Source organism: Chryseomicrobium palamuruense (genome assembly GCF_042649045.1).
GTDB lineage: Bacteria > Bacillota > Bacilli > Bacillales_A > Planococcaceae > Chryseomicrobium > Chryseomicrobium palamuruense.
Genome location: NZ_JBHSEF010000009.1, coordinates 279,318 through 336,846 on the forward strand (window position 1 = coordinate 279,318; position 57,529 = coordinate 336,846).

Consider the following 57,529-nt stretch of genomic DNA (forward strand, 5'->3'; position numbering starts at 1 on the left):
TTGTTCTACTTCTTCACCTGTATCGTTTACATCTTCTTCGATTTCTTGTTCAGTTCCATCGTCGATGTTGTCCTGATCGACACCGTCACCACAGGCTGCAAGTAATCCTACCGATAAGAATGCTGCTGCTCCGACTTTGTACCATTTTTGACCGGCTTTTACTTTTTCCATTGTGTTGTCCTCCTTGATTCACATTGCTGTGAATACGATTCGATTTTTTAACTGTTTTCTTGTGACTTATATAAAAAAATACCCATCACTCTTATAGATAAAACACAAAGTAATAAAAATAGGGCAAAACACATAGGAAAAAAACAAGAGGTCTGACATCATACGATGAAATGGTGTATACTAGGAAAGGTTTGATTCATTTTAGAAAGTAGGATTTACATGACAAAAACAAAACAGCACGGATTGCTGCTCTTTATACTCGGAATTATCTTCTTGTCGCTTACGCTTCGTTCGCCATTAACTGCGGTCGGACCGGTCACGGAATTTATTCAAAACGGACTAAACATGTCCACTACACTCGTCGGTTTGCTGACAACGATTCCGCTTCTGGCGTTCGCAGTGGTTTCTCCATTTGCACCGAAAGTAGCGAGACGCCTTGGTACAGAAGCGACACTTTTATGGTCGATTATCTTGCTCGTTGCGGGGATTGCTATGCGTTCAGGTGGTTCTGTGCCGTTATTGATTTTAGGAACAGCTATCATTGGGGTAGCGATCGCATTCGGAAATGTATTGCTTCCTTCCATCATTAAAGATCGTTTCCCATTACACGTGGGATTACTTACAGCTGTGTTCTCGGTCGTTATGAACTTATCTGCAGCACTTGGTGCAGGGATTGCCTATCCGGTGGCAGAAACGTCCTTTGGCTGGCAGGGTTCCCTTGGCCTCTGGGCATTCCTTGGTGTTTTAGCTGTCGTCATTTGGTTACCTCAGCTTAAATACCGTAAAACAGAACCAGTAGACGCAGCTGCTGAAGTCGTAGAGAATCCATCGATTCTCAAATCACCTGTGACGTGGAGTGTTACATTGATGATGGCGCTTCAGTCGTTGATTTTCTATACAACGGCAGCATGGCTACCTGCTATGCTCATTGAAAAGGGAATGAACCCAGACTCAGCTGGCTACATGTTATCCTTTATGCAATTTGCTCAGCTTCCGATGACGTTTATCGCGCCAATTTTAGCTGCGAAAATGGTCAATCAACGCCCACTCGTCTGGTTCTTTAGTGTGTTGTATATCGTTGGATTTACAGGGTTACTATTTGATCCAAATGGTGCGCTCACCATCCTTTGGATGATTCTGATCGGATTTGCAGGAGGTACGTCATTTGCTTTAACGATGATGATGTTCTCACTACGTACAAAAACAGCGATGGATGCTGCAGAGTTATCCGGTGTCGCACAGTCAATCGGTTATTTGCTTGCAGCAGTTGGTCCTGTCCTCTTTGCAGTCGTCAAAGAGACGACGGGTAGTTGGTATATGTCAACCATCCTTTTTATCGTCACATGTATCTTGTTACTTGTCGTTGCGCTACATGCAGCAGGTAACCGATTTGTAAGAGAATAGAAAAACGCGGTTCCGGACTCAAGTCTAGAACCGCGTTTTTTAGTTATCCTTCTTTTCTTCAGTTTTTTCAAGATGGGCTTGATTTATTTTTTATCTCTTTGTATAGAAGTTGTGTAAGAAAATAACACCGAATACGGCGGAAGTGGAAGCAAGCCAAATGTGTTGAAAGAAGATGCCTGTGAAGAACGCAACAAGGGAGATGGCTCCCATAAGGGCATGAACAGCCCGGTCGAGAAAGACATGTTGCACACGAACTTTTTCAACGGTTGTTGTTTCGATCAGTTTACGCAAACGAGCAGGTTCATCCAAAAGGGAGTACGCCTTTTGTAGAGGGATCGAACCTTTTCGAACCCACGATAGAATGCGTTCTTCTGAATTCACTTCCTCTGAACGGGATGCTTTTTGACGTGTCCATTCTAAAATGCGAGGTTTTCCAAGCGCAAGTAAATCAACATTTGGATCCAGCGCATGTAAGACACCGACAAAGGTCGTGAGCGCTCTGCCAAAGAAAGCAAACTCTGCAGGAAGTTGAACAGGTTGCGTCCGTACGATGTGCCGGATATCCGTTAAGAGACGCTCTACGATAAAGCTGTCCATTTTCGAGAGTTCATTCGTTTCATACGCATGGATCATTCGCCGAATCGTATCCGCAAGTAGCGGACGATCTGCATTCGGCAGTAAGAAATTAAGCTCTTCTAGAGCGTCCAGGACCTGGTCGTCATTTTCGAGAAGAATCCCTTGAGTCGCTTTGATAATGGAACGAGTCTGAGCGGGTGTGATGGAACCGACCATTCCGAAATCAAGAAGGACAATCGTTCCGTCTTCTTGAATCATCATATTGCCCGCGTGCGGATCTGCATGGAATTCACCACTTCGCAGCACTTGCTCCATAAATAACAAGAAGAGTTTTTCGGTCACTTTTGTCGGGTCAATGTGATGTTTCTCCATGAACGATAGATTCGTGATCCGAGCCCCTTCAATCCACTCCATGACTAAAACGCGACGCGTCGAGTATTCTTCAAAGTAGATGGGAAAACAGATGCCTTCTAAATCTTGAAAGCGCTGATGAAAGGATCGTCCGTGACGCAACTCTTGAAGGAAATCAAGTTCAGGAAGCAGGGTACTCTCCATTTCTCTATACAGTAAATCAAAATCAATTTGTTTGGTAAATGTGGTAAATCGCTTGGCGAGCCAAATGACGACACGCATCGCTTTGAAATCATAACGAATGATTTGTTCAATGCCGGGACGCTGAATCTTCACGGCTACTTCTCGTCCGTCTAAAAGAGTGGCTTTGTATACTTCCCCAATCGAAGCAGAAGCGATTGACTCTTTAGAGATCCACTGGACAGTATGGTCAAGTGGACCATTCCATTCTTCTTTCAGAACGTCCATGGCACGTTCTCGATCGACGGGTGGTACACGGTCAGTAAGTCCTTCAAGTTCTTCGATAAAGGACTGAGGAAGGACGTCCGCCCGTGCTGAGAGAAACTGACCTACTTTTATCATCAGCCCACCTAGATACAATGCAGTTTCTTTGTATTCGATGGCTTGCTTCACAATCAAGCGTTCCCATTTCGCATGGACAGAAGGCGTGAAGCGGCCACGGTATTTTCTTTGAAAGAAGTAAACTTGTAGAAAGAACTTGATCGACATCCAAACGATTCGGTACATACGATACCAGGCTACATTTTTCACTTCACATCGCTCCTTGTAGCTCTCATTATAGTGGTCTTAGGAGGTGACGTCCAAGAACTCCTCTAGAAAAGAAAAATCAGCCTGACCGGTTGGAAGTCAGGCTGATGGAAAACACATATAATTGGTTGAGCACCAGTATCCTTAAGACCTATTAAAAATCTTTTTTATCGTCATCTAAACGATGATCTTCAGGTGAATCATTATACGGGTGCAGGTCATTTGTTTCCGGAAGGTTAAAGCCGGTATCTTGTGGTACATCTTGTGCGAGTGTTTCATCTGCATGAGCAGTTGTCCCGTGCATGAAGCGTTCTTCTTCTTGGGCAGCTTTCATGTCATCTTTCGCATTTTCTTTCAGTTCTTCTTTTTTCTGCTCATAGTTCTCTTTGTCTACTTCCGCTTCGTCAATGGATTTTTCCATGCGGTCTAAATAACGAGACGCATGGTCTTTTCCACCAAGACCGAAGGCCAAACCAAATGCGAGTGCAACTCCGCCTAAAATTAAGATGAAGGCAGACTGGATGATACCAGGCGCAATTCCCAGCTGGCTAAGAGCCATAAAGAATGCAAAACCAAGAATCGCATATTTAGCAACGAGTCGTAAGAAGTGAGGAGATCCAGAAGCATCCTTCATTAAACTACCTACAAGTTTTTCGGCAAGGTTCGCTAACCAGAAACCTACTGCGAGAATGACAAGTGCAGCTACAACCATTGGAAGGTAAGCAAATACGGCGCTACCTAGAGATACCATAAAGTCGAGATTGACAAGTTGTAGAGCTTCTATGACGAACAGTAAGACGATTAATACTTGAACAATGGTTCCTATAATAGAAGCGATATCAAAGTTCTTTGAATTCGTGCGGTTAAGGCCTAATTTTGATGCTAAGTTATTGATGCCAAAACCATTTAACAGGTTTATTACAAAGTCTTTGACGAATTTGGCTACGTAAATTCCAACAATCACTAAGATGATAGCGATGATAATCTTTGGAATCATGGCCATGATGTCATTCAACATCGCAATGGCTGGGCCTGAGATGCCATCAAGATCTAGAATTTCTAGAGCTGTGATAGTGATAGGGATTAAGATGAGGACAAACGCAATCAAACCAGCGATTTTAGATAAGCTAGTATTTGATGTCGTTGTGTCATTTTTTAGATTCATTTTTTCTGTAAAGCGATCAATTCCGACAGAGTGTAAGAATTTTTCTACTAAGTTGCGAACAAGTTTTGCAATGAAGTATCCAATTGCGAATACGATCGCTGCAGATACGAGTTTAGGAATGAAATTGATAAAGCTAGAAAGCATATCTTCGAAAGGTCCGCTTAATCCGTCAATTCCTAATGCATTCAATACAGCTGGAAGGAAAAGTAGGAAGATTAAGTAGTAAGCAACATTTGCTACTGTATCCGTCCACTTTATTTTTTTATCGTCAGAGGCAGCCATACCTGTCTTCTGTCCAATTTTCTTAAAATCGACTTTGTTGCCGAGCATTTGAATTCCTCTTTTAACGAGTGTTGCAAGTGCCCAAGCAACAAGTAAAATCAGACCAGCTTTTAAGATATTTAAGAACGCGGCTGTTAACGTATCATACATATTCGCAAATGGAGCGGCAAATGTATGAAGGTTCAAAATATTAAAGAAGAGTACAAAAGCAAGGAGCATAAGAATTACAAATACAACCTTACTAATAATCTTTTCGACCGACCATTTTGATTTTGTGTTACCAAGTCTCTCATTCAAATTTAGTTTGCGAAGTCCCTTATACACAAGTTTCTCCACAAATTTAGCTACGAAGTAACCAATTAAAAGTACAAGTAGTGCAAGTAGCAGATCGGGTAAAAATGATAACATGTCTCTTACATAAAACTCATTGGCCAATAAAATCTCCTCCTATTCAATTAAATAGTTTAGGTATTACTCACTTTGCCAAGCTATTCTATTTAATACCCATCCGATATTGTCATAAACCACCTGAACCGTATGAACTATTTTTGAAATGCGATGTTTGAAAGGCGCAAATGTTGGAAAAACTGTATTGTGTAACGCAATAACCACAATTTAACTATTTGATAAGGGAGAGGACAGTATGGATAACATTCAAAACAAAGTTCAAAACGAAATGGAAAAAGTGTCTCCAGAGAAAAAGGAGCAGATCTTACAAAACTTCGAAACATTCAAATCCTATTTAGGCGATAAAGTGGCTTTAGGAGAAAAAATGGGCTTAGGTGAAGAGCAGCTTGCGAAGACTGCGGAGGTAGTTGCTGGATACCTAGCTAAAAAAGAAGAACCACGTAACTCAGAAGAGAACTTATTACAACAGCTGTGGGAATCTGGAGATAAAGAACAACAACATGCACTTGCTCACATGTTAGTGAATATGGTGCGTAAATAAGGAGGAGTCTTCTATGAAGAACGATCCAAAAAAAGACCAGACGAAAGAAAAACAAGATGTGAAAGGTCGAATCATGGACAATCCAGAAGTGATGAAAACCGATCAGGAGAGTATCTATGATATGCATGACGATATGCAAACCGTCGATTCGATTCCAATGGAAGATTTGAATCAAGAAGTAAAAGAGGAAAAAGATCATACAAGAACAAAAGATTCATCTTCGAGCGAGGAACGTTATCCAGAATAAAAAGAGGGCTGCCACTTCAAGTGGCAGCCCTCTTATTATTTTGTTTTCTCAATAACCGCTAAAGCTTGTATAACAGATCCATAGGTGTGGAAGTCCGAGAAATCAATGTTTCCTTGAACGATAGCCATCGTAATGTTCGGACGCATTCCTGTAAAGTACAGATTAATGCCAAGCAGCTGTAAAACATTGTGAAGCGTAAAGATATGCTGTGCTATTTCTGAGTCGATTGTTAGAATTCCTGAGAAGTCGATAATCAAGTGATCCGTTCCCATTTTAGGGATTTTAGGGATGACATAATTTAAAATATACTCCATACGCTCATAATCGACAATTCCAATAAAGGGAAGAATGGCGACCCCTTCCTGTACGGGAACAATCGGAGCTGAAAGTTCATTGATTTGCTTTTGACGCTCTTTTAATTTTTGTGCTTGATGTTTCTCGAAGGATTTAATGGTATGCACCATTGCGACATCCAATAAGTAATTAAAGCGGTTCATAATTCGAACGATGCGTTCTGCATCGATTCCCATATCTATGGCGATTTGAGAAATATGGGTGGAATAAATTAACCGATTTTTTGCCAAGGGCTCAATCGATTGTGAAAATTGTTCCATATTTTGAGACGTCGTTTCCCCTTGCTTTTCTGCCCATTCCAGAAGTTCTTTCGCAGCTTCCTCGTCCGTTGCAGGGAAGGAACGAGCCATCATACGAAGAAACTCCACATTTTGCTGTTTGGCAAGATTTAATTGTTCCTCTGTTAACTCAAACTTGATATTGGTTTTTACCTCTTCAATTACTTGATCGATTACTTTTTCTGCATTCTCTAATAGATAGTCGCTGACACGTAAAATCTGTTCCATGTGATCCTCCTAAATCATAAAATCAACAGAAGCCGCAAGTGTTTCTTCTGTGATGTCATAATGTGATTGATGCCATTTTGCTTGACGGTGCATGACTAAAATTGCTTGTGGAGATTGATGTTGAACGTTCAAGTCATTTGCAATTTCAAGCGAGATTGGACGATGCTCAATGACTTTTACAAAATAGATAGGGAGTTCAGTTTTAAAGGATTGAACATTGGTATGTGCAAATGAAGAGATAGGACATGTTGTACTATGTTTAAAGACAAAAAAAGGTTGCTTTTCTGATAACTCTAACAGTTCCTTCCAATGCTCATGAGATGTAATCTCTTGTAACTTAGCCATTTGAATCATCCTTTCCTGATTTCCTGTGTTTTCAGTTTACCACAAAGTATTTGGGGAAAGATAAGAGAAAGCTAAGAGAGGATGAGATGAAATGAATAAAACAACAAAATGGACAGCAGGACTTACTTTAACAGCAGCCATGGTGTTAGCGGGATGTAACGAGACACAGGATAATACGGTAGAAACGGAACCGAGCGAATCGTCTCCAGTGGAAAATAGTGAACTTGTCACACCGAATGATTATGGGTTTACAAAATTCGATTTGTCGATTGATACAGCAGATGAAAATGATGTCATCGATGTAGATTATGAGGCAGGAAGATCTGGTATGGAAATCGAGTATACCAATAAGATGGAAGACATCCGATTGGGTGGAGACGAAGCGGGAACTCAATTGGATCCAATTTTAACCGATTTAGGATTAACGCCAGATATGACAAAAGAGGATGCGATCAATAAAGTAGCGCAAGCTTTTGGTGTCATGGATTACACCGACTTTGAATTAGAAGTGGAATTTGAGGACGGCCAAGAAGTGGAATGGAACGACAAAAAATAAGCAAATAAAAAAGCCCAGTGGGCTTTTTTTATTTGCCGAACAAACCGTCTGTAACGCCTTTACCAGGTTGTCCTTGATGGCGCATGGATTCCGGCGTTTCTTGACCAATTGTATCCGCATCATTTTTCTGTCCACGCATTGACGTATTTGTGAATGACTCCACTTGTTTCGCCAATTTATCGCGTGAATCTTTATTCCTCATTAAATATGCTGCTCCTAGTCCAAGTGCCGTAAATAGTGCTGTATTTGATAGTTTTGCCATTTTCTATCGCCTCTTCCACTCGTATTTTTTACTATCTTATATTTTCCCTTCTGAATTGGAAATAAACATATCATTTCGATAACAAAAATGACATTTTCAAGAGCGTGTTTATCCATAGTGCAGGAGAGGAATGGAAGGATTAAGTCAAACTTTTAGTAAGAGGAAACGAAGGAGGAAATACAAATGGAAAATAATCGTCATGTAGAAGTTGCTTGGTCACAGGAAGAGTTAAATCAAAAAATCGAAACATTACGTGCACAAGGATATAATGAGTCCGACATCCACGTCGTGGCCCGAGATCCGGAACGTTTTCAATTGGACTCTACGGATGCTCATGTAGATACACATGAAGCGGGATCTTTCTGGGATCGTTTTAAATCATTCTTTACAGGTGAAGATGCGACGACAGAAAGTTTAGGCCGTTTGAATCTAGAACAACATGAACAGGAAATGTACGCAACTGACCTTACAAATGGCGGTGCTATCCTTTATGTAGAGGGAGTAACGCGCTCAGATGACTATGAAACGTTTGGTGAAACAGGGAATTCGTATGAATCCTATCACGGAGAAACAACAAATGGATCTGTTGGTACAGAATTTGTGAATCAACGCTTCAATCAAAATGAGACACCACTAGGTGAGCATACTCCGGAAGAAAACCGGGAATTGTTTTCAAGTGCACATAACTCATACAAAGAGGATGAAATTGTACAAGACGATGCGTTTGAAATCAAACCTCAATTGACATCCGCGGAAAAGACGACTTCGTTTGAGACGGCGCAACCACGTTTTGAATCTGATACCGCTTCTTTCACTTCAGATGAAACAACGGAATCACGCATGGAAGTTGGTTATGAGGAACAACAAGCGTACGGTGCAGAATCTCCTGGTGCTGACCCAAATCTAGGGCCAGCCGCATTCGGTAACCTTGAACCTGCGATGGAAGATGAGGGGCGAGAGCCTAATGCTATCGAAGACAGTTTAGCAAATCATGAACATGAAGACCGTGTCGAAGAAATTGAAAATCGACGTTCAGAAAACCACATGCAACATCGTGATAAGTATTAAGTAATCGACCCGCTATGGCGGGTTTTTTTCTAGACACTATAATACCTATAAGGGTATAGTTGAGTGGAGGTGAAGAATATGAAAAAATGGTGGATGATGATGGGTATAGCTTTAGTATTTCTTGGAGCTTGCAATGGTGGGGAAGAGGCCTATCAAACAATTGAGATAAGTGAAATCGAATCCTATCAAGAGGAAGGATACATTGTTGTAGACGTGCGTGAGAAAAGTGAATACGAAGCTGGTCATATCCCAGGTGCGATGAACAAACCTCTGTCTGAGATTTCGAATGGCAACCTAGATAGTTTAGATCCATCTCAACCCTATGTTATCGTTTGCCAGTCCGGAAATCGCTCCAAACAAGCGAGTGATAGTTTAGTTGAAGCGGATTACAACATTGTGAATGTCAAACAAGGCATGTCGAGCTGGACGGGGTCTGTTGAATAAGTTTCGGGTAGAGGAAACTTTATAGAATTTCAAAAGACGAGTTTCTAAGTAAACTGTAATAACAAGAGCAGCGCCCCGTGACGGAGAAAAATGTCATGGGGCGCTGCTTTTGCTTTACTATTCTTTGATTTATAAAATACGTCTAGAAAATATTCACTCATAGTGGTGGAATGACGAACTCAACTGCTTATTTTAGAATGAAAAATTAATTTTACCGTCATCGCTCAGCTGAAGAGCAGCGGAGAACGTTTTCCCTTGTTTCGATGTGAAACCTTTCAGCTTTCCGGTTTTGCGCTTTGTACATAAAGTTTCAATCACTGCAGGAGACAATTTCTTTCCAGCTAGGCGAAGAGGGAACGTTTGCGTGCAGCCATTCTTATAATTCGAGCAGCCATAGAATGATTTTTTTAAGACGATCGTGCCTTCCTTACAGTGTGGGCATGGAATCTTTCCGGTACTTTGTTCTTTCTCAGGAAGAGATGCAAATGTTTTCCCTTCAAGTGTCTGAGGTACGGTCTCAATCGTCTTTTGTATAAATGCTTCAATTTGCTGGAGGAACTGTTCTTCCTTAGCTTCTCCGCGACCGATCTTTTGGAGATAGCTTTCCCATTTGGCCGTCATGGCGGGACTTGCGAGTAATGTTCCATTAACAGACTGACATAAAATACGGCCTTTTTCCGTAATGGCTACTTCGTTTTTGGTCACTTCGATATACGCTTGTTTTTTAAGTGTCTCGATGATGCCGCTTCGCGTGGCTTCTGTACCCAAACCTTCAATTTCCTTTAATAGAGCCGCGTCTTCTTCGTCTTCCACGAGTTTTCCACATGTCTTCATCACTTGAATCAATTGTCCTTCGGTATACGGTTTCGGAGGTTTCGTTACACCTTCTTCAATATGGACTTTTGCTTCCACAGGCATTCCGGCTGTTACTTGAGGGAGCCAATCTTCTTTTTCTTTTTGAGGAAACAGTTGCTTCCATCCTATGTCGAGAGGAACGGTTCCTTTCGTAAAGAAAGAAATGCCATTCACATCTGTGACGATGGTGGTTTCCCGATACAAATAAGGTCGGTGAAACATTCCCAGTGTCGTGCGAACAATTTCATCATAGAGATTTTTCTCCAGCCCCGTTAGTCCAGCAACGGTCTTTTCTGTCGGCAATTTCCGTGTAGGAACAATCGCATAGTGTTCTTGAACTTTCGAAGAATCTACAAACCGTTTTGATGGAGCTGTATTTAATGGAAAGTCCACTTGCACACGTTTCTGTAGTTCTGGAGCCAACTCTTTAATATAGGCAAACTCAGAGGGTGTGATATGGCGCGTATCGGTTCTTGGATACGTGATCAATTTCTTTTCATAGAGCGACTGCGCAGCCTTTAAAACAGCGGAAGGACTGGCCTTCCACTTCCGGTTGGCCGTCATTTGAAGACTGGATAGGGCATGTAACTGCGGAGGTGGTATTCGTTTTTCCTTTTCCTCAACTTCTGCCACTGTTCCGGGAACAGCAACGTTTTCCTGTAAAGTTGCTTTTGCAAGCAGCTCCTCTAGTTTTTTCCGATCACTCGTCTTTTCTTTTGCTTTTCCTTTGTACTCGGTTTCTCCGGTTCGGAAAATGCCTTCGAGTTCATAGAAAGGTTCCGGTTTGAAATTCTCCATTTCCAATGCACGCTGGTAAATAAGAAATAGTGTTGGAGATTGCACGCGTCCTATGGAAAAAACAGAAGCAATTCCTTTCTTTTTCAACAAGATGGTATAGATGCGTGAGGCATTCATCCCAACAAGCCAGTCGCTTTTTTGGCGAGTACGTGCTTCTTCATATAACAAGAGGTCACGGTCATTGGGCTGTAATTCCTGAAACCCTTTTCGGACTTCGGAGACTTCAAGCGAGTTGATCCATAGTCGCTTGATCAGTTTATTTTTCACACCAGCGACAGCTAAGATGGAATAGAATATATTCGAACCTTCTCTGTCGATATCGCAGGCATTAATTAAATAACTCGCTTCTTTCATTAAGCGTTTTACAATAGCGAATTGCTCGTATTTTCCTTTTGCTACTTTATAATGAAACTCTTTAGGGAGAATAGGTAAAGAGGATAGGGTCCAACGCGTCCACTTGCTGTCGTATTCTTTTGGTTCACGCAGTTCAACAAGGTGGCCAATGCCCCAAGTCAATGTGGCACCTTCAGGAAAAATCGGATCTGGAAGAATGTCAATGTAGCCTTTTTGTTTTTTTGTTTTGAATGCATCCGCATAGGCTTTGGCTTGGCTAGGTTTTTCTGCAACAATTACCGGTTTCATAAGTGAGGTTTCCTTTCGAAGTGAAATGGGCGGGGATAGAACATATGTTCATAGTATACGGGTTCGCTGACATGAACGCAAAGAAAAGCCACATGTCTTCTTTCGACAGGCGGCTCTCGGTCTTGGGCAATTGCCCCTCTATTTATTTACGATGAGAATCAGCTTTCCATTATCAAGCTCTTCCTCAGCTGTTTCGGCTTCTGCTTCGGTTAATCCGGCAGCATGCATATCGCTTCGAAGCTGATCTCCTCGTTTACTAAACGCATTTTTCATAGATTTAAAAAACCCTTGCTCACTCATTCCGACTTTTTCAGTATCAAGAACGTCTGCAATATGACCTTCTCTGTCTTTTGAGTGGGCGAATAAGTACATTTCATCTCTTGAGTGTCCCTGTGCCTCTAGTTCTTCAACTTTTTGCTTCGCTTGTACAGCATTTTCTAATGTGTATTTGATAGCCATATGTTGAATCCCTCCAATGAATATGTGTCTATTTAGTATTTACCCGCTTATTTATTTGCTAAACCAAATAACTTTTCAAAAGAGGAGTTTTCAGATTAAACTGATAGAAAGAATGGAGGATGAACAAATGACATTTTCAATTGTTGGCTTTGATGAGAAGACGGGAGAACTGGGCGTGGCCGTGGCTTCAAAATTTTTAGCGGTAGGTGCAGTTGTGCCATTTGCAAAAGCAGGAGTCGGAGCGATTGCTACACAATCGTTAGCGAATCTTTCCTATGGAGTACAAGGGCTTGAGCTGTTAGAAAAAGGACATACACCTAAAGAAGTGATGGAGAAATTAACGTCGGGTGATGAAGGTCACGCATGGAGACAAGTGGGTATAGTAGATGCGACTGGGCAAAGTGCTACATATACGGGTGATGACTGCTATAGCTGGGCGGGAGGCGCCGCTGGAAAAAATTACGCGGCACAAGGAAACATTCTCGTAAGTCAGCAAGTAGTGGAACAGATGGAAGCTACATTTGAACAAACGGAAGGAACACTTGCCGAGCGCTTGCTTGCCGCTCTGATGGCTGGTGATTCTGCGGGGGGAGATAGTCGAGGACGACAGTCTGCTGCTCTTCTTGTTGTCAAGGAAGGCGGAAGTTATGGTGGGTACACCGATCGCTATATCGACTTACGGGTAGATGATCATGAAGACCCTGTGCAAGAAGTAGGGAGACTATTAAGACTTCGTAATTTATATTTTGAAAAGACAAAAGCAGAAGACGTACTCGAGTTATCTGAAGATCAAGTGACGCGTGCGGGCAACTATTTGTATACACTTGGATATGTGAAAGATGAAAAGTCTTCGAAAGAAGATATTATCGAAGCGCTTCAAACGTATCAACATACTGAAAACTTTGATGAACGTGTACAAGAAAAAGGGAAGATTGATCGTCTTGTTTTTGAGTTTCTGGAAGAACAGGCGCGTACGTTTACACAATAAAACATCCGGGTAAACAGTAGCATTGCTCACAGCAATGAAGAAAGGATGTTATATATGGTGAAGCCACTTATTGGTATATCAGCAGAAATGTCAAAAAATCAAGATCACTTTTGGTTACCGTTTGTCTACGTACAAACTGTATTAAAATATGGCGGACTGCCTTTAATGATCCCTGTCATGGGAGATGAAAATTTAGATGAGTTATCACTTCGCTTGGACGGATTGTTTATCACAGGTGGCGAAGATATTGACCCTTCCTATTACGGAGAAAATCCACATTTGAAGCTTGGGAAGATTGCTCCTGAAATCGATCAGATGGAATCTGAGCTAGTCAAACGAATGTTGGAACTCGACAAGCCGTATATCGGTGTATGCCGGGGGCTTCATATGTTAAATGTTGTTCAAGGCGGATCAATGTATCAAGACATTCATGCTCAACGGGAAGAAGAGTCCTATCTGCATCTTCAGCAAGGACCTCGTACGTATCGCTCACACGAAGTGGAACTAGAGCCGGATTCGAAAATCGGGAAACTAATTGGACTAGAAAAGTTCCGAGTAAACTCTTTCCATCATCAAGCCTGTAATGAAATCGGACGAGACTTAGAAGTTGTAGCTCGCGCTACGGATGGAATTATTGAAGCAATGGAAAGTAAGACGCATTCCTTTGCGTTTGGTTTCCAGTGGCATCCGGAAGAATTTGCAATGGATGGTGACGAACATTCTGGAAACCTTTTCGATGCCTTCATTAAACAAGCAGTTAAACGTCGAAATGAAATTGACGATTCGAAGAAACGAGACCGACAATAACACCAACCAACTGCATCTCCTTGAGAGGTGCAGTTTTTTTGCAAGGTGAAGGGTTTCAAGAAGTTTGTGATAGTGAGAGGGATCTAGGTAAGTGGCGTACTAAAAATCAGTCTTTTGAATGAGAGTATATCCGAAGCAATTGCATGGACGTTCTAGTATGATAAGAAAGGAGCGAATACTTACATTAAGGAAGTGACACATATGGATGCAGTATCTCAATTTAAACAAGCACTGGGAAATTATCCAACAGGAGTAACGGTTGTTACTGCCAATGATCCACAAGGGAATCCGATTGGAATGACTGTGAACTCATTCGCATCGGTCTCTATCGATCCACTATTGATCTTATGGTCGATTGACAGGAATGCGTACCATTTTGATGCATTTACACAAGCAAAGACATTTAACGTCAACATATTAGCAGCAGATCAAAGCGATGTTTGTATGCTTTTCGCTAGCCGTGTAGAAGATCGTTTTGGCAAATGTGAATGGCACAACGGAACAAATGGCGTTGCCGTGTTGAAAAATGTGGCTTCTCAACTCGAGTGCAACGTGTACAATACTGTCGACGCAGGCGATCATATCATTTTAATTGGTGAAGTGACGAGCATCGTCAATGAAGAGAAGGAACCTCTTCTTTACCACAAACGCCTCTTCGGAAAAATTCCAGATGCGTTTTACCAACAATCATAAGTGATAGGATACAAACAACCCATGATGCACCTGCGTCATGGGTTTTGATGTGTCTTGATGGCCCTTATAACTCCAGCCCGTTCGGCTTTTTCCATTTTCGTCGTCGCTTCCGCCACAGAACAATTAAATAGATCAATAATGCTACGACAGCAACACCTACTAATGAAAATTGTTCAATGGATGCTTCGAGAATTCCTTCCGATACTAAGGCAAGAAGTAGAAAGAAAATGAAGTTTCCGAGTGCCGTTGCCAAAATGAAGGGCAGAAAGCGAACGTGACTTAAGCCCGCTGCCAAGTTTACCAGGCTTGTCGGGATGAAGGGGATGATTCGTGCTTGAAACACATAGATAAAGCCATTGTCATTTAACGAATGGAGAATTGGCTTTGGAATTTTCCGCGCAACGAGATCATCGAACAGATAGCGGACTCCATAGAAAATGAAAGCGGAAGATAGAATGCTCGCCAACCAGCTCCATAAAAAGCCTGGAATGAGACCAAAAATCAAAACATTAATTGAAATGACCAAAAGTAAAGGGAAAATAGTAAACGTGTGCTGAATCAACATAATTAAAAAGGTTAATAATAAGGTTGTCGGTAGGTTTCTAGCTAAATAGCTTTGCGCTTTCTCCGTCTCGCCATTAAATAGATAGGAAAACAGGTCGAAGTGCAAATAAAGTAGCCATGTGATGAGTAGTAAAGCAGGGAGAGTAATTACCAATTTTTTCATAGCGCACCTCAGGTCTTCTATTCTTTCCATCATAGCATGCTTTTTTGAAAGAATTAGGAAATATGTATCGTTTTTCGAAAAGTTCGTCAATTTGTCGAAATCGGGTGGTAAAATGAAATCAAAAAACCGAGGTGACCCATGAAACGAAAAATCACTTGGATGGCCGCCATCCTACTAGCATTCAGCTTATTTGGCGAACATTCACAAGCAGAAGCATCTACAGATTATACACATATCCGAAATGCAGCGAATAGTATTTTGTCGGATTCACGCTTTCAACGATCCAATACATCTGTCACGATTCGGAAGGCAAGTACAGGAGAGATTGTGTACTTCTTTCATCCGGATAAAGCTGTAACGCCTGCGTCAACAATGAAATTGATGACAGGAGCGAGCGCCCTTGGCTTACTAGGTGAAGATCACCGTTTTACGACATCCATGTGGACAAATGGGAAGAAAGTATCGAAAACGTTGCACGGCAATTTGTATTTAAAGGGTCAAGGAGATCCGACACTACTCAAAGCAGATTTAACGAACTTTGCAAAACAACTGAAAGCTCAAGGCATCGTTCGCATCAACGGAAGCATCGTTGGTGACGATACGTGGTTTGATTCGCAACGAACAACCGGTGCTATTCAAAAAGAAGATGAGCCGTATTATTATGCCGCTCAAATTTCCGGGTTAACCATTTCCCCAAGTACAGATTACGATGCCGGGTCGATGATCGTTAGTGCGTCACCGGGTGCTGTCGGTGGACGAGCGAAAGTGTCTCTTGAACCTATGACAAGTGTGGTGAGTGTGAGTAATCAAACGAAGACGGTACCTAGAGGATACGCGAATACGGTGAAAATTACACGTAAGTCGGGTACAAACACCATTGTAATTACCGGAAATATTCCGGTAGGTGCAGGAACGAAAAAAGAATGGATCTCGGTTTCCAATCCAACTGCCTATACATTAGATGTCTTCAAACGAGCATTGCTTGCGGAAGGCATTCATTTTGCTCCAGGACAAGGGAAGGTTGTAACAGGTAGTGTCCCAACGTTTGCGACACCTCTAGCAGAGAAGAAATCGCAGACATTGAAGCAGTTGTTACCGGTCTATATGAAACTAAGCAACAATACGATCGCGGAGACGCTCGTTAAAGAAATGGGCCAGAAAGTAAATGGAGAAGGAAGCTGGTCAGCAGGTATCGAAGCCATGCGTACATATGGTACATCGATTGGATTGGATATGAGCCAGTGGCGTTTCGAGGACGGTTCTGGGTTATCCTATAGCAACCGACTGACCTCCCGACAAGTGAGTGAACTTCTCTACGCAGTCCGTCAAGAGTCATGGTCAAACACCTTTGTTCACTCTCTTCCGGTCGGTGGTGTAAACAATCGCATTACCGGTGGAACGCTCCGCTACCGTTTAGACACAACGGCGACACGTGGAATCACGAAAGCGAAGACGGGAAGTTTACGAAATACGAAGGCACTCGCGGGCTATACGAAAACAGCCGACGGGGAAGAACTGATTTTCACGATTCTTACGGATCGTAACCCAACGAACATGATTCCACTGATCGACCGTTTGGTCATCTCCATATCAAATGCAAAACGCAAATAAATAATCACTGCATGTTCTTCTATTCTCACAGAAGGACATGTAGTTTTTTTTATAGGAGCTGAAACAGAAGTTTTCCAAAAATAAGCAGGAATCGAGTCGGTCTTGTCGAATAGTATATTGTAAGCGTTTTCAAACATCTTGAAAAGAGGGATACAATGAAACTAGCACACTTTATCGGCGGAGAATGGATGGACGGAGCGTCGCACAAAGACGTTCTGAATCCAGCAACAGGAGAAGTACTTGCAGAAGTACCAATGGCAGATGCAGATGTGGTCGCTCAAGCAGTTGAACAGGCGAAAGCTGCGCAAAAACAATGGGCAAAAGTACCAGCACCGAAGCGCGCCCAGTACTTGTATGCCATCGGACGACTGATGGAAGAACGCAAAGAACACCTCTCGCAGGTACTGACGAAAGAAATGGGTAAAGTGATCGAAGAAGGGCGTGGCGAGGTCCAAGAAGGAATCGACATGGCCTATTATATGGCAGGCGAAGGGCGCCGATTATTTGGTGAAACCACGCCTTCTGAGCTTGCAGATAAATTTGCGATGAGCGTTCGCGCGCCAATTGGTGTCGTTGGACTGATCACGCCGTGGAACTTTCCGGTAGCTATAGCTACGTGGAAGTCATTCCCGGCACTTGTTGCAGGAAACACATTCTTATGGAAGCCAGCAACAGAAACGCCAATGATGGCGTACGAAATGGCAAAAATCTTTGAAGAAGTGGGACTTCCAAAAGGCGTTGCCAACGTCGTATTTGGTTCCGGGTCTGATGTTGGAACCGCAATGATTGAGCATCCGGATGTGAAAGTAATTTCGTTCACCGGGTCAACGGATACAGGAAGCAAAGTAGCGGAACTAGGTGGCCGCCACTTGAAAAAAGTATCGCTTGAAATGGGTGGGAAGAACGCGGTCATTGTTATGGATGACGCGAACCTTGACCTAGCAGTGGACGGGATTCTATGGAGTGCTTTCGGAACAGCGGGACAACGTTGTACGGCATGTAGTCGTGTGATTGTGCATAAAGATGTCAAGAAGCAGCTCGAGGACCGTTTGCTTGAGAAGATGAAGCATCTGACAATTGGAGACGGAACGGATGAGTCGGTGAAAATAGGGCCGGTCATCAATGCGGGTGCTTTAGAAAAAATTCATAGCTATGTCGAAATTGGAAAACAAGATGGTGCGAAACTTCTGGCGGGCGGAGAAGTACTTAAAGATGGAAATCTTTCGAAAGGTCACTACTATGCACCAACCCTCTTTACAGATGTCCCTTGGGATTCCCGTATTGCGCAAGAAGAAATCTTCGGACCGGTCGTATCCATCATTGAAGTGGCATCTCTAGATGAGGCGATTGAAGTGAACAATAGTGTGAAGTACGGGTTGTCGAGCTCCATCTTCTCACAAGACGTGAACACTATTTTCAAAGCACAGCGAGATCTAGATACAGGAATTGTTTACGTCAATGCAGGAACGACAGGAGCAGAAATTCACTTGCCATTTGGCGGTACGAAGGGGACAGGAAATGGTCACCGAGATTCCGGGGTAGCTGCACTCGACGTCTACACAGAATGGAAGAGCATTTATGTCGACTTCAGTGGTAAGCTGCAGCGCGCGCAGATCGACACAGAGTAAGCCAGAACAAATGGGAGAAATCACAACAAGGGGGCTAATCATATGATCGTAGGCGTACTTGGTGCCGGTTTGATGGGGAAAGAAGCGGCAACGGATTTAGTCAAAGGACCCAATGTAGAGAAAGTCATTATTGGAGATTTAGATGTCGGGCAAACGGAGATGTTTCAGCAAAAGCTACAAAATCCGAAACTGGAAGTCCGCCATCTGAATGCAAAGGATGACGACTCGTTAAAATCACTTATTCAAGATTGCGATGTAATTGTCAACGCGCTGTATTATTCATTTAACCAACGCGTGGCGGAACTCGCGATTGAACTCGGCGTGCATGCTGTCGACCTAGGTGGTCATATCGGTGGTGCGACCGACTACATTTTAAAACTCGATGAAAAAGCCAAAGAAGCTGGGGTGACGATGATTCCGGATCTAGGGGTGGCTCCGGGAATGATCAATATCTTGGCTGGGCATGGTGCAAAGAAACTGGATAAGGTCAGCTCGATCAAATTGTATGTCGGTGGGATTCCGGTCGAACCAGAAGGTATCTTCAAGTACAATCTCGTGTTTTCGCTCGACGGTGTATTTGATCACTACACTGACAAATCTCACGTCATTCGAAATGGGGAATTTCAAGAAGTCGATTCTCTGTCGGAGATTGAACCGATTCATTTCGATGGGTTTGACGAGCTGGAAGCTTTCCATACGGCTGGTGGGACCTCGACACTCGGGCATACATTTGCAGGTATCGATACGCTAGAATACAAAACGATCCGCTACAAAGGTCATGCTGAGAAGTTCAAGCTACTTGTAGATTTGGGCTTGACGAATAAAGAGACAACAGTGAATGCAGATGGTCATATTGTTTCTGTACGGGATGTACTTCGGGAAGTGTTAACGCCAAAGCTTCGGTTAGGCGACAAGAAAGATGCTGTTTTACTGCGTGTCATTGTAGAAGGATTTGAGAGAGAGGACCAGAAGAGTTATCTTTATGAGCTTGTGACGACAAAAGACGAGCTATCTGGTACTACAGCCATGGCACGGGCGACAGCGAATACGATTTCCGTCGTTGCTCAAATGATCGGAAATGAAACAATCACGTCTCGTGGCGTTCATCCACCGGAACTTATTGTGCCTGGTGAACTGTACATTCGAGAAATGGCAGCGCGTGGCGTAGAAATTAAAGAGTACGTTAAAACTGACCAGATGTAAGGGGAGCCCTGCAGCGGCATTGTCGTTTGCGGGGTTTTGTCGTTTACTGTCTATTTCCCGGGAAATAAAACGAAAAATAATTTTGGATATGCTGTAACTTTCTTCCGGAACTTCTGTCTAATGCATTAGAAAACCTAGAAGAAAGAGGGAAAGACAATGAAAAAGTGGAGAATGCCCTTATTTGCTACATTGTTAGTCGCTGCATTAGTCGGAGGATTTTATTGGGTAAGTGACTGGACAGGTGCAACGGTTCAAGCGAACCCAGAAATGACTGTAGTCACGAAAGAAGATGAGCTTCGCGATTACTTTGAACGGGTTAAGAAAGCGCAACGAGAATTCAATCTTGGTTTCGGTATGGTGTTGGAAGAAGCTGAATCAGAAGACTCTTCAGCAGCTGATAGTGCGAAGTCTTCGAACAGCGGGACAGGTGGCGGAGAATCGGACGTGTCTTCTACAAATAACCAAGTAGAAGGCGTCGATGAAGCCGATACCGTTAAGTTGAACGAAGACTATCTCTTCACAGTATCCAATCAAGAAGTGGTCATTTTCGATATTCAAAATCCGGAAGCGATGAAAGAGACGGGGCGCATTACGTTCGGTGGCGATCGGTATCCACATCAATTGTTCCTAACCAACGAGTATTTAATCGTCATGAATCAAAACTATATACACACGGTTCAACCGAAAGTGAGTGGTTCAGCGGAAGATGCGATGTGGATGCCAAGTGATGGAATGGCGATGGCGAGCATCTATTCTCTTGAAGACCCAGCCAATCCGACGCTAGTTCGTGAAATTGGTTCAGAAGGCTACTTGTCACATGCGCGGTTAACCGATAACACGGTTTATTTCATTTCCAATTTATACGATCGCATGTGGGCGTTTCAAGAAAATGAAGACATTGAGTTGCGTCCATTCAGCTATGATTCAGAGGAAGGAGAAAAGTCGTCGGTAGTTGATTATGAAGATATCACGATTTTGCCGGACACGCTTGAAGGGAGCTATACCATGATTTCTGCGCTCTCGCTCGATGATTTAGAGTCTGCGCAGCTAACCATGAAAGGGTACTTAGGTAGTAGTGAACAGCTCTATATGTCGACTGAATCGCTGTATCTCACGACAACCATTTATGAGAGTTCCGAAACAACTGAATCTGACGGAATCATGGACCGGATCATGATCTGGAATCCAGGGGTTCGCGATACAGAAGTGTTTAAGTTTTCAATCGATAAAACGTCAATCACGTATGTCGCCTCCCACCGCTTAGAGGGCCATCTATTAAATCAGTTCTCGATGGATGAGTACAATGGTCACTTTAGGGTGGTGACCACAGAAGGCGATGCGTGGAATGAAAAGCAGCTTTCAGAGAACCATTTATTTATCTTAGATGCGAACATGAATCGTGTTGGAGAAATCAAAGGACTGGCGAAAGATGAGCGCATCTACTCGGCTCGTTTTATGGGCGACAAAGCGTACATGGTAACTTTTAAAGAAACCGATCCCCTGTTTGTCTTTGACGTCGCAGATCCAAAAAATCCAAAGGTACTTGGCGAACTGAAGATCCCAGGCTTTAGCAACTACTTACATCCGGTCGGAGAGAATCATTTACTCGGCATCGGGTACGATACCGAAATGGTGACGTTCCCAGGGATGAAAGAGCCAAGCGTTGTCACGGGCGGGATGAAACTTTCACTTTTCGATGTGAGTGACTTTGCGAATCCGAAAGAACAAGATACAGAAATCATCGGTGGGCAGGGTACGTATTCCCCAGTGCACTATGATCACAAGGCCCTCATGATCCACCAGGAGAAAAACTATTACGGATTCCCTGTAACGGTCTATACGGGTAAGGCGGGCCAAGAGCTAACGTTTGAAGGCGAAGGCGCGATGATTTATAAAGTCACCCCGGAAGAGGGCATTACGAGGGCTGCTTCTCTCATGAATGAGAAAGTGGAAGGACAGCAATACGAAGAGTGGGAAAAACTCGTCCAGCGTCTTGTCTATGTGGATGACACCCTCTATACGGTTGCGATGAATCAAATCGAAAGCTACGACTTCACAACGTTCGAGAAAAAACAGACGCTGACTTATTAAGGATTACTAGCCCTACTACAGATGGGTTTTTAATAAAAGATGAGGTAAAGAAATACGGTTTGATTGTGCAGAAAGAAAAGCACGATCAGACCGTATTTCTATGTGGTCTTTGTGGATGACATACAATACATCTAATTTTGCCTGTAATCTCTCACTATACCTTCAAAAAATTCAATTTTCCCTACAATACAGACGACTTCCCCCACAATCAAAGGTTTTATTCAAAGTAGAACAGCTTCCCCCCCTGGTCACGCCAACCAAAAAGGATTCCAACAGAATTAGACATTGCCAAGCCCTCGCGAAGTTCGATAGACTAAGGGGAAGGGAGGCATGACATGTCCAATTATGAAATTACCGTAGAATGCTGCTTGTTGGCGGGACGCTTGATGATTGAAGGTGGGGCGGAGACATACCGGGCGGAAGATACGATGGAACGAATGGCACGGTCTCAGCACTTGATTGGTTCACAAAGCTTTGTCATGCCGACGGGAATCATGTTTAGCGGAAATAATAATGCCCCTACACGACTGATGCGTGTCAACAACCGTGTGACCGACTTAGAAAAAATAGCCATGGTCAATGCGGTATCTCGAAAACTCGCGAATCAGCAAATGACCATTGAAGAAGCCTACGACGAACTTCGCAGAATCGAGACCGAGCACAAAACCTTTCCATTTTGGCTGCAGATCATCTGTGCGGGTATCACCTCCGGGGCATTTCTATTGCTCCTAGGCTTCGACAGTCTAGACTTACCGGCAGCGATGGCCATAGGTGCACTCGGTTACGTGATTGCCACACTTGTGGAAAAACAGACACGCGTGAAGTTTTTTGCGGAATTTTTCGCCGCACTTGTTATCGGAATCGCTGCGTATTTTACTATCTATTCTGGATTTGGCAAGAATCTCGATGGGCTCATCATCGGATCGGTCATTCCGCTCGTTCCCGGCTTGCTCATCACCAATGCCGTGCGGGACTTGATGGCCGGCCATTTCGTGTCCGGGTTATCAAAAGGTGCCGAAGCGTTTCTCACAGCTTTTGCTATTGGAGCAGGCGTAGCACTCGTCTTGTCATTTTAAGGAGGGCCTATGGATATTGTGTATCAACTCTTACTTAGTTTTTTAGCGGCTGTAGCCTTTGGCGTCCTGTTTAATGCACCTCGACGAATGTTGATACATTGCGGGATAGTTGGTGCCGTAGGATGGTTGGCTTTTGTATCCGCCCGGTCTCAACTCGAAGATCAAGTGGTGGCCACATTTATCGGTGCATTTACCGTTGCGATGTTGTCACACGTCTTTGCCCGACGCCGGAAGATGCCGATGATCTTGTTCAGTGTCTCAGGAATCATTGTACTTGTGCCGGGTTCCTCTGCCTACAATGCGATGCGACATGTCGTCGAACAAGATTACCTCATGGCAATCGAACTGGGAACACGGGCATTGTTGATTTCCGGTGCTATTGCGATGGGACTTGTGTTTGCGGAAATCATCATGCAGATTTATTTAAAAACGTACAGCAAAGTCTTCGGGGCGAGAAAACGAAAAGGACTTGTCGACGTTGAAGACACACGGCAATTATAAAAACCAAGCGCAACCGGGCGCTTGGTTTTCTCACTATCTATTCATGTGCAAGGAAACGTTCTAATTCTCCTTTTTTCAGCGGCATCGACATGTGGAATCCTTGGAGTCCGTCACAGCCAATTGTTTGAAGTTGTTTCGCTTGTTGTTCGCTTTCAATTCCTTCAGCAATCACTTTAATTTGTAGAGAGTGTCCAAGTGACACCATCCCTTTGATCAAACGCAGTACTTTGTCATTACCAGACATCATTTGAATAAATGAGCGGTCGATTTTCAAACTCTCAATCGGGAGAATTTGTAGATATCGGAGAGAGGCATACCCTGTCCCGAAATCGTCGAGAACGAACCGGACGCCTTCTCGTTGGAGCGCATGCATCTGTTCAATGATTCTCTTCTCCGCTTCCGCTTCGAGTGCGAATTTTTCTGTAATCTCGATTTGCAGACGGTTGGCCGGACATCCTGTCTGTTTTAGGAGCTGCATGATGACACGGACCATGTTTTTATCATGGAATTCGCGCACGGATAGGTTGACGTTCACTTTAATGTCATATCCTTTTTGGTGCCACTCCGCAGCCTGAAGGCAACTCTTTTCTAACACGAATGCGCCGATATCATTGATGAGACCTGTCTGTTCAGCAATCGGGATGAGTTCTTCGGGGGACACACTCCCAAGGACATCACTTTCCCAACGGACAAGAGCCTCAAAACAGCTGACTTGTTTGGATGCACTATCAAAAATAGGCAAATAGACGACTTCTAAGTTTTGCTGATCAAGAGCTACGAGCAATTCTTTTTCAATTTCCACACGTCGGGAAAGTTTCGAATGCGCGTCTTTCGGTAGTGTGGTAATCAAGTTTCCACCTTGTTGGCGGACACGTTGAAGGGAATTATGGGCCGCCTCAATGATATGATGAATCGTCTTTTGGTCATCGGGGTAACGGGTCATGCTTCCACTTACCGTGAGTGCGACAGCTTTACGTTCAATATAGATCGGATTGGACTTTAAGAAATCGCTAAAGCCTTGGATGTACCAGTCACTAAGCGGGGTAAGAACCGCAAATTCATTGCGTCCCAAGCGGCCGATAATCGAATCCGGAAAATATTTCTTTAGCAAGTTAGTGAATTCGTGAAGTAAGGTTTCTTCGTGTTGTTCATTCATCAGTTCTTTTAACGTATAGAATTTATCGATGGATAATAGAACGTACGTAAATTCAATGCGTCTTGTGATGTGCTCTTTCATCAGCTCTTCCATTCGGTAGCGGCTGAGAAGACCCGTTTCGATATCTGTGTAGGCAGCTTCTTCAAGCTTCGATTGCATCATTTTCTTGTCCGTAATCTCTTCTTCGATAAAATAGCAGTGTACTAGATGTTTGTTTTCATCGACGACGGGTACCGCAAGAAGTTGAACCCAGTACGAACCACCAGACTTCGTACACTTCTCAAGAGACCCTTGCCACACTTGCCCGCGCTCAAGGTGCATCATGATCTGGTGGGCTTTTTGACGAGAAGGCTCTTCATCAGGAAGCAATTGCCAGAGTGACTTTCCAAGCACGCGTTTCGGAGTCCATTCACTGCGTTCTAGAAATTTTTGATTGGTGGATAAAATCATTCCATTGTCATCCATTACATAGAACATAAAGCCTTGTTTTAATCCAGTTTGTACCTGTTCCCATTCGTCCATGATGGGGTGCAGCGGCAGAGTAGGTTCTAAATTCTCAACCGTATAGTTAGTTTGTGCCATACAAAGGACTCCTTTATACACGTTTTTTATCAGTATAATTCATTATTACCAATTCGTCACTAAGAGATTGAATGATATGTTACAAAAGTTCTAGGTAAGTGGTAAATGAAATATAGAAAATAGGCAGGGGGAATCGAAATGAATTCACAACGTTGGAAAGGGATTGTTTTAATCATTACAGGTGCCATGTTATGGGGAGCAAGTGGTCCTATGATGGAATGGCTCCTAGAACACTATGCGATGTCTGTACCTTTCTTCCTGACGCTTCGCCTATTGATTGCCGGTGCGCTTGTCTTACTGTCACTGAGGTTGACGAAAAAGCCGGTCTGGCGAATCTGGAAGGACCGGGCGTGGCGCATCCGCCTGATGATCTTCGCAATCTTTGGGATGCTAGCGGTTCAATACACGTTTGTAGCAGCCATCCATGCCAGTAACGCGACGGTCGCGACGCTCATGCAATTTATAGGTCCCGTCTACATTATTCTTTTTGTGTCCTGGACAGTGCGGAAGTTTCCTCCCGTCTATCAAGTCATAGGAATGCTCGGAACGTTTGTTGGTCTTTTCTTCTTATTAACGGGAGGTCAGGTCGGAAAACTTGCGATATCAGGAGAAGCGCTCTTTTGGGGCATTGCAGTCGGACTTGCTTTCGCGTTTTATACCGTCTATCCTGCCAGATTGATGGCGGAGTGGGGTGTGCTCCTTGTGGTCGGTTGGGGTATGGTGATTGGGGGCGTCATTCTCGGAATCGTTTCCGGGGTATGGGCTTCCGATGAGTGGCACTTCTTGACGAACCCGACTGTCATCTGGATGTCTCTCGCCATTATAGTTGTAGGAACTCTGGCATTCGTCTTGTTTTTATCCAGTATGAAATACATAACGGCTGTAGAAACTAGTATCTTATCCAGCGTCGAACCACTGACCGCGATGGTCGTCTCCTTTTTCTGGTTCAGCCAAGTATTCGGTGGATTGCAGTACCTCGGCATGATTATTATGCTCCTATTTATCACCTGGTTGACGATTGCGGGAGAAAAACAATCAGAACATTGAGACTTGTTTTATAAACAGGCTGTGGCATAATTAGAGAAGTGATTAATTCGTATACCGAAGAATTTTGAGGTGCAGCATGAAAACCATACTTTCTTATTTGAAGCCGTACAAATGGCTCGTCGTTCTAGCGCTCTTCTTGATGCTGCTGGAACTGGCAGTAGAGCTTGTGCAGCCACTTCTCATTGCCAAGATTATTGATGACGGAATTCTAGCAAACAACCCTCAAGTGATCATTGAACTGGGGATCTGGATGGTCGCGATTTCGTTCCTTGCGTTTTTCGGTGCCCTCACCAATACAGTGATCGCGTCCCATATCGTTCAGAGCTATGGATATGATATTCGAATGGCGCTCTTCCGGAAGGTACAAGACTTTACAATGACAGCGTTTCTAAGGTTCCCGAACGCAAGCTTGATTACGCGTTTAACGACAGATGTCACGATGACACAAAACGTCATCTTCATGGGGCTGCGTATTATGCTCCGTGCGCCGCTCCTTGTATTCGGTAGTATTATCATGGCGTTTATCGTGAATCCAGCACTTGCGATTTATCTCGTGATTGGGTTTCCGTTCCTGCTCGTGTTTATGTACTGGATGAGCCGCAAAGGGATGGCGATGTTCTCACGCGTCCAAAAAGCGCTTGACCGCTTGAACCGTCAGATTCAGGAAAACTTGCAGGCAGTCCGGTTGATCAAAGCTTACCTACGCGGACGTTACGAGGCGGACCGGTTCAACACTGTAGCGGATGAGTTACGCAACGTCAACGTGACTGCTTTCCGTATCATGGAATTTATTTTACCGGTGCTCCTTCTTGTGATGAACATCAGTTTGCTGGCCGTGCTATGGTTCGGAGCAGATCTGGTCAACACAGGAGAAGCGCCACTTGGTGACCTGGTCGCGATCGTCAACTACGTCATGCGTATGACGGGTGCGTTCTCGATGTTTGCGTTTATCATTATCTTCTTCTCTCGCGCCAAAGCATCAAGTGAGCGGATGGAAGAAGTGTTATTGGTGGATGAAGACCTAGAAGTCGGACTAGACGCTGGGAAACTACCGCGCCGTGCTTTTGGAGAAATTGAGTTTGACAATGTCTCGTTCCGGTATCCGAATACGAAGGAATGGGTACTTGAAAATGTGTCCTTCCGTCTAAAATCCGGAGACAAGCTCGCTGTCATGGGCGCCACCGGAGCAGGAAAGTCGACACTCTTTAACTTGATTCCGCGCTTCTTTGAGGTCACGCGCGGGACAATCAAAGTGGACGGAGTAGCGATTGAACAGTGGCCACTCCGTGAACTTCGCGAAACAATCGGCTATGTGCCCCAACAGTCGGTTCTCTTTACTGGGAGTATCCAGGAGAACTTAGGGTGGGGAGATACAGAAGCGGAAGAAGAGCTTCTCGTCGATGCTGCCCGTAAAGCGCAGATCCACTCGTCGATTGAAGATTTCCCGAATCAATACCAGACGCGAGTCGGTCAAAAAGGCGTCAACTTGTCAGGTGGACAGAAACAACGTCTATCCATTGCTCGTGCCATTGTACGACGTCCGGAAATTCTCCTATTAGATGACAGTACAAGCGCACTCGACATCAACACGGAAAATGCGCTGTGGGAAGCGCTCGAAATCGAGTCCGCAACGATGCTTGTCATTACACAAAAAATCCGTACAGCACGAGGTGCAGACGCTATTCTGTTACTCGATGATGGAAATGTAGCTGGTTTCGGCTCGCACGAAGAGCTCCTACAAACGTCCGAACTCTATAGAGCCATCGCAGAATCACAGCAGGAAGGGGGCGATGAGCATGAACTTCTTTCGTAAACCCTTCGGCTATGAACCGATTTTAACTAAAGAAGACATCAACGGCACATCGGAAAAGAAAGTTGACAAAGCCTCCGATTGGAAGTCCGTCCTCTACCGCATCTGGCAATTTGTCGATGAACAGCGGCTCTTATTAATTGTTGTATTATTGCTAGTCCTTGTATCGTCGGTCCTCGCACTTGTAGGGCCGTACTTAGTCGGAGGCATCATTGACGATTACATCACCAGCCGCGACCTCGGTGGGTTATCGACGATTATCATCTGGCTCGCTCTCATTTATGTCGGCTGGTCGGTCAGCTTATATCTCCAGAACTTTTGGATGATTGGGATTGCCCAACAAACGATCTACCGTCTTCGAACGACGTTGATCGGACATTTGCAAAAGCTTCCGGTATCGTTCTTTGATAAACGTCAGCACGGTGAACTGATGTCCCGTGTAACAAACGATATTGAAAACGTCAGTCAAACGCTAAATACGTCCTTTATTCAAGTGTTCTCGAGTATCTTGACGCTTGCTGGGACAACGCTTGTCATGTTGCTGTTAAGCCCGCTGATGACAGTCATTACGCTCACAATTGTGCCTGTTATGTTTATTGCCATTCGCTGGATTACGAAGCGAACGTCAAAACTTTTTAAAGAACAACAAAAAGCAGTCGGTGAATTGAACGGAATGATTGAAGAGACAATTTCCGGACAACGCATTGTCAAAGCATTCTCTCAAGAAGACCGCATGATGGATGAGTTCTCTACGAAAAGCAACCGTCTCCGCAATACCGGATTTTGGGCATTGACCTATTCCGGATTCATCCCGAAAGTCATGAACTTACTGAATAACTTAAGTTTCACGATGGTCGCTGCCGTCGGGGGTATCTTGGCATTCTATGATCAGATCTCGATTGGTGAGATTGTCATCTTTACCGAGTATGCCCGTCAGTTTACGCGTCCATTGAATGACCTTTCCAACCAATTCAACACGGTCCTTTCCGCGATTGCAGGCGCTGAGCGTGTCTTTAAAATCATTGATGAAGATTCCGAAGAGGATACAGGACGGAAAGAGAACGATGTGGCACTGAAAGGTCATGTCGAATTGAAAGACGTTGTGTTCCGCTATAACAAAGAAGAGTCGCATCCGATCATCGACCACGTGTCATTTGAAGTGCGACCTGGTCAGACTGCCGCACTTGTTGGGGCAACTGGAGCTGGGAAAACAACGATTATGCAGCTACTTGCCCGTTTTTATGAAGTCGATGAAGGGGCTATCTTGATTGACGGGATTCCGATCCAAGACATTCCACGCCACACACTTCGTGCGCAGATGGCATTTGTGCTCCAGGATCCGTTCCTATTTGAAATGTCCGTCATGGAAAACATACGCTACGGAAAATTGAATGCAACGGATGAAGAGGTCATTGAAGCGGCCAAACAAGCGAATGCACATGAATTTATTATGAAGTTATCGGATGGCTATCACACGGTTCTGACAGGAGACGGCGGTGAGATTTCCCAAGGCCAGAAGCAGTTGTTATCGATTGCACGTGCCCTCGTCGCTGATCCAGCCGTGTTACTACTTGACGAAGCGACGTCAAGTATCGATACGGTCACCGAGATGAAGATTCAAGAGGCACTGGAACGTCTGATGGAAGGCCGGACAAGCTTTGTCATTGCTCATCGATTGAATACTGTGCGTCAAGCTGATATGATTTTTGTAATGGAGCACGGACATCTCGTGGAAGGTGGTCCGCAAAAGCAGCTCCTTGAACAGAAAGGGCGCTATTACCAAATGCTCATGTCTGGAAAGGAAGAAAACGAATGACCGAAGATTTACTCGTCGTGTCAACACCCGTTGACCTCGAAACGTGGGAAGAAATCAGTGAACTCGTAGCCGCCGCATCAGCCAAGGATAGTATCAGTTACGCACGTATTTTTAGCGTTGAGAATTTAAAAGATCCGCATTATTATGGGTTTTGTATTTTAGCGTACCACTCAGAAACCGATGAGTTGGTTGGCTTTGCTTCTGCAGTGGACCCGCTTAACACACGTGATTACGAGTGGAGCATCATGGTTCACCCGGACAAGCGCAGCAAGGAGCTCGGCGTTCGCATTTACGAGCGTCTAGTGGAGGAGTTCGAGAAACGTGACTTCATGTCCCAAACGGCGATGAACGCATCAAACAGCCCTCACTCAGCGGCGTTCCTTAAGAAACTTGGGTATCAGTATGCCTACTCGGAACGGACGATGAAGGCCCTCCCGAAAGCTGTGGAGATGGATGAAGGTCTACGAATCGAGAAGTACCGAGAAGACCAGGACCGTGAGACGTTAGAGGGCATTATTGAAAATGCGTTCGGGGATTCGAAAGAAGAAGTAGAAGCCTTGATTGAGTTCACTCAGTATGCGCCGAACCGTCAATTTTTCCTCGCTTGGGGGGAAGATACGGCACTCGGAGCCATGACGATCGTTCACGAACACGAAAAAATCTGGGTCACAGCTCTTGCCGTGCATTCGATGGCACGGGGCCAAGGAGTCGCAAGCAACCTGCTTCGTTTTGCGCAGCAGTATGCGTTTGACCAAGGCGTCAAGTCCATCTATTTGGACGTCGAGACAGACAACGAACAAGCGCTTTCCATTTATGAGCGCGTCGGATTCCAGACAGTGAATCATACGAAGTATTGGAAATTGACATGAACGGAGAGCACCTTTTCTTAGCGGAAGAGGTGCTTTTTGACGATTTAGATGTGGAGAACGCTCGTTCAGAAACCGTGAGCTAATACGGGGGCTCCAAAAATGCGCACTTTGCATTTCTGGAGGTCACGGATTAGTGAAGGGGTTTCTAGCGTTCGCAACTCGATAATGCTAGATGTGAAGAACGCTCGCTCCCTTTGCCTCAATGGCCGCGATGGCATTTGGCATGGATTTCAAGCCTGCGCAACTCGATATCACTAGATGTGGAGCCACCTGCTCCAGAAACTCCGAGAAAATCAGGCGTGCCCAATGAGGCGTCCTTTGCCTCAATGGGTGCGAATGATTTTAGAGTGTGTTTCTAGGTGGCGTAACTCGATAAGGAGGATGTTACCAATGAAGATTTTCGCACATAGAGGCTGTTCTGGAGACTATCCAGAAAATACACTCGCCGCATTTCGTGCCGCACGAGAACTTCCTATTGAAGGAATCGAACTGGATGTACATTTATCGCGTGACGGCGAGCTCATGGTTATCCATGATGAATCAGTCGACCGGACAACAGATGGTTCTGGCTTTGTAAAAGACATGATGAGTGAAGAACTGCGCATGTTGGATGCAGGCATTTGGAAAGGGGAGGCGTTTGCAAATGAACGTATCCCGTTTTTATCAGAAGTGTTGGAGCTGTTTAAAGACACAACGCATGTTGTAAATATCGAATTGAAATCGGATATCTTCCCGTATGAAGGCATGGCGGACCGCGTGTTAAGACTCGTAGATACGTTTCAGATGCGCGACCGTGTAATTCTGTCATCCTTCGATCACGAGACAATTGCGTACGTCGCGAAAATCTACCCGGATGTGGAAACGGCTGCGTTGACAATGGAAGTACTTATGGACGTTCCTGCATATTTGAAACGCCTAGGCGTTTCGTCTGCACACGTATTCTTCCCAACCGCGTTTCGTCGTATGGGGCACGAGCTGAAAGCAGCGAACTACCCGGTGCGCGCATACACAGTGAACGAAGTGGCGTACGCTGATATGCTACGCAAAGTAGGCATTGATGCTATTTTTACGGACTATCCGGAACGGTTTTTGTAGAGGGGATTATCAGAATGGCAGGTAGTGAGGCGGGTTGCGGGGAAGAAGTGAGGAATGGACCGGGTAGAGATCTTGAATGGACCGGGTAGGAACTTCCAATGGACCTGGTAAAGTCATCGAATGGATCTCTCCCTAACCAACTGAAAACGGCACATGACAAGTAACCTGTCATGTGCCGTTTCTATGTGGTTACCACTTTGCTTTATGTTCTTCGACGCTACCTAGCATGTGGGAAATGGTTAACTGGCCATAGCCTTCTACATCAATGGTTCCGTGGAAGTACCCGAACATCTGATGAACTGCCGAGTGCACAAGCTTCATGTTTGTTCGCGCAATTCGTTCAAAAAATGGCGTGAATGTCAGGTTCACATCCGAGGAAAACTTCGTCTTCAATGTCCATGGCTTCATATAGTTGGTTGTATCATATGTAAATAGTACATCTTCACTGATTTTATAGAGCTTTCTGTCAATAAACACGGCGTTTTCCGTCATCCCTGTCCCGTCCGTCCACTTGCCGCCAAAATTTAAGCCGACTCGTTTGTTGCCGATACGTTGGGAAGCAAAACCCCAATTCCATGCCGCTTCATGTGGCCAGATGCCGCGTCCGTAATCGAGCACTGCGAAGTTTTCTTGCCCGTCAAACGTGTAGCGGGTCTCTCCGTGCTCCACAAATCCGGAAGTTGGGAGTGTATGGTGCTTGGCGGTGAACTGGAAATGTTTGCGGTCCCATGGAATGACCACGTTCAAGGACTCCTGATTTTCCGGATGATCGATTTGGATCGTCGCCTTTAAGGATTCCCCTTCAAAGTCCGGAATGGAGACGAGGAGATGTGTGCGATTTTCTTTATGTATGAACTGAAGCTTCATTTCTTTCGATGAAGCTTCTATTTGAATGTAACACCTCTTCAGGCATTTGAATGCTTCGTGCCATAGGTAATGTGACAGTCTTTTCAATCAAACGTCCGGATTCATAATGGAAGAGGTAGACGAAACAGACGGCTGCATAATCCATATGACTGATGGTGGCAGAAAATAAAATTTCCTCGCCAAACACACACCAGTAGTTCCACTTTTTCTTGCGCAAATAGTTGCCGCTCAAGTTCGCTGTGATGAGTGGAGCTGCTGCATAGCCGATGGCCTGTGGATTCAAATGACCCTTTGCGTCACATAGGTTCACCGGTGCAGTCAATACGGGTTCTTTATGCTGTTTCGCCATGTCCGTCACCTCGCATTAGTTGTATGATAACTGTATCATATTTCCAGAATAGAGATGTGTCGAAATTTTTAATTGTTATACCATAGAGTCGCTAAAGTTCCTTGACCTGCATGGACTGCAAGCACTGTTGAAATATCCCCAACCACAATTTCTGTGCCTGGAGCGACAGAACGAAGCGATTCCGCAAATTCATTCGCTTCGTCTTCACAGTTTCCGTGCATTAAGTATATCTTTTTGATGGTGTTCTTTTGGTGGGACGCTTGGACTTTATCGAGAAGTGCTTGTTTAGCTTTCTTTAAAGAACGTACTTTTTCGCCTTCATTTAATTTTCCGTTAGGAGCGATATGGATGATTGGCTTGATTTTTAGTAAATTCCCTAAGTAGAATTGAGCACTACTTAAGCGCCCGCCGCGGTATAGCTGATCAAGAGCCCCTATCAAGATATAGTTCTCAAAATCCTTTACACGTTGACGTAATGCTACGGCAATTTCTTCTGCAGATTTCCCAGCTGTTTGCATCTCAATGCCTTCTTCTATCAGATGCGTGATTCCAGCTGAAAGAGAATGAGAGTCGACCAGGTGAACGTTGATTTCCGCAATTTCTGCCCCGCTCTTCGAAGAAGCAAATGTACCACTTAGTTCGTTTGATAGGTGGACGGCGATAATCTCATCATAAGTCTCATTTAAAGTTTCGTAGAGCTTCGCGAACTCTCCAGCAGCTGGCTGTGATGTCTTTGCTTTTTCTTTGTCTTTCGCTAGACGTTCGTAGACTTCCGTCTTCGTAATCGTGACTTCATCGGCATATGTTTCTTGGTCAAAATGAATGGACAACGGCACGATGTGCACATCCGGGTTGTTCTTTAAAGTTTCTGAAGGAAAAACACTGCTGTCTGTGACCCAAGCGATTTTTGTCATATGTGATAGACACTTCCTTTTCATTATTCTATGAATAATAATTATATCATGATGTCATTCAAAATAACTTAAAATTATGAAGATTTCTTGCGCCACCATCGTTCGTTCCAAGAATCCTGTGTATCAAAGTAATGACGCCAAAGGATGATGCCTACAATAAGGGAAAAGATGAGGAATAGGTCTATTTTTCCTATCCATAAAAAGTAAATGGGGTATACTAAAAATGCTATATTCATCGAAAGAGTAGCACTACGTAAAATAGCGAACAGAATGAGGAAGACCACAGCTAAATAAGCAAACGCGAATGGGTTGAAAGCAAGGCTGGCTCCCACAAAAGTTGCAATGCCTTTGCCGCCTTTCCCTTTTAGCCAAAATGGATAGAGATGTCCAAGGATCGCAAAGAGAAACCCTAGGGAAACCCAAAGCGGACTTAGGTCAAGCCACCTCCCAAGTAGAATGATAAGTGCGCCTTTTCCGCCATCTCCTAAAAAAGTCAGAAGAAAGGCGCCTTTGCCAAGGACGGTACCTGCGTTACGGGCACCTAAATTTCCGCTTCGTTCGGCCCGCAAATCGCCCCCTTTCCACTTTCCAACAAACCACGCCGTCAGCACACTTCCGGCTAAATAACAGGTGACTAAATAGAGTGCAATGATCATACGGAATTCCCCCTTACTTCTAGTGTATCATATGGTGATTGTGTGTATGAATTTGGTACAATAGAGGGAGTTCGGATGAAGGAGAGAATACCAATGAATGTACGTGAAGCAATTGAATCGAGACGCTCGATTAAGAAGTTTAATGGCCAGCCGGTCACAAAAGAGCAAGTAGTAGAAATTGTTCAGGCAGGGACATGGGCACCAAACCACGGGACGCGGGAGCCTTGGCGTTTAGTAGGGGCGGCAGGAGGGAAGATGGATCGTATCGTGGACGCGATCAAAGAGGTAGCTTTTCCGAAGTGGCGTGAGATGAGTGGAGAGGAGCTTGACGTGGCGCTTGCGAAATTCCGTTTGCCGGGTGCTGTGTTATTTGTTGTGGTTCCTGAGGATGCGCGTCAGAAGGAGCGTTTAGAGGACTTCGGTGCGGTGAGTGCGATGATTCAGAACATGCAGCTTGCGGCGTGGGAGATGGGCATCGGCTCGTGCTGGAAGACACCACCGTTCATTGACCACCCGAAATTCCGCTCTACGCTAGGCATCAAGCCAGGCGAACGCATCATCAGCATGTTGCAACTCGGCCACTTCGACGAAGCGCCGAAAGCGAAAGAGCGCAAGCCAGCGGAAGAAATCGTGACATTTTTTGAGTAAATAAAGGAAGCTAGGGCTGCAAGTTTATATGCGGCACCTAGCTTTTTTGTATGGAATGTATTTGAACTAAATCTCCATATAAATAGAATTCTTTCAAGTCATCATGAATCGTCTCAAAACCTTCGCTTTTCTGAGGGAGCACACCCAAGCCTCCTCCGGGTTACCCAAAGCTACGCTTTGCTCCCCCGTGTGGGGTCTCGGTCGCACTCTGAACCTCTAGAAGTCTTCGGTTTTGATCCAATTCATTCTCTTGTATTGCTAATTGAATAATGAATCTAACAACCGATCCAATCGATAACCGAGGGGCGGACCGTGTCGCGAAACGTGTCGCAAAGAAAAAAGGGCCACCCCATGCTATATACCCTGCATGGAGCGCCCCTAATTTTTTACTTCTTCAACTCGTCCGGCGTGAACTTCGCCATTTTCTCATAGTAGTTACCGATGACACGAAGACCTTTGTCGAAGTTCTCAAGATGGAAGTGCTCGTTCGGCGCATGGAAGTTCTCGGACGCTAAGCCGAAGCCCATAAGGACAACAGGCAATCCTAAGATTTCATCAAATGACGCGACGATTGGAATCGAGCCGCCGCCACGAACATACGCTGTCGGAACATTGTATACTGCCTCGTAGCTGGCACCCGCTGTTTGAATCGCTGGGTGGTCATATGGCGTGATAAATGGTTTTCCTTTGTCGAACTCAGAAACCGTCACTTCGACGCCATGTGGTTTATTTGCTTCCACATGCGCTTTGAGTTTCGCCACGATCTCATCCGGATCTTGGTCTGGAACAAGGCGGCAAGTGATTTTTGCACCGGCTTCGTTCGGAAGAACTGTCTTGATTCCTTCACCAGAGAAGCCACCAAATACTCCGTTGATTTCGAGTGTTGGGCGAGCCCATACACGCTCAAGATGGGTGAATCCTGGTTCTCCAAATAGAGCAGGCACCTTTAACTCTTCTTTTAATGCCACTTCATCAAATTCAAGTGCTGCATACGCCGCCCGTTCTTCTTCTGAAAGTTCACGAACGTTCTCGTAGAAGCCGTCGACTTGGATCGTGCCTTCCTTGTCGCGGAACGAAGCTAGAAGTTCCACGATTGCGTGAAGAGCATTTTGGACGCCTCCTCCGTAAAGTCCGGAGTGAAGGTCGCCTTTCGCCCCTTTTACGTCGATTTGAATTCCTGCAAGACCACGTAGACCGTAACATACCGCCGGTTGGACAGGACCTTGCATGCCTGTATCTGAAATGACGATGACGTCTGCTGCGAGAGCGTCTTTGTTTTCTTCGACATATGCATCAAGATTCGGGCTACCGATCTCTTCTTCGCCTTCGATCAAGAACTTGATGTTGACCGGAAGTACGCCGGTTTCTTTTAGAAGCGCTTCTACTGCTTTGACGTGCATGAACACTTGGCCTTTGTCGTCACTTGCTCCGCGTGCAAAGATTTTGTTGTCACGGACTGTTGCTTCGAACGGAGCTGTCTCCCATAAGTGAAGCGGATCAACAGGCTGCACGTCATAATGGCCGTACATTAAAATAGTGGGCTTGCCGGGAGCGTGTAACCAGTCCGCGTATACGACCGGATGCCCTGCAGTTTGGTCAATCTTCACGTTTTCAAGACCAGCTTGTCGCATCGATTCGGCTAACCATTCCGCTCCTTTTTTCATGTCTTCTTTGTGTTCAGATAGAGATGAAATACTTGGAATAGCTAAGAATTCTTGAAGTTCAGCTAAATGCGTAGCGCGGTGATTTGTGAAGAATTTGTCAAGTTGTGGTGAATGCATCGAATCCCTCTTTCTTGGTATGTAAGATAGGTCTAGTATAGCAAACTTTCAAAAAACAAGTAGTTTCACACCATGAAAAAGTCGACTTATGGTATGATAAATTCATCGAAAATTTTGAGCGTTACTTAATAGGAGGAAACAACAACTAATGGAATTTGTCTATCTAGGCATCTGTTTAGCACTGTCCTTTTTCTTTTCGGGCAGTGAAACCGCATTAACAGCAGTAAATAGGATGAAGGTCCAGCTTCGGGCTGAGCAAGGGGATCGTGCGTCACAAAATCTTCTCATGCTCCTGTCTAAGCCGGACCGAATGATTACCACCATCCTAATCGGAAACAATATCGTGAATATCGCGATGCCGACGTTATTGACGATTATCGCATTATATTATGGATGGGACATTGCAGTTGCAACGGCTATCCTGACTGTCTTAATTATTATCTTTGGAGAAGTATTACCAAAAACGATTTCGGTGACGTTTTCAGACCGAATTGCTTACTTGGTATTTCCAATCATCGGGGTACTTGTTTATATCTTGCGCCCGATCACATTCCTACTTGCCCAACTGACCAATGTTTTTATCCGCATCCTGTCAAAAGGTGCTGTGAAAGAAGCGACACTGACAAAAGAAGAACTTCGTTCGATGGTCGATATTGCGTCAACAGAAGGAACGTTTGAAGAAGCAGAATCGGAACGTTTAAAAGGTGTACTCGATTTCCCACATAAAGATGTAGAAGATGTACTGGAAACGCACCGGACGGAAATCGTTGGGATTCCTACGACGGCAACTTTTGAAGAAGTCCGCGCAATTATTTTAGATAATAATTACACGCGATACCCTGTGTATGAGGAAAGCATGGATGAAATCATCGGAATGTTCTACTCGAAATTGTTCATTGAGTGGACAATGAACCCGAGCCGTCCATTTGAAGAGTTCATTGATCGTGAACCGTTATTCGTCGTGAAGTCACTCAGCGTTGAGAAAGTGTATAAGCAAATGCTTGCAAAGAAAAAACATATGGCCATCGTTCTGGATGAATACGGTGGAACACTAGGAATTGTCACGCATGAAGACATCATTGAGGAAATGATTGGGCAAGAAATTGAAGATGAGACGGATGAAGGGGAAGAGCCGCTCGTGTATGAGCATACGGCAGAACGCCTGGTATGTGCCGCTCGTTTTGAAATCGAAGACTTCAATCATTTGATGGAACTGGATATTGAAACAGAAAACGAGACCATCGGTGGATTTATTATGGAGATCCTCGGTCACGTGCCGGACGAGGGCGAACGTGTTTCGTATGATGACTTGATGTTTGAAGTCAACGAAATGGACCGTAACCGAATTGTGAAATTGACGGTGACTCGTCAACCAAAAGAAGAAGTAACAGAAGAAAACCTAGCCAACGCGTAAGCGTCGCTAGGTTTGTTTTTTGTCTTATTACACACTTGTAATGTTTCTGAAAGAAGACTCGATGGTTCGTAAGGTTGTTGTCTGCGATGATAAGGGTACAAAGAAATGAACCGGAGGGGAACAACCATGCCGACAATTGAAACAGTCTACCAAGAACATAATCGCCAAATCTACTACCTATGCCTTAAGTTGACGAAAAATCCTGCAGAAGCAGAAGACTTGATGCAAGATGTGTGGATGAAAGTGGTTTGTTCCCAAGCGTATTTGGAAAACGTCGATCATGTGAAAGCATGGTTGACAACTATTACAATGAACACGTTCCGCGATAAGTACCGCAAAGATGTCCGTCGCAGCAAGCATATGGTCATTCAACCAGATCAGCTCGACGTATCCATTCTCGACTTGATTGCAGCGGACACGTTGCCGATTGATGAGCAACTTGCGAAAGAAAATGTCAGTGAGATTATTCAAGAGAAACTGGGACAACTCGACGCAATCTATAGTAAAACGGTCTTCTACTTCTACGTGAAGCAGTTGTCTCTAGTTGAAATTGCTGAATTGATGAAAGTATCTATTGGTACCGTGAAGTCTCGCTTATTCCGTGCGAAACAACGATTACGTGAACTTATTCTTAAGGACGAAGACATGGCAGAAATGTTGCTCGTTTATTAAAAAAAGACGCATTCCTCTACAATAGGGGAATGCGTCTTGATATTTATTATGAATGGACCTACTACTTTATTCGCTTTTCTCTTCCACAAACTCTTCACCCGTCGAGAACCATTCTTCTACATTCCAGACTTTCGTGACGAGACCTTCGTAAAAATCAGGTTCGTGAGAGACGAGGATGATGGTGCCTTTGTATTCACTCATTGCCCGTTTTAGTTCTGCTTTCGCTTGTACGTCTAAGTGGTTTGTGGGCTCATCAAACAGCATCCAGTTGCTTTCATCTAACATCAGTTTACAAATACGAACTTTCGCTTGTTCGCCTCCGCTTAAACTCGACATTGGACGAGAGATGTGGTCATTTTTCAGACCTGTACGAGCAAGAGCCGCCCGGACTTGGTTCTGATCCATGCCTGGGAAGGCACCCCAGACGTCATCGATCGGTGTGATGTTACCTGGTTTCACTTCTTGTTCGAAATACGCCGGAACTAAGAAGTCTCCGCGACTTACTTTTCCTTTCAGGGCAGGCACTTTTCCGAGCATCGTCTTAAGGAGCGTGGATTTCCCGACTCCGTTCATTCCGACAAGCGCAATCTTTTCTCCACGTTCAATCGTAAATGTAAGTGGCGGCAGTAAGGGCTTATCATACCCAATAACCAAATGGGCGGCTTCCACGACATAACGGCTTGAACCGCGTGCTTCTTTAAAGCTGAATTGTGCTTCTTGCGCCGTTTCCGGACGGTCGATACGCTCAATTCGGTCGAGTTGTTTCTGACGCGATTTCGCGCGACCTGTAGTGGAGTATCGTGCTTTATTTTTCGCAATGAACTGTTCTTGCTTCTTAATGAAGTCTTGTTGTTTTTCATACGCATCGATGTGCTGACGCTTATGTAGTTCGGCAAGTTCAATGAACTTCTCATATGTGGCTGTATAGCGCGTGAGCTTCGAGAACTCCAGATGGAAGATGACGTCCGTCACTTCGTTCATGAATTCTGTATCATGCGAAATCAGCATAAATGCGTGTGGATAATTCTTTAAGTAATTTGCAAGCCATGAGACGTGTTCTTCGTCCAGGTAGTTGGTCGGCTCATCGAGTAGTAATACTTTTGGTTTCTCTAAAAGCAGCTTCGCCAGAAGAACTTTTGTACGCTGTCCGCCGGATAACGCATCAACGCGTTTTTCAAGTCCAATGGCGTCCAGACCAAGGCCACGTGCCACGTCTTCAATCTTTAAATCAAGCGTATAAAAATCACCTGCATCAAGGGCATCTTGGATTTCTGCCATCTCATCCAGCAGTTTCTCGAGTTCCTCCGGAGAGGCTTCGGCCATTTGCATCCCAATGTCATTCATGCGTGTTTCTTTTTCATAAAGCGGAAGGTACGCATCTCGCAAGGTATCCATCATGGAACGTCCTGGTTGCAAGCGCGTGTGCTGATCAAGATAACCATAGTGCGTACCTGGAAGCCACTCCACTTTTCCTGCATCATGCACAAGTTCCCCTGTGATGATGGACATCATGGTTGATTTACCTACTCCGTTTGCTCCGACAAGTCCTACATGTTCGCCTTCCACAAGACGGAACGACACATCCTTGAAGAGCGTGCGGTCGCCAAAGGAATGGCCTAAATTATCGACTGTTAATAAACTCATTTTGTTTCCTCTATTCTATCTATCATTAATTTTATATGCGTTTCTGAGCAGGTGGCTCCACATCTAAAAAGCACTCGCCAATTATAACTTAGCGAGCGCTTGGTTTAGTTCCTGCAGCTGAGCTTCCATGGAAGCGAGCCGTTGTTCGGCTTTTTCAAGCATAGCGGGATGCCCAGTGGATTCGAGCTTTTCCATATCTCCCTGAAGACGGACGTAGTCCATTTTAAGTTCTGCGATTTGCTGTTCAAGTTGTTGTTTGCTCATCATGGCGACATCCTTTTCCTTACACATAATGCCCTCATTTTACCACACAATGGGTCAGGATGTGAATTCTCGTTCTTCAGCGAGAGCGCGGAATGTTTCCAGAATATCGGCAAGGGGGGAAGGGGGATTCAGTTTCGCAAGTTGTTCTTTCCGTTTCGCGAGCAGGCTCTCATGAAGTAGCACTTCCATGATGGTGTTTTGGAGAGCAGACTGCTTCACTTTTCGACCGACACCGAGATGAATAAAGGCAGGCACGCTGTCTGGGAACAAATACGTCGCTTCCGCTTTCGTTTCGGCAAGCAAAACAGCAGGTGTCGCTGTCTGTACACAGAGATACGGCATATGACCTGCTGAAGTGATTGCCAGGTCAGCATTCATCAGATGAGGCAAGACATCGGTCGTCTCGATGAGCTGCAAATGTTTACGCTGTAAGATAAACGACTGGAGCTGAAAGGCATCGTGCATGTAGTTCGGATGAATCAAGACGTCGACTTCAATGGGTACATGCAAGTTGGTGATATGGCGAAGGACACGGTATGTCAGATTTTCAGGATCCCGTTCAGGAAACGCGACGACAATGCGTTTTTTGCTGCGCGATGGTTCTGATGAAGGCGACACGGGTAGTGGAATATAGGCATTCATTCCGAAACGACCAGGGACAGCAGACAGTGACTCTTCTTCAGCGTAGAGAGTTTGAAGTTGGTAATCGGCATACGCTGCACCGTCTCCCGTATCGTCCACCACTACGACAGGACAGTTTACCTTTCGAAGCCATTCAATGTCCGGAACGGCCGATCTGCCTGCATCACGCACGATCACATCTGGACCGAAGGCTTGTAGCTGTTCTAGAAGTTCAGACATGGACGAATGCTTGCTTCCGGCCGGAAATAGGGAGGGGGTATGTTTCGTGAAGACGTGGAATGCGTCGTTCCCATGAGAAGCGAATAATCGAATGCGTTCGTACGCATAGTGCGTCATAGGGTGCGTGGGTTCAAATAAATAGGCGATTTTCATAGCCATCTTCCTCCTTTTTCCTCAATAATTCATGCTATGAAAGTTTTCTACGAGATATGTATAGAGGGGGGAGAAACCATGGACTCACTGCTCGTTGTGTTAATGGTCCTCCTTTTTTTAGGGGTTTTTCCGCAGTGGATTGCGTAGCGTTTCCGCATGCCGGCGATTGTCATCATGTCGATTGGGGGATGATTATATTAATTCAAATCAGTTGGTAAAATTCGTACTTGTATTTTATCAACATGAAACGCAAACAGAGCATAAAAATAAAAAAGGGTGAGCCGTGCGTTTTTGCATGGCTCACCCTTGTTTGTTCGCTCGTCATTCTAAGACAATACTTATCTGAATTTGCTCTAACTTACCTAATTCTTACTTATCCAAATTCAACTTCTTGAGCGCCTCTGCCAGCGCGTTGTTTACTGGCTCTTCTTGCTGCTGTTGCTTCATGTAATTTTGCACACTGCGTTTGTCTGCTTTTCCGGTGCCTTGCTGTTTCCGGCGGGCTTCAAACGCCGACAGTTTCTCCCGGTAGCCGCACTTACATACGAAGATCTGGCCGTCGCCTTCACCGCGCAGCTCCAATTTCTTCTTACACTGCGGGCAACGTGCATTCGTCACACGGGACACATTTTTACGGTGTCCACACTCGCGGTCTTGGCATACGAGCATTTTGCCTTTTTTACCGTTGACTTCAAGCATCGGCTTACCGCAGTCTGGACATGATTTCGTCGAGATGTTGTCATGTTTGAACTTCGCATCACTCGACTTGATCTCTTGGACCACTTTTTTCGTATACTGCTTCATTTCCGCAATAAACGCTTCTTTCTTTTTCTTGCCATTCGCTATCGCCTCGAGCTGCGTCTCCCATTCCGCCGTCATCTCTGGGGAACGAAGGTCAGAAGGGACGAGCTCCAGAAGCTGCTTTCCTTTTGACGTCACATAGATATCTTTGCCGCGTTTTTCGATCAAGAACGAGTTGAATAGCTTGTCGATAATGTCCGCACGCGTCGCAACTGTTCCGAGACCACCCGTTTTCTTCAGCGTGGCAGCAAGCTCTTTATCCTGGCCGTCTAAATAGCCTGTTGGATTCTCCATAGCACTCAACAAAGTCGCTTCATTGAAGCGCGCAGGTGGCTTCGTTTGGCCCGTCGTCTGTTTGATATAGTCGATTGTGAGAGTCTGGCCTTTCTGCAATTTCGGCAGAAGCTGCTCTTTCACATCTTCGTCGTCTTCATCTTGCAGATTCATCACTTCATGCCAACCTTCTTGCAAGACGGTTTTTCCTCTTGCTACAAACTCTTCGTTATTGACTTTCGTCACGAGTGTCAGTTGCTCAAATTCATGAGGTGGAAGGAGGACAGCTAAGAAACGCTTCACGACGAGGTCGTAGATTTTGCGTTCCTGGTCGTTCATCGCACTGAGTTGAACAGGCTCTTCCGTTGGAATGATGGCATGGTGATCCGACACTTTAGCATCGTTCACAAATGAACTATTTGTTTTAATGGGTTTCATTAAAATCTTGTTTGCTACACTACGGTAATCGCTCACAGCACATGCTTTTAAACGTTCTTTAAGTGTAGGGACGATATCTGTTGAAATGAAACGAGAATCTGTACGCGGATACGTTAACACTTTGTGTTGCTCATACAGTTTCTGCATGATGTTTAAGGTTTCTTTTGCAGAGTAGCCATACCGTTTATTGGCATCGCGCTGAAGTTCCGTCAAGTCATACAGGGCAGGAGAATACGTCTTCTTTGTCTTGCTGTCGAGCGCAATGATTTCTGCTTTTTCCGCTTTCAACTGATCCACAAGCTTCTGGATGCGGTCTCCGTCAAAGGAGCGGCTGTTCCCTGATTTTGCATCACGCCACGTCAGAGTGAGACCTTCTTTCGTCACAGCTTGCATGCCGTAGTAGGTCTGTGGTTTGAAGTTTTTGATTTCTTCTTCTCGAGCCGCAATGATGGCGACCGTTGGTGTTTGCACGCGCCCAGCTGATAACTGAGCATTAAAGCGTGTCGTCAAGGCACGTGTGGCATTCAGTCCGACATACCAGTCTGCTTCTGAGCGAGCCACAGCTGCGTGGAATAAGTTCTCGTATTTCTTTCCAGGCTGGAGGTTGGCAAACCCGTCTTTGATGGCTTTATCTGTAACCGAAGAAATCCAAAGGCGTTGAACGGGTTTGGTGGCTTTCACTTTGGCGAAGATCCAGCGTGCCACGAGCTCACCTTCGCGTCCGGCGTCGGTAGCAATAATCCAGCCATCGACGTCTTTCCGTTCGAGCTGGGCTTTCACAGCATGAAACTGCTTGCTCGACTGGCGGATGACCGTAAGTTTCAACTGCTCTGGCATCATCGGTAAGTCTTCCAAGTTCCATGTCTTGTACTTGTTGTCGTACGTTTCCGGGTCCGCAAGTGTCACTAGATGACCGAGTGCCCAGGTCACGATGTATTTGTCGCCTTCTAAAAAGCCATTGCCTTTTTTCGTGCATTTTAAGACGCGCGCGATGTCGCGAGCGACGGAAGGTTTTTCTGCTAAAACTACTTTTTTCATAAGGGAATCCTCACTTTCTCGTCTCTTCATCTTACCATATCCGGGGCTTGACTGCGTGTCGTATACTAGAAGGAGTGTGTGAGAAAGAAGGGTTCATTGTGAGAAAGACATATGCCATTCGTTGGGCATTTTATATTGTGGGTCTGCTGTTGATGGCGCTAGGGATCTCGTTGACCATCAAAGGGCAGTCTCTCGGAATTAGTCCATGGGATGTACTTCATGTTTCCTTATTTAATCTTTTTGGATTAACCATCGGGACATGGTCGATATTAATCGGTTTTCTGCTCATCCTAGCCGTAGTCATCGTGGAGAAAAGATGGCCGCAAATTGGGACATGGCTGAACATTATCCTCATTGGTTCATTTATTGACTTTTATAACTGGATCTTACCTACTCCAGAGTCGCTCATCGGACAAACATTTTTCTTCGTGCTGGGTGTCATCGTCATGGGTATTGGCGCAGGAACCTATGTGGCGCCTCGCGTGGGAGCAGGGCCTCGTGACTCTATTATGATGATGATTGTTGACAGGACAGGGGCAAAATTGAAGGTCGTACGGACGTCGATGGAAATCCTAGTGGCTCTTGTTGGATGGCTACTCGGAGGCCCGCTCGGGATTGGGACGGTCATTATTGCTTTGATGCTCGGTCAACTGGTCCACTATACGTTGCCGTATGTTCAGTCCTTGATTGAAAAATGGTCGGGCGAACCATTCGATGTAAGAGCCAAGCCGGGCCATAAATGATACACTAGAATAGATATTTGTGCTGAGAAAGGAAGACGTATATGTCAAAAATACTCGATCAATTTTTAGAGACAAACTTAAACGAGTTAAAAGAACAAGGACTGTACAATGAAATCGATCCGGTAGAAGGTCCGAATGGTCCAATCATCCGTGTCGGGGGCAAAGACTTGATTAACTTGTCATCCAATAACTATCTAGGGCTTGCAACGAACGATGAGCTAAAGCGTATTGCGAAAGAAGCAACAGATAAATATGGTGTAGGTGCTGGAGCTGTTCGTACAATCAACGGAACCCTAGACCTTCACGTGAAATTAGAAGAGAAGCTTGCGGAGTTCAAAGGAACTGAAGCAGCCATTTCATACCAGTCTGGATTTAACTGTAATATGGCGGCGATTTCTGGCGTGATGGACAAAAACGATGCGATTCTTTCAGATCAATTAAATCATGCATCGATCATCGACGGCTGTCGCTTATCACGTGCGAAAATCATTGCGTACAATCACAACGATATGGATGATCTTCGTGCGAAAGCGAAAGCTGCGAAAGAATCCGGTCAATACAACAAAATCATGGTCATCACAGATGGCGTCTTCTCGATGGACGGCGACCTGGCGAAGCTTCCGGAAATCGTGGAAATCGCACGTGAGTTTGACTTGATCACATATGTAGATGATGCGCATGGTTCAGGCGTTATGGGTAAAGGAAAAGGGACTGTGAAACACTTCGGTCTAGAAAAAGAAATCGACTTCCAAATCGGAACGCTATCAAAAGCAATCGGTGTTGTTGGCGGCTATGTAGCTGGTTCAAAACAACTGATTGACTGGTTGAAGGTTCGTTCCCGTCCATTCCTATTCTCAACAGCTCTTCCACCGGGTGACGTAGCAGCTATTACAGCAGCGATTCAAATGCTGATTGATTCTACAGAGCTTCACGACAAGCTATGGGACAACGGCAACTACTTAAAAGCCGGACTTGAGAAGCTTGGTTTTGATATTGGCCATTCCGAAACACCGATCACACCAACCATCATTGGTGATGAGAAGTTGACGCAAAAGTTCTCGAAGCGTCTCGCTGAAGAGGGCGTCTACGCAAAATCGATCGTCTTCCCGACTGTTCCCAAAGGTACAGGACGCGTACGTAACATGCCGACTGCTGCCCACACGAAAGAAATGCTCGATGACGCATTAGCGATTTACGAAAAAGTAGGAAAAGAATTAGGCGTAATCTAGATGTGGAGCAGTCTCGTACTGAAATTCGGTCAAATGACAGCGTGGACAAGGAGGCGTCCTTTGCCTCCATGGACGCGATGGCATTTGGCATGGATTTCAAGCCTGCGCAACTCGATAATACTAGATGTGGAGAACGCCCGTTCAGAAACCATGTGAAAATCAGGGCGACTGATTTCTACCTGTGTTTCGAGGCGGTCGAACTCGAGGTCAATTATAATTGTAGTACCCTACCCATCTCCCTTCCTGGTGAGATGGGTATTTTTGTGCAGTTAAATAGGTAGCTATTTAGGCTTCCTAAAAATTAATTCTTTATCGATTCAACGTATTGACAGAATAAAGTGTAGGGCTTAATATAAATCGTGGTAATAATAAAATCGAATATTTAATTATCAAGAGAGACCGAGGGAGAGGCCCTTTGACGTCCGGCAACCCCCACGCAAGTGGGAAGGTGCCAAATCCTGCAGAATGATGTTCATTCTGAAAGATAATTCGACTTATAAGCGGATGCTTCTTTCATGATGAAAATTGTGAGAGGGGCATTTTTTCATTTCTAGATGTGAAGCCACCTGCTCCAGAAACTCCGAGAAAATCGAAAGCGCGACACGGTCGAACCCAGGGTCGCCGAGTAGGACGGTGGGTAGGAACGCGACACGGTCGAACCCAGGGTCGCAGAGTAGGACGGTGGGTAGGAACGCGACACGGTCGAACCCAGGGTCACCGAGTAGGACAGTGGGTAGGAACGCGACACGGTCGAACCCAGGGTCGCCGAGTAGGACGGTGGGTAGGAACGCGACACGGTCGAACCCAGGGTCACCGAGTAGGACGGTGGGTAGGAACGCGACACGGTCGAACCCAGGGTCGCCGAGTAGGACGGTGAGTAGGAACGCGACACGGTCGAACCCAGGGTCGCCGAGTAGGACAGTGGGTAGGAACGCGACACGGTCGAACCCAGGGTCGCCGAGTAGGACGGTGGGTAGGAACGCGACACGGTCGAACCCAGGGTCACCGAGTAGGACAGTGGGTAGGAACGCGACACGGTCGATCCCAGGGTCGCCGAGTAGGACAGCGGCACATAACAACAAGACCGAGGTGACAACATGATTCAAATCGAACAATTGACGAAAGTGTACAAGACGAAAAAAGGTGAGGTTCTCGGAGTGGACCATGTGGACCTGACGATAGAAAAAGGTGAAATCTTTGGCATCGTGGGTTATTCTGGCGCCGGAAAAAGCTCCTTACTGCGTTGCATCAATCTCCTGGAGCAACCAACGTCCGGAAAAGTCTGGGTGGATGGGGAAAATTTAACGAGCTTATCAGGAGAAAAACTGCGGAGAGCGCGACTGAAGATCGGGATGATTTTTCAACACTTTTATCTGATCAGTCAGAAGACGGTGGGAGAGAATATTGCGTTCGCGCTGAAAGCGGCAGGTGTAGCAGAAAAGCGACGGGCAACCCGTATTGAAGAACTACTGAAGATGGTGGGGCTCGAAGACAAGCAGCATGTGTATCCGTCACAGTTAAGTGGAGGGCAGAAGCAGCGTGTGGGGATTGCACGGGCACTGGCGAATAATCCGAAAGTGTTGCTGTGTGATGAAGCCACGTCCGCACTGGATCCGAAGACGACGTTATCGATTTTACATTTACTGAAAAAAATCAACCGAGAACTCGGGATTACGATTGTCCTTATCACGCATGAGATGCATGTCGTGAAAGAAATCTGCGACCGGATGGCTGTCATGCAGCAGGGGAAAGTGATTGAAGAAGGCAGTGTGTATCAGATGTTTGCGGAACCGAAAGAAGCGCTCACCCAAGAATTCATTGCGAGTGTCGTGAATTACAGGTTGCCACCGCATATTCTGCGGGACGTGCAGGGACAAATTTTAAAACTCCTCTTTAAAGGAGATGTGGCCAGCCAAGGCGTCATTGCCGATACGGTCCGAAAATTTGAGCTCGCTGCCAACTTCCTGCACGGGTCCATTGACTACATTCAGGAAAAGCCGCTCGGTGTGTTTCTGCTAGAAGTCCAAGGGCGGGAAGAGGATATCGAGCGGGCGAAGCAGTATTTCCTAGAGCGCGATGTAGAAGTGGAGGTGCTGCCACATGTGGTTTGATATCCCTCACTTGATCTCGATGGGGCCTGACATTTGGAAAGCGTTCATCGAGACGATGCTGATGATTGGTATTTCGGTTTCGGTGGCGGTTGTGATTGGATTGCCGCTCGGCGTGTTGCTGTTTGTGACAGACCGAGGATTGATCCTGCCGAACCGGTTCATCCAGAGCACGGTCGGGTTCACGGTCAACTTAGTGCGGTCCATCCCGTACATTATTTTACTTGTTGCTCTGACACCGCTCACAGATTTGCTGGTGGGAGGTACGATTGGACCTCGTGCAGCGAGTGTGTCGCTATCGATTGCAGCAATTCCGTTTTTCGCCCGGATTGTGGAGTCAGCGATGCGGGAGATAGATAAAGGCGTGATTGAAGCGGCGATTGCCGTAGGTGCCAGACCCCTCATGATCATTCGAGAAGTGCTTCTCCCGGAAGCGAAAACGAGTATTGTTCAAGGACTTACACTGACCGTCATCAGTCTTGTCGCGTATTCAGCGATGGCGGGTGTAGTAGGTGGTGGCGGAATCGGGGATCTTGCGATTCGGTTTGGGTACTACCGCTACGACACCACAATTATGGTCGCGACCATAGCACTCTTAGTTATTCTCGTCCAAGTCATTCAACTTGTTGGAGACTGGACGGCCAAAAAAATAGATAAACGATAAAAGGAGAAATGAACGATGAAAAAATGGACACTATTTGCAGCAACAGCTGCACTCACACTAGGACTTGCCGCATGTGGAGACGATAACTCGTCTGCAACAGGAGACAACAACTCGTCCACAGCAGGAGAAGAAACGAAGGAAATCAAAGTAGGCGCAACGGCTGGTCCTTATAGCGACATGCTGTCAAAAGCCATTATTCCTCAGTTGGAAGAAAAGGGCTATGAAGTGGAACTTGTGGAATTCAGTGACTACATCCAACCGAACAAAGCGCTTGATAATGGCGACATCGATGCGAACTTATTCCAGCATACGATTTACTTAGAAAACTTTGAAAAAGAGAACAACATGGACCTCGAAGCGCTGAAAATCGTTCCAACTGCTCCAATGGGCTTCTTCTCAAATGAATTTACGTCAGTGGAAGAGATTGCAGACGGCGCTACAATTGCGTTACCAAACGATCCTTCGAATGCAGCACGTGCCTTGCTTGCGCTTCAAGAGCAAGGGCTTATTACGATTAACCCGGACGTGGAAGAGTTAAAAGCGTCAGAAAAAGATGTGCAGGATAACCCGAAAAACTTGGTATTCCAACCAATCGAAGCAGCTGGACTTCCACGTGCAGTTGAAAGTGCGGATCTTGCCGCAGTCCCAGGAAACTTCGCTTTAGCAGCAGGCCTTAATCTGATGGACGCACTGTTCTTAGAGAACATGCCGGACCAATACCGTAACGTGGTCGCTGTAACTGCTGAAAACAAAAATTCTCAACTTGCAAAAGACTTGATTGAAATTGTGGAATCAGAAGCATTTGAACAAGTGATTGATGAAGAATTTGAAGGCTTCGGAAAACCGGAGTGGATGGTCAACCGCTAAGTAAACTGTGCCATCACGTATAGGATGATTGTCCCGCAGCTATAGGCTGCGGGATTTTTCTTTTCATCTTGTGTATCTGGAAAGAACATAATATAATGACAAGTGTAAAACGGCTATTAAATCAATGTTTATATTTAAATAATGTTCTTTCTAAAAATACAATTGTAAATGAGGAGAATTCGAATGAAGAAGATTATGATTACCGGAGCACTTGGTCAAATCGGTTCAGAACTCATCACCAAATTGCGCAAAGAGTATGGCACCGACAATGTATTGGCAACCGATATTCGCCGTACTGACAGCCGGGTCGTAGAAGAAGGTCCGTTTGAAATTCTTGACGTGACGAATGCAGAAGAGATGCACCGTATTGCCAAAGATTTTGGCGCGGACACGATGATGCACATGGCAGCCCTTCTTTCAGCTACAGCGGAAGCAAAGCCACTTCTTGCGTGGAACATCAACATGGGTGGCCTAGTGAATGCACTTGAAGTCGCGCGCGAGGAAAACATGCAATTCTTTACACCAAGTTCCATCGGTGCATTCGGTCCTTCTACACCGAAAGTGAATACACCACAAGACACCTTGCAGCGTCCGACCACAATGTACGGTGTCAACAAAGTATCCGGAGAGCTTCTCTGCGACTACTACTTCCAGAAGTTTGGCGTGGATACACGTGGTGTACGTTTCCCAGGGTTGATCTCTTATGAGACACTTCCGGGTGGAGGAACGACGGATTACGCAGTGGAAATTTACTACAAAGCGCTGGAACAAGGTTCATACACATCATACATTGACAAAGGCACGTTTATGGATATGATGTACATGCCAGACGCGCTTCAAGCGATTGTCGACTTGATGGAAGCGGATCTTTCGAAACTCGAACACCGCAATGCCTTCAATGTGACCGCCATGAGCTTTGACCCGGAAATGCTCGCTGCTGCGATCCGTAAAGAGCTTCCGGAATTTACACTGTCATACGACGTGGATCCAGTACGCCAAGCAATTGCTAACAGCTGGCCGGATTCGATTGATGTGTCTGCAGCGAAAGCGGAATGGGGCTTTAAAGCACAGTACGATTTAGATGCAATGACGAGAGACATGTTCAAGCAATTACGTGCAAAACAACTACGATAAGATGTGGAGAACGCGGCTCTAGAAATTTCGCAGTGTGTTTCTGGGGTTTGCAACTCGATTTCATTAAGATAAACACAAGAAAGAGGATCCTCAAAAGGATCCTCTTTTTATTGTGTGCCAGGCATGGCAACTATCTAGGTGGTGAAAGTCCACTGTGGGGGTACACATCGACCAACCACTAAGGAAGCGCAAGGTACATACCGCGAGGTATGGGCTGGAGGAAGCGTGGAATAAAATCTTGGCTCGACGAACAGAAATCTGATACGAAGGCCTGATAAAGGGATAAGGCTCCAATGCAAGTCAAAGTCCTAAAGATGTGCGTAACTTTATTGGGTAAATCAGGCGAGTAAAAGAGGAAAGATGGTTGTCTTACCCTGGGAGGTCTTGCGGATGCACGATGTGCAGTCGAAAAAGGTTTACCGCAAGAAGTCAGCAGAAGCCATAGTAGTGGAAGTAATCCATGAAGGGCTGAACAATTTATAGTGTTTCAACGCCGCGAGTGCGTAAGGGATAGACTCCGAATGTGTTACAGGTGAAAGTATGAGCGTATCTCAAAGGACAGCCTAAACTGGAGTTATCACTTACTACGCGAGAGGAAAGGAGAAACGAGTGTGGAACTTTTAGAGCAAATTTTGAGTAACCATAACATGAACAAAGCCTACCTGCGTGTTTATCGGAATAAAGGTGCAAGTGGAGTAGATGGGATAACTGTGGATGAGCTGAAGGAATATCTGAAGGAGAACAAGGATGAGCTGCGCCAAAGCATCCGGACTAGAAAGTACCGGCCACAAGCTGCCTTGCGAGTGGAAATCCCTAAAGAGAACGGCAAGATGCGCCAATTGGGAATACCAACAGTAGTGGACCGGGTGGTCCAACAGGCCATCCACCAAGTACTCAGTCCGATATTTGAGCAGCAGTTTAGCGAGCACAGTTATGGTTTCAGACCGAAAAGAAGCTGCGAGATGGCGATTATTCAAAGCTTGGAGTATTTGAACGACGGATACGACTGGGTCGTGGACATCGACTTGGAAAGATTCTTCGATACGGTCAATCATGACAAGGTCATGCGAATCATCTCTAATACTATAGAAGATGGAGACGTGATCTCACTCATCCGGAAGTACTTGGTCAGTGGGGTCATGGTAAAGGGAAGTTATGAAGAGACCCCTGTCGGTACTCCACAAGGGGGCAATCTCAGTCCCTTACTCAGCAACATTATGTTGAATGAACTGGACAAGGAACTCGAAAAGAGGAACCTGCGGTTTGTAAGATATGCGGACGATGCACTTATCTTCTTAAAGAGCCAAAAAGCAGCGGACCGAGTAATGAAGTCCATCGTCACATTCATTGAAGATAAGTTAGGGCTAATCGTCAACGCTGAAAAGAGCCGAATCTCTCGTCCGAAAGAACTGAAGTTCCTAGGATTCGGATACTACTATGATTTCACTGACAAGAGATACCATGTGAAGCCCCATCAGGAATCTATGAAGAAGTTCCAAAGAAAGCTTCGACTTCTCACGAAGCGAAGTTGGAGTGTCCCACTGGACTATCGAATCGTGAAATTAAAACAGGTCATCGTTGGCTGGGTCAACTACTTTAAAATTGCCAAGATGAAAAAATCCATGACTCGCATAGATGAGAAACTACGCTCAAGGATTCGGGTCATCATCTGGAAGCAATGGAAGATTTCGAGTAAACAAATCAAATCACTAGTCCATTTAGGAATACCAGAAGAGGAAGCCAAAGGCTTAACTTACTGTAGGAAGGGCTACCGGTTTATTGGACAATCGAAAGTTGTCCATAGAGCGCTCTCTAATAAACGATTAAAGCAGAGGGGGATTCCCTCTGCTTTAGAACGTTATCTAAAAGTTTACACTGCAATATAAATTGAAGCGCCGTATACGTGAACCGTACGTACGGTGTTGTGAGAGGGACGAGAATAAGTATACCTTATTCTCTCTCTACTCGATTAGAATAAGATATGAGCAACCACCGCGATGATTGGGAAAGCAATTAGTGTACGTAGTAAGAAAATCATTAGTAAGTCTTTGAAGTTTACTGGAATCTTCGAACCAAGCAACAAGCCCCCAACTTCGGACATGTAGATTAACTGGGTAACCGACATTGTCGCAATGAAGAAACGGGTCATTTCTGATTCAATAGATTGACCTAAAATGGCAGGTAAGAACATGTCTGCAAAGCCAACTACAATGGTTGCAGCAGCTTCAGAAGCTTCTGGAAGACCTGCTAACATCAGTAAAGGTTCAAACGGCTTACCTAAAATGGTGAAGACCGACGTAAATTCAGCAAGCATGAGGGCAGTAGTACCAAAAGCAAGTACAACTGGAGCTACGCCAATATACATGTCTGCAACAGTTTTTAGACCATCCTTAAAGAATTTTGAAACTGAGCGATTAGCGTTCGCGGTCTCTAAGGCATTTTCAAGGCCGTACGATACAACTGAATGATGACTCGGCAACTCTTCACGAGACAAATCAAGTGGTGTGTCGTCAATATATGTCTCTGACTTTCCGCGTAGTGGATAAATTCGTGGCATGATGAGAGCTAGAATGATCCCACTTAAAATGACCGTTGCATAGAAAGGTAAGAAGTATTGGCCTAGTCCCACCTCTTCAATAACGACGATACTGAATGTAATGGAAACGACAGAAAAAGTCGTCCCAATAATCGCGGCTTCTTTCTTCGTATAGTAACCTTGCTCGTATTGGCGTGAAGTTAAAAGGACACCGATTGTACCGTCTCCAACCCAAGAAGTGACGGCATCGACTGCTGAGCGACCTGGTAATTTGAACAACGGACGCATGACTTTTACAAGTAATGCTCCAAAGAATTCAAGTAAGCCAAAGTTTAAAAGAAGTGGAAGTAAAAGTCCGGCAAATAAGAAAATCGTAAACAGGAAAGAGACTAAACCTTCAGTAGGTTCTAAAAGTAAGCCACCTGTGTATTCATTCCAAACAGGTTCTGGTCCGATTTGGAAAATAATCATAATAGCGTAAACAAGAGCAACAATTCGAACGACTAGCCAAAAAGGAGTTACCTTAAATAATCCTGAAGCGAAAGAATCGTCTTTAGGTCTTGCAATAAATAGGATAGATCCGATAGCAGCAATGGCTATTGTGATGAGGGCTATCCATTGAATTATGGGTGCTAGCCAGCCAGATAAGACGTTCGCAAATGAAGCGATGGGTACACGCATCGTGTCTCCGTCAGGCAGCGGAACCATGAATAAAATAATCCCGATAATTGAAGGGATTAAAAACAATAACCAGGTGGAAAGAGAAAATTTCTTTTTCATTGAGAGTCTCCTTTATGTAAAATCTTCGATGAAACCGTGCACTTATCATACGAAAAGCGCTTTCACTTGTCTATGTAATATCCTGCCAAATATCATAAGGATTGGCGATATGCAGGGCTTTTCGAAGGGGAAATAAAGAGCACCTTACAAATAAAAGTGAATTTTTACTATTTATTTTATTTGGACAATTCACTTTTTACACGATTTATCAAGCAATAAATATACAGTCTATGAATATATATTCATAGTTATTGAATATTTTATGGCGAGAAAATCGTGACGAAAAATAATTTAAAAAACCTCCGCAAAAGCGGAGGCCATACTTATTGATACTTACTTTTCTCAACGTCATACACAAAGAAACGCTCAAAATGGAGCCAGTTTTCAGCTTCGGGTTCACCTTCTGCAAGACGCTTTTCCATCTCCTCGAGCATCCAGGATGTCTGCGAGATGTGCGCACGCATCGCACCCATCTTTTGTTCGCGAGCCGCTGTAATATCATGAATGATGTCGGGTTCGCCAAGGTCGCCTTTCGTTGCGTTCGAGAACGCAACAGCATAGATTTTCGGGCGGTCTTCAGCTGGAATCCGGTACACTGCACGAGACACTGCACGGGCTGTTGCCTCATGGTCCGGGTGAACGGAATAGTCCGGATAGAACGTGATGATGAGAGATGGCTTCACATCGTCAATCAAGTCGCGCACGAGACGCACCATCTTGTCATCGTCTTCAAATTCAATCGTCTTGTCCCGTAGTCCCATCATCCGTAGATCTGTAAGTCCCATGGCATCCGCCGAAGCTTGCAGTTCCTTCTTCCGGATTTGTGGAAGTGATTCTCGTGTAGCAAAAGGTGGGTTTCCTAAATTACGTCCCATTTCACCTAATGTAAGGCATGCATACGTTACAGGCACGCCTTGTTTAATGTAGGTAGAAATCGTACCGGAAACGCCAAATGCTTCGTCATCTGGGTGGGGGAAGATCACGAGGACGGCTTGTTCAGTAGGTAAGGTCATCTGTCATCCTCCTTAATACGCAAACGGTGTTCGGCTGATTTGCAGCGCCACCGCAAGCTTTCCATTAAAATCGTGACCCGCCATCAACATGCGGTCGTGTTCATCTAGTTCAAAATGTGTGATGCCTTGTGCATACACCCAACCGTTCGGAAGCTTAAGCCCCACTCGGTGCGGAGCGTCTCCCGCGACTTTGGCTAGCTCATAACGCAGCTGCACATTTCGGATAAAGGCGCCTGCGTTGAACACTTCTTGGTTAAAGTGATTGGCATAAGCACCATTTGTGGTTTCAAGATGGATGTAGACGTCCTCGTTCGCGAAGGAATCGAGGTGGTGTTGTAATTGTTCGATGGATACAGGTTCCATGGTGGACCTCCTTACGTCACTTCGATAGAAAAAGCCTGCTCTCGCAGGCTACTGGTTGTTGATATGAATCCAATTATGCTTCAGAAACTGTCACGTCAGGTGCGCCGTGAACGGTTTTTGCGCCGTGTAGGACAGGGCCGACGTACTCGTTTAGTTTCCAGCCATGTTTGATGGCAGCGGAAACGAATTCTTTCGCTTCGTGAACCGCGTCTTCGACAGACAGGCCGTTCGCAAGGTTCGCTGTAATAGAAGCGGCGAATGTACAACCAGCTCCGTGGTTATATGAAGTCGGCGTCTTTTCTGTTTCAAACAGTTTGAACTCCGTTCCATTGTAGAACAAGTCAACCGCTTTCTCATGCTTCAACTGCTTACCACCTTTGATGATGACGTTTTTCGCGCCAAGCTCATGAATCTTTTTCGCAGCGGCTTTCATATCATCGATTGTCTTTAATGCGCCAAGTCCGGAAAGTTGTCCGGCTTCAAATAAGTTCGGTGTCACGACAGTTGCATGTGGAAGCAAATGTTCAATCATTGCACCCACTGTACCAGGGTTTAATACTTCGTCTTCGCCTTTACATACCATAACTGGGTCGATGACGACGTTTGGAACGTTCGCTTCTTGAATCGCATTTCCAGCGATCTCAATGATTTCTTCTGTGCTCAGCATGCCCGTTTTAATTGCGTCAACGCCAGTAGATAGGGCTGTTTTAATCTGTTGTTTCAATACATCCGTTGGTAGAGAGTATACACCATGTGCCCAGTCATTTTCCGGATCCATAGTCACAACTACGGTTAAAGCTGTCATCCCGTATGTACCATGTTCTTGGAATGCTTTTAAGTCGGCTTGGATGCCCGCGCCTCCTGAAGTATCGGATCCTGCGATTGTTAACGTCTTTTTGATAGACATGTCATTTCCTCCTCTAAGTCAACCGGGAGCGATTGCGAACGCTCTGGTAAATTTCTATCTTTTATTGTAGCAGACTCTTCTGTAAATTCCATTAAGGAAGCTTAGGCGCGTGCCAAAGATTCCAGCCTATCCAGCTAAGCGCGGCTGCGATTCCGCCAAGAATCATTCCTGTCCACAAACTTCCTCCGATGAACGAAAGGATAGCGAGTATCAATAAAGCAAGTATTACGAGAATTCCCACCAACGTGAAGAGAGTGATACCCCAGAATTTCGCACGTTCCGGAACTCGGTCTTCTGTTGTCGCAGCCTTCTCAATTTCACGTATCTTTTCTCGCAGTCGTAAATCTGACATAACTTCACCTCTTCTGTCATCCTATCACGAGGTTTCGAGTTGTTCCTAGTCAATTTTTTCTGGTATGGTGGAAGAAAATGCCGAAAGAGGGAAGCGGATGTCGAGAAAAAAACAAGTGGAGGAACTTGAGAAGTTACTACAAGAGTTAAAACAAGAAG

The 57,529-nt window shown here is 45.1% G+C and carries 54 protein-coding genes, 1 pseudogene and 1 riboswitch (2 of these 56 only partly in view); of the genes and pseudogenes, 31 read left to right on the plus strand and 24 right to left on the minus strand.

The genetic code is table 11. From position 1 onward, the window contains the following. On the minus strand, positions 1-171 hold the 5' portion of the coding sequence (locus ACFO0S_RS02900) for a hypothetical protein (protein WP_378139987.1). 39 nt of this gene lie to the left of the window's left edge; only the first 171 of its 210 coding nucleotides appear in the window; its start codon is at positions 169-171; the stop codon falls past the left edge of the window. 219 nt (positions 172-390) lie between these two features. Here ACFO0S_RS02900 and ACFO0S_RS02905 point away from each other — a divergent pair, with 219 nt between their 5' ends. Further along, on the plus strand, positions 391-1,575 hold the full coding sequence (locus tag ACFO0S_RS02905; protein ID WP_378139989.1) for a CynX/NimT family MFS transporter: 1,185 nt from the start codon (positions 391-393) through the stop codon (positions 1,573-1,575). A gap of 90 nt (positions 1,576-1,665) precedes the next feature. Here ACFO0S_RS02905 and ACFO0S_RS02910 read toward each other — a convergent pair whose 3' ends face one another. After that, positions 1,666-3,273, minus strand: coding sequence for an ABC1 kinase family protein (locus tag ACFO0S_RS02910; RefSeq protein WP_378139991.1), 1,608 nt, complete (start codon positions 3,271-3,273; stop codon positions 1,666-1,668). Between the two features lie 151 nt (positions 3,274-3,424). Then, positions 3,425-5,152, minus strand: a complete 1,728-nt coding sequence (locus ACFO0S_RS02915; protein ID WP_378139993.1) for a mechanosensitive ion channel — start codon at positions 5,150-5,152, stop codon at positions 3,425-3,427. 208 nt (positions 5,153-5,360) lie between these two features. On the opposite strand from ACFO0S_RS02915, the gene ACFO0S_RS02920 reads away from it, so the two are divergent. Further along, positions 5,361-5,666 carry a DUF3243 domain-containing protein gene (locus ACFO0S_RS02920; RefSeq protein WP_378139995.1) on the plus strand — a complete coding sequence of 102 codons (306 nt, stop codon included), beginning with the start codon at positions 5,361-5,363 and terminating at the stop codon, positions 5,664-5,666. Positions 5,667-5,679: 13 nt separating this feature from the next. Then, the gene (locus tag ACFO0S_RS02925; protein WP_378139997.1) at positions 5,680-5,913 is read left to right on the plus strand and encodes a hypothetical protein; all 234 of its coding nucleotides are present in this window, start codon (positions 5,680-5,682) and stop codon (positions 5,911-5,913) included. 35 nt (positions 5,914-5,948) lie between these two features. Here the strand turns inward: ACFO0S_RS02925 and ACFO0S_RS02930 are convergent, their stop codons facing one another. Next, positions 5,949-6,773 carry an STAS domain-containing protein gene (locus ACFO0S_RS02930; protein ID WP_378139999.1) on the minus strand — a complete coding sequence of 275 codons (825 nt, stop codon included), beginning with the start codon at positions 6,771-6,773 and terminating at the stop codon, positions 5,949-5,951. A 9-nt stretch (positions 6,774-6,782) separates the two neighbouring features. Further along, positions 6,783-7,118 (minus strand): bacillithiol system redox-active protein YtxJ, encoded by a 336-nt coding sequence (gene ytxJ / locus ACFO0S_RS02935; RefSeq protein WP_378140001.1) that lies wholly within the window; start codon positions 7,116-7,118, stop codon positions 6,783-6,785. 91 nt (positions 7,119-7,209) lie between these two features. Here ytxJ and ACFO0S_RS02940 point away from each other — a divergent pair, with 91 nt between their 5' ends. Further along, positions 7,210-7,674, plus strand: coding sequence for a YusW family protein (locus ACFO0S_RS02940; protein WP_378140004.1), 465 nt, complete (start codon positions 7,210-7,212; stop codon positions 7,672-7,674). 28 nt (positions 7,675-7,702) lie between these two features. Here the strand turns inward: ACFO0S_RS02940 and ACFO0S_RS02945 are convergent, their stop codons facing one another. After that, positions 7,703-7,936, minus strand: a complete 234-nt coding sequence (locus tag ACFO0S_RS02945; protein WP_378140006.1) for a hypothetical protein — start codon at positions 7,934-7,936, stop codon at positions 7,703-7,705. A gap of 183 nt (positions 7,937-8,119) precedes the next feature. On the opposite strand from ACFO0S_RS02945, the gene ACFO0S_RS02950 reads away from it, so the two are divergent. Both ACFO0S_RS02950 and ACFO0S_RS02955 read left to right on the plus strand, forming a co-directional pair. Beyond that, positions 8,120-9,004, plus strand: coding sequence for a YflT domain-containing protein (locus ACFO0S_RS02950; protein WP_378140008.1), 885 nt, complete (start codon positions 8,120-8,122; stop codon positions 9,002-9,004). A 78-nt stretch (positions 9,005-9,082) separates the two neighbouring features. Then, positions 9,083-9,448, plus strand: coding sequence for a rhodanese-like domain-containing protein (locus tag ACFO0S_RS02955; RefSeq protein ID WP_378140010.1), 366 nt, complete (start codon positions 9,083-9,085; stop codon positions 9,446-9,448). A gap of 192 nt (positions 9,449-9,640) precedes the next feature. Here ACFO0S_RS02955 and ACFO0S_RS02960 read toward each other — a convergent pair whose 3' ends face one another. Together ACFO0S_RS02960 and ACFO0S_RS02965 are read right to left on the minus strand one after the other, a co-directional pair. Continuing rightward, complete coding sequence (locus ACFO0S_RS02960; protein ID WP_378140012.1) at positions 9,641-11,743, minus strand: type IA DNA topoisomerase; 2,103 nt, start codon at positions 11,741-11,743, stop codon at positions 9,641-9,643. Positions 11,744-11,881: 138 nt separating this feature from the next. Further along, entirely contained in the window at positions 11,882-12,202 is a 321-nt protein-coding gene (locus tag ACFO0S_RS02965; RefSeq protein WP_378140014.1) for a YflT domain-containing protein, read from the minus strand. Between the two features lie 127 nt (positions 12,203-12,329). On the opposite strand from ACFO0S_RS02965, the gene ACFO0S_RS02970 reads away from it, so the two are divergent. The 3 genes from ACFO0S_RS02970 (at position 12,330) to ACFO0S_RS02980 (ending at position 14,690) form a co-directional block, all read left to right on the plus strand. Beyond that, positions 12,330-13,190, plus strand: coding sequence for a DUF1028 domain-containing protein (locus tag ACFO0S_RS02970; protein WP_378140016.1), 861 nt, complete (start codon positions 12,330-12,332; stop codon positions 13,188-13,190). 54 nt (positions 13,191-13,244) lie between these two features. Then, positions 13,245-13,997 (plus strand): gamma-glutamyl-gamma-aminobutyrate hydrolase family protein, encoded by a 753-nt coding sequence (locus ACFO0S_RS02975; protein ID WP_378140019.1) that lies wholly within the window; start codon positions 13,245-13,247, stop codon positions 13,995-13,997. A 201-nt stretch (positions 13,998-14,198) separates the two neighbouring features. Then, on the plus strand, positions 14,199-14,690 hold the full coding sequence (locus ACFO0S_RS02980; protein WP_378140022.1) for a flavin reductase family protein: 492 nt from the start codon (positions 14,199-14,201) through the stop codon (positions 14,688-14,690). Between the two features lie 64 nt (positions 14,691-14,754). Here the strand turns inward: ACFO0S_RS02980 and ACFO0S_RS02985 are convergent, their stop codons facing one another. Beyond that, entirely contained in the window at positions 14,755-15,417 is a 663-nt protein-coding gene (locus ACFO0S_RS02985; protein ID WP_378140024.1) for a TVP38/TMEM64 family protein, read from the minus strand. A 138-nt stretch (positions 15,418-15,555) separates the two neighbouring features. Between ACFO0S_RS02985 and dacB the strand changes: the two genes are divergently transcribed. From dacB to ACFO0S_RS03015, 6 genes are all read left to right on the plus strand, one after another. Beyond that, positions 15,556-17,028: a D-alanyl-D-alanine carboxypeptidase/D-alanyl-D-alanine endopeptidase gene (dacB, locus tag ACFO0S_RS02990; RefSeq protein ID WP_378140026.1), complete on the plus strand. Its 1,473-nt coding sequence runs from the start codon at positions 15,556-15,558 to the stop codon at positions 17,026-17,028. Positions 17,029-17,183: 155 nt separating this feature from the next. Then, on the plus strand, positions 17,184-18,656 hold the full coding sequence (locus ACFO0S_RS02995) for an aldehyde dehydrogenase family protein (protein ID WP_378140028.1): 1,473 nt from the start codon (positions 17,184-17,186) through the stop codon (positions 18,654-18,656). Between the two features lie 42 nt (positions 18,657-18,698). After that, the gene (locus tag ACFO0S_RS03000) at positions 18,699-19,859 is read left to right on the plus strand and encodes a saccharopine dehydrogenase family protein (protein ID WP_378140030.1); all 1,161 of its coding nucleotides are present in this window, start codon (positions 18,699-18,701) and stop codon (positions 19,857-19,859) included. A gap of 156 nt (positions 19,860-20,015) precedes the next feature. After that, complete coding sequence (locus tag ACFO0S_RS03005) at positions 20,016-21,950, plus strand: beta-propeller domain-containing protein (protein WP_378140032.1); 1,935 nt, start codon at positions 20,016-20,018, stop codon at positions 21,948-21,950. A 335-nt stretch (positions 21,951-22,285) separates the two neighbouring features. After that, positions 22,286-23,026 carry a threonine/serine exporter family protein gene (locus ACFO0S_RS03010; RefSeq protein WP_378140034.1) on the plus strand — a complete coding sequence of 247 codons (741 nt, stop codon included), beginning with the start codon at positions 22,286-22,288 and terminating at the stop codon, positions 23,024-23,026. Positions 23,027-23,035: 9 nt separating this feature from the next. Then, positions 23,036-23,527 (plus strand): threonine/serine exporter family protein, encoded by a 492-nt coding sequence (locus ACFO0S_RS03015; protein ID WP_378140036.1) that lies wholly within the window; start codon positions 23,036-23,038, stop codon positions 23,525-23,527. A gap of 37 nt (positions 23,528-23,564) precedes the next feature. On the opposite strand, the gene ACFO0S_RS03020 is transcribed toward ACFO0S_RS03015, so the two are convergent. After that, positions 23,565-25,265 carry a putative bifunctional diguanylate cyclase/phosphodiesterase gene (locus tag ACFO0S_RS03020; RefSeq protein WP_378140038.1) on the minus strand — a complete coding sequence of 567 codons (1,701 nt, stop codon included), beginning with the start codon at positions 25,263-25,265 and terminating at the stop codon, positions 23,565-23,567. Positions 25,266-25,403: 138 nt separating this feature from the next. On the opposite strand from ACFO0S_RS03020, the gene ACFO0S_RS03025 reads away from it, so the two are divergent. The 5 genes from ACFO0S_RS03025 to ACFO0S_RS03045 all read left to right on the plus strand — a co-directional run bounded on the left by ACFO0S_RS03025 (position 25,404) and on the right by ACFO0S_RS03045 (position 31,902). Beyond that, positions 25,404-26,312, plus strand: a complete 909-nt coding sequence (locus ACFO0S_RS03025; protein WP_378140040.1) for an EamA family transporter — start codon at positions 25,404-25,406, stop codon at positions 26,310-26,312. 76 nt (positions 26,313-26,388) lie between these two features. Then, positions 26,389-28,125: an ABC transporter ATP-binding protein gene (locus ACFO0S_RS03030; protein ID WP_378140042.1), complete on the plus strand. Its 1,737-nt coding sequence runs from the start codon at positions 26,389-26,391 to the stop codon at positions 28,123-28,125. Beyond that, a complete protein-coding gene (locus ACFO0S_RS03035; protein ID WP_378140044.1) occupies positions 28,109-29,938 on the plus strand; it encodes an ABC transporter ATP-binding protein in 1,830 nt (609 codons plus the stop codon). Before ACFO0S_RS03030 ends, ACFO0S_RS03035 begins: the two co-directional genes overlap by 17 nt. Further along, on the plus strand, positions 29,935-30,807 hold the full coding sequence (locus ACFO0S_RS03040) for a GNAT family N-acetyltransferase (protein WP_378140046.1): 873 nt from the start codon (positions 29,935-29,937) through the stop codon (positions 30,805-30,807). The genes ACFO0S_RS03035 and ACFO0S_RS03040 overlap by 4 nt, the downstream gene beginning before the upstream one ends. A 390-nt stretch (positions 30,808-31,197) precedes the next feature. Then, a complete protein-coding gene (locus ACFO0S_RS03045) occupies positions 31,198-31,902 on the plus strand; it encodes a glycerophosphodiester phosphodiesterase (protein WP_378140048.1) in 705 nt (234 codons plus the stop codon). A gap of 189 nt (positions 31,903-32,091) precedes the next feature. Here ACFO0S_RS03045 and ACFO0S_RS14810 read toward each other — a convergent pair. From ACFO0S_RS14810 to ACFO0S_RS03065, 3 genes and pseudogenes are all read right to left on the minus strand, one after another. Further along, positions 32,092-33,118 (minus strand): annotated as a pseudogene (locus ACFO0S_RS14810) (DUF2804 domain-containing protein). A gap of 68 nt (positions 33,119-33,186) precedes the next feature. Then, the gene (locus ACFO0S_RS03060; protein ID WP_378140051.1) at positions 33,187-34,032 is read right to left on the minus strand and encodes a DegV family protein; all 846 of its coding nucleotides are present in this window, start codon (positions 34,030-34,032) and stop codon (positions 33,187-33,189) included. Positions 34,033-34,106: 74 nt separating this feature from the next. Continuing rightward, a complete protein-coding gene (locus ACFO0S_RS03065) occupies positions 34,107-34,688 on the minus strand; it encodes a glycerol-3-phosphate acyltransferase (protein WP_378140053.1) in 582 nt (193 codons plus the stop codon). Positions 34,689-34,781: 93 nt separating this feature from the next. Between ACFO0S_RS03065 and ACFO0S_RS03070 the strand changes: the two genes are divergently transcribed. Further along, on the plus strand, positions 34,782-35,336 hold the full coding sequence (locus ACFO0S_RS03070; protein ID WP_378140055.1) for a nitroreductase family protein: 555 nt from the start codon (positions 34,782-34,784) through the stop codon (positions 35,334-35,336). A 386-nt stretch (positions 35,337-35,722) separates the two neighbouring features. Here the strand turns inward: ACFO0S_RS03070 and ACFO0S_RS03075 are convergent, their stop codons facing one another. Then, positions 35,723-37,117, minus strand: a complete 1,395-nt coding sequence (locus tag ACFO0S_RS03075; RefSeq protein ID WP_378140057.1) for a dipeptidase — start codon at positions 37,115-37,117, stop codon at positions 35,723-35,725. Positions 37,118-37,265: 148 nt separating this feature from the next. On the opposite strand from ACFO0S_RS03075, the gene ACFO0S_RS03080 reads away from it, so the two are divergent. After that, a complete protein-coding gene (locus ACFO0S_RS03080) occupies positions 37,266-38,531 on the plus strand; it encodes a hemolysin family protein (protein WP_378140059.1) in 1,266 nt (421 codons plus the stop codon). 126 nt (positions 38,532-38,657) lie between these two features. Beyond that, complete coding sequence (locus tag ACFO0S_RS03085; RefSeq protein ID WP_378140061.1) at positions 38,658-39,203, plus strand: RNA polymerase sigma factor; 546 nt, start codon at positions 38,658-38,660, stop codon at positions 39,201-39,203. 66 nt (positions 39,204-39,269) lie between these two features. On the opposite strand, the gene ACFO0S_RS03090 is transcribed toward ACFO0S_RS03085, so the two are convergent. From ACFO0S_RS03090 to ACFO0S_RS03105, 4 genes are all read right to left on the minus strand, one after another. Then, positions 39,270-40,847 (minus strand): ABC-F family ATP-binding cassette domain-containing protein, encoded by a 1,578-nt coding sequence (locus ACFO0S_RS03090; protein WP_378140063.1) that lies wholly within the window; start codon positions 40,845-40,847, stop codon positions 39,270-39,272. Positions 40,848-40,928: 81 nt separating this feature from the next. Next, positions 40,929-41,111, minus strand: a complete 183-nt coding sequence (locus ACFO0S_RS03095) for an SE1832 family protein (RefSeq protein ID WP_378140065.1) — start codon at positions 41,109-41,111, stop codon at positions 40,929-40,931. A gap of 54 nt (positions 41,112-41,165) precedes the next feature. Then, on the minus strand, positions 41,166-42,125 hold the full coding sequence (locus tag ACFO0S_RS03100) for a hypothetical protein (protein ID WP_378140067.1): 960 nt from the start codon (positions 42,123-42,125) through the stop codon (positions 41,166-41,168). A 369-nt stretch (positions 42,126-42,494) separates the two neighbouring features. Beyond that, positions 42,495-44,705, minus strand: coding sequence for a DNA topoisomerase III (locus ACFO0S_RS03105; RefSeq protein WP_378140069.1), 2,211 nt, complete (start codon positions 44,703-44,705; stop codon positions 42,495-42,497). A 68-nt stretch (positions 44,706-44,773) separates the two neighbouring features. Between ACFO0S_RS03105 and ACFO0S_RS03110 the strand changes: the two genes are divergently transcribed. Continuing rightward, positions 44,774-45,418, plus strand: coding sequence for a YczE/YyaS/YitT family protein (locus ACFO0S_RS03110; protein ID WP_378140071.1), 645 nt, complete (start codon positions 44,774-44,776; stop codon positions 45,416-45,418). Positions 45,419-45,459: 41 nt separating this feature from the next. Continuing rightward, on the plus strand, positions 45,460-46,647 hold the full coding sequence (locus ACFO0S_RS03115; RefSeq protein ID WP_378140073.1) for a glycine C-acetyltransferase: 1,188 nt from the start codon (positions 45,460-45,462) through the stop codon (positions 46,645-46,647). Positions 46,648-47,030: 383 nt separating this feature from the next. Beyond that, positions 47,031-47,138, plus strand: a riboswitch (SAM riboswitch). A 3-nt stretch (positions 47,139-47,141) separates the two neighbouring features. On the opposite strand, the gene ACFO0S_RS03120 is transcribed toward ACFO0S_RS03115, so the two are convergent. Further along, the gene (locus ACFO0S_RS03120; RefSeq protein ID WP_378140075.1) at positions 47,142-47,753 is read right to left on the minus strand and encodes a hypothetical protein; all 612 of its coding nucleotides are present in this window, start codon (positions 47,751-47,753) and stop codon (positions 47,142-47,144) included. Here ACFO0S_RS03120 and ACFO0S_RS03125 point away from each other — a divergent pair. From ACFO0S_RS03125 to ltrA, 5 genes are all read left to right on the plus strand, one after another. Then, a complete protein-coding gene (locus ACFO0S_RS03125) occupies positions 47,745-48,758 on the plus strand; it encodes a methionine ABC transporter ATP-binding protein (RefSeq protein WP_378140077.1) in 1,014 nt (337 codons plus the stop codon). The two genes, ACFO0S_RS03120 and ACFO0S_RS03125, sit on opposite strands and share 9 nt — an antisense overlap. After that, complete coding sequence (locus ACFO0S_RS03130) at positions 48,748-49,419, plus strand: methionine ABC transporter permease (RefSeq protein WP_378140079.1); 672 nt, start codon at positions 48,748-48,750, stop codon at positions 49,417-49,419. The genes ACFO0S_RS03125 and ACFO0S_RS03130 overlap by 11 nt, the downstream gene beginning before the upstream one ends. A gap of 15 nt (positions 49,420-49,434) precedes the next feature. Beyond that, positions 49,435-50,286, plus strand: a complete 852-nt coding sequence (locus ACFO0S_RS03135) for a MetQ/NlpA family ABC transporter substrate-binding protein (protein ID WP_378140081.1) — start codon at positions 49,435-49,437, stop codon at positions 50,284-50,286. Positions 50,287-50,469: 183 nt separating this feature from the next. Then, a complete protein-coding gene (locus tag ACFO0S_RS03140) occupies positions 50,470-51,420 on the plus strand; it encodes an L-threonine 3-dehydrogenase (RefSeq protein ID WP_378140083.1) in 951 nt (316 codons plus the stop codon). A 611-nt stretch (positions 51,421-52,031) separates the two neighbouring features. Continuing rightward, positions 52,032-53,306, plus strand: a complete 1,275-nt coding sequence (ltrA, locus tag ACFO0S_RS03145; RefSeq protein ID WP_378140085.1) for a group II intron reverse transcriptase/maturase — start codon at positions 52,032-52,034, stop codon at positions 53,304-53,306. 83 nt (positions 53,307-53,389) lie between these two features. Here ltrA and ACFO0S_RS03150 read toward each other — a convergent pair whose 3' ends face one another. From ACFO0S_RS03150 to ACFO0S_RS03170, 5 genes are all read right to left on the minus strand, one after another. Further along, positions 53,390-54,736, minus strand: a complete 1,347-nt coding sequence (locus ACFO0S_RS03150) for a YjiH family protein (RefSeq protein WP_378140087.1) — start codon at positions 54,734-54,736, stop codon at positions 53,390-53,392. Positions 54,737-55,059: 323 nt separating this feature from the next. Further along, positions 55,060-55,749 carry a bacillithiol biosynthesis deacetylase BshB2 gene (bshB2, locus tag ACFO0S_RS03155; protein ID WP_378140089.1) on the minus strand — a complete coding sequence of 230 codons (690 nt, stop codon included), beginning with the start codon at positions 55,747-55,749 and terminating at the stop codon, positions 55,060-55,062. A gap of 12 nt (positions 55,750-55,761) precedes the next feature. Continuing rightward, positions 55,762-56,112: a YojF family protein gene (locus tag ACFO0S_RS03160; RefSeq protein WP_378140092.1), complete on the minus strand. Its 351-nt coding sequence runs from the start codon at positions 56,110-56,112 to the stop codon at positions 55,762-55,764. Between the two features lie 73 nt (positions 56,113-56,185). Then, on the minus strand, positions 56,186-57,019 hold the full coding sequence (gene thiD / locus ACFO0S_RS03165; RefSeq protein ID WP_378140094.1) for a bifunctional hydroxymethylpyrimidine kinase/phosphomethylpyrimidine kinase: 834 nt from the start codon (positions 57,017-57,019) through the stop codon (positions 56,186-56,188). A 91-nt stretch (positions 57,020-57,110) separates the two neighbouring features. Next, a complete protein-coding gene (locus tag ACFO0S_RS03170) occupies positions 57,111-57,371 on the minus strand; it encodes a hypothetical protein (protein WP_378140096.1) in 261 nt (86 codons plus the stop codon). Positions 57,372-57,468: 97 nt separating this feature from the next. On the opposite strand from ACFO0S_RS03170, the gene ACFO0S_RS03175 reads away from it, so the two are divergent. Then, positions 57,469-57,529 carry the beginning of a DUF4230 domain-containing protein gene (locus ACFO0S_RS03175; protein ID WP_378140098.1) on the plus strand. It continues 677 nt past the right edge of the window, so 61 of the gene's 738 nt are visible here — the first part of the coding sequence; the start codon lies at positions 57,469-57,471; its stop codon lies off the right edge, out of view.

Excerpts from the sequence above, each read along its gene's own strand:
- ACFO0S_RS02920 (WP_378139995.1), top strand. The coding sequence starts at position 5,361 with ATGGATAACATTCAAAACAAAGTTCAAAACGAAATGGAAAAAGTGTCT.
- ACFO0S_RS02985 (WP_378140024.1), bottom strand. The coding sequence starts at position 15,417 with ATGAAAAAATTGGTAATTACTCTCCCTGCTTTACTACTCATCACATGG.
- ACFO0S_RS02980 (WP_378140022.1), top strand. The coding sequence starts at position 14,199 with ATGGATGCAGTATCTCAATTTAAACAAGCACTGGGAAATTATCCAACA.
- ACFO0S_RS03065 (WP_378140053.1), bottom strand. The coding sequence starts at position 34,688 with ATGATCATTGCACTCTATTTAGTCACCTGTTATTTAGCCGGAAGTGTG.
- ACFO0S_RS03060 (WP_378140051.1), bottom strand. The coding sequence starts at position 34,032 with ATGACAAAAATCGCTTGGGTCACAGACAGCAGTGTTTTTCCTTCAGAA.
- ACFO0S_RS03020 (WP_378140038.1), bottom strand. The coding sequence starts at position 25,265 with ATGGCACAAACTAACTATACGGTTGAGAATTTAGAACCTACTCTGCCG.
- ACFO0S_RS03005 (WP_378140032.1), top strand. The coding sequence starts at position 20,016 with ATGAAAAAGTGGAGAATGCCCTTATTTGCTACATTGTTAGTCGCTGCA.
- ACFO0S_RS03125 (WP_378140077.1), top strand. The coding sequence starts at position 47,745 with ATGATTCAAATCGAACAATTGACGAAAGTGTACAAGACGAAAAAAGGT.
- ACFO0S_RS02950 (WP_378140008.1), top strand. The coding sequence starts at position 8,120 with ATGGAAAATAATCGTCATGTAGAAGTTGCTTGGTCACAGGAAGAGTTA.
- ACFO0S_RS02940 (WP_378140004.1), top strand. The coding sequence starts at position 7,210 with ATGAATAAAACAACAAAATGGACAGCAGGACTTACTTTAACAGCAGCC.
- ytxJ (WP_378140001.1), bottom strand. The coding sequence starts at position 7,118 with ATGGCTAAGTTACAAGAGATTACATCTCATGAGCATTGGAAGGAACTG.
- ACFO0S_RS03150 (WP_378140087.1), bottom strand. The coding sequence starts at position 54,736 with ATGAAAAAGAAATTTTCTCTTTCCACCTGGTTATTGTTTTTAATCCCT.
- ACFO0S_RS03045 (WP_378140048.1), top strand. The coding sequence starts at position 31,198 with ATGAAGATTTTCGCACATAGAGGCTGTTCTGGAGACTATCCAGAAAAT.
- ACFO0S_RS02970 (WP_378140016.1), top strand. The coding sequence starts at position 12,330 with ATGACATTTTCAATTGTTGGCTTTGATGAGAAGACGGGAGAACTGGGC.
- ACFO0S_RS02945 (WP_378140006.1), bottom strand. The coding sequence starts at position 7,936 with ATGGCAAAACTATCAAATACAGCACTATTTACGGCACTTGGACTAGGA.
- ACFO0S_RS03015 (WP_378140036.1), top strand. The coding sequence starts at position 23,036 with ATGGATATTGTGTATCAACTCTTACTTAGTTTTTTAGCGGCTGTAGCC.
- ACFO0S_RS03035 (WP_378140044.1), top strand. The coding sequence starts at position 28,109 with ATGAACTTCTTTCGTAAACCCTTCGGCTATGAACCGATTTTAACTAAA.
- ACFO0S_RS02930 (WP_378139999.1), bottom strand. The coding sequence starts at position 6,773 with ATGGAACAGATTTTACGTGTCAGCGACTATCTATTAGAGAATGCAGAA.
- ACFO0S_RS03095 (WP_378140065.1), bottom strand. The coding sequence starts at position 41,111 with ATGAGCAAACAACAACTTGAACAGCAAATCGCAGAACTTAAAATGGAC.
- ACFO0S_RS03040 (WP_378140046.1), top strand. The coding sequence starts at position 29,935 with ATGACCGAAGATTTACTCGTCGTGTCAACACCCGTTGACCTCGAAACG.
- ACFO0S_RS03025 (WP_378140040.1), top strand. The coding sequence starts at position 25,404 with ATGAATTCACAACGTTGGAAAGGGATTGTTTTAATCATTACAGGTGCC.
- ACFO0S_RS03075 (WP_378140057.1), bottom strand. The coding sequence starts at position 37,117 with ATGCATTCACCACAACTTGACAAATTCTTCACAAATCACCGCGCTACG.
- dacB (WP_378140026.1), top strand. The coding sequence starts at position 15,556 with ATGAAACGAAAAATCACTTGGATGGCCGCCATCCTACTAGCATTCAGC.
- ACFO0S_RS02965 (WP_378140014.1), bottom strand. The coding sequence starts at position 12,202 with ATGGCTATCAAATACACATTAGAAAATGCTGTACAAGCGAAGCAAAAA.
- ACFO0S_RS03080 (WP_378140059.1), top strand. The coding sequence starts at position 37,266 with ATGGAATTTGTCTATCTAGGCATCTGTTTAGCACTGTCCTTTTTCTTT.
- ACFO0S_RS02955 (WP_378140010.1), top strand. The coding sequence starts at position 9,083 with ATGAAAAAATGGTGGATGATGATGGGTATAGCTTTAGTATTTCTTGGA.
- ACFO0S_RS03140 (WP_378140083.1), top strand. The coding sequence starts at position 50,470 with ATGAAGAAGATTATGATTACCGGAGCACTTGGTCAAATCGGTTCAGAA.
- ACFO0S_RS02975 (WP_378140019.1), top strand. The coding sequence starts at position 13,245 with ATGGTGAAGCCACTTATTGGTATATCAGCAGAAATGTCAAAAAATCAA.
- ACFO0S_RS03105 (WP_378140069.1), bottom strand. The coding sequence starts at position 44,705 with ATGAAGAGACGAGAAAGTGAGGATTCCCTTATGAAAAAAGTAGTTTTA.
- ACFO0S_RS03100 (WP_378140067.1), bottom strand. The coding sequence starts at position 42,125 with ATGAAAATCGCCTATTTATTTGAACCCACGCACCCTATGACGCACTAT.
- thiD (WP_378140094.1), bottom strand. The coding sequence starts at position 57,019 with ATGTCTATCAAAAAGACGTTAACAATCGCAGGATCCGATACTTCAGGA.
- ACFO0S_RS03010 (WP_378140034.1), top strand. The coding sequence starts at position 22,286 with ATGTCCAATTATGAAATTACCGTAGAATGCTGCTTGTTGGCGGGACGC.
- ACFO0S_RS02960 (WP_378140012.1), bottom strand. The coding sequence starts at position 11,743 with ATGAAACCGGTAATTGTTGCAGAAAAACCTAGCCAAGCCAAAGCCTAT.
- ACFO0S_RS03160 (WP_378140092.1), bottom strand. The coding sequence starts at position 56,112 with ATGGAACCTGTATCCATCGAACAATTACAACACCACCTCGATTCCTTC.
- ACFO0S_RS03090 (WP_378140063.1), bottom strand. The coding sequence starts at position 40,847 with ATGAGTTTATTAACAGTCGATAATTTAGGCCATTCCTTTGGCGACCGC.
- ACFO0S_RS03170 (WP_378140096.1), bottom strand. The coding sequence starts at position 57,371 with ATGTCAGATTTACGACTGCGAGAAAAGATACGTGAAATTGAGAAGGCT.
- ACFO0S_RS03000 (WP_378140030.1), top strand. The coding sequence starts at position 18,699 with ATGATCGTAGGCGTACTTGGTGCCGGTTTGATGGGGAAAGAAGCGGCA.
- ACFO0S_RS03085 (WP_378140061.1), top strand. The coding sequence starts at position 38,658 with ATGCCGACAATTGAAACAGTCTACCAAGAACATAATCGCCAAATCTAC.
- bshB2 (WP_378140089.1), bottom strand. The coding sequence starts at position 55,749 with ATGACCTTACCTACTGAACAAGCCGTCCTCGTGATCTTCCCCCACCCA.
- ACFO0S_RS03130 (WP_378140079.1), top strand. The coding sequence starts at position 48,748 with ATGTGGTTTGATATCCCTCACTTGATCTCGATGGGGCCTGACATTTGG.
- ACFO0S_RS03115 (WP_378140073.1), top strand. The coding sequence starts at position 45,460 with ATGTCAAAAATACTCGATCAATTTTTAGAGACAAACTTAAACGAGTTA.
- ACFO0S_RS03070 (WP_378140055.1), top strand. The coding sequence starts at position 34,782 with ATGAATGTACGTGAAGCAATTGAATCGAGACGCTCGATTAAGAAGTTT.
- ACFO0S_RS02905 (WP_378139989.1), top strand. The coding sequence starts at position 391 with ATGACAAAAACAAAACAGCACGGATTGCTGCTCTTTATACTCGGAATT.
- ACFO0S_RS02995 (WP_378140028.1), top strand. The coding sequence starts at position 17,184 with ATGAAACTAGCACACTTTATCGGCGGAGAATGGATGGACGGAGCGTCG.
- ACFO0S_RS02925 (WP_378139997.1), top strand. The coding sequence starts at position 5,680 with ATGAAGAACGATCCAAAAAAAGACCAGACGAAAGAAAAACAAGATGTG.
- ACFO0S_RS03135 (WP_378140081.1), top strand. The coding sequence starts at position 49,435 with ATGAAAAAATGGACACTATTTGCAGCAACAGCTGCACTCACACTAGGA.
- ACFO0S_RS03030 (WP_378140042.1), top strand. The coding sequence starts at position 26,389 with ATGAAAACCATACTTTCTTATTTGAAGCCGTACAAATGGCTCGTCGTT.